We start from the raw sequence: 57,671 nt of genomic DNA, 5'->3' as shown, positions 1-57,671 counted from the left end.
TTTCGTCTTGGTCGTCGTCCTCTGCGTCCTGTTCCTGATCCAATTCGACCGGTGCCAGTTCGATCGCGATGACTTGCGCCGGGCACCGCAGTCGGCCTCGTAATAAATCCGTTTGCGTCAGCGGCAACCAAATTTCGTTGATCCACTGGTCGATCATGGTCGGTAGGGTCAGCGGAATGTCGGATCCGGATTGAGCTTTGAGTGCGGCCAGTCCCAACGGTGACACGCAGCGATCGGGCATCATCGGAATCGGTTGGCCGATTTGATCGACCAGCGAGCTGGCGACTTGGTCGGATTCCAATAGCGTGATGTCATAGCCCAGGTAGCGACCGTAAAGGGCTGCTTCAATGCCCAGTGGTCCGGCGCCGACAACAGCGATGGTTCCCGGTGGATCGAGGGTGGCGTCCGAATCGTAGGTGTCAATGTTCATGCGATTGTTGTTTGCCGACCCGAAAGGCGGCTAAATCAAGAGGTGGAATTTGGCCGCACATTAAATCGGCCATGCAAACCGCTGTGCCGGGCGACAGATGAATGCCGCTGCGAAAGTGGCCTGTGGCGACGTAGATCGATTCGCTATCGGGCAGTTTGCCACACATCGGAAATCCATCAAACGTCATCGGCCGCAAACCCGACCAGGCGCTGACCTGCCGCGCTTGGGCAAGTGGCGGACAGGTGTCAGCGACAAAGCTGCGTAAGTCGTGCAAGATGGCAGGCGTGGTGCCGTGTTGGAACCCGACTTCTTCTTCACAAGATCCGACCAGCACATAGCCGTCGCGGCGGGGGACAAAATAGCGATGGCCGACGTTGATGACACTGGTCATCATTGCGGTCTCGGTTTTTAGCAACAGAATCTGCCCGCGGACCGGCACGATGCTTTGGCAGAGCCGCAATCGCTCGGCCAGCAAACCGCTCCAACTGCCACCGCACACCACGGCTTGATCGACTTGGATGGTTTGTTCAGCGCTACGCTCACACTGCAGCGTTAGCGTGGCATGGCCGCGGGAATCGTCCAAGTCGACGACTTTCGCACGGTCCAGAAATTCGACGCCTTGGCGGGCGCAGGCAATTGCCAGCGCATCCAGATAACGAGGGGTGCGAATCTGGTATTCATCGGGCACCCACCAGGCTTTGGCCAGGCCATCACGCTGTGACCAGGACTGCATGGCCGGTTCACGGCGCACCAATTCCTGCAGCGACATTTCCCGGCACTCGATCGCCAATTCGTTCCAATAGGAAACCATCCCAGCCATCGATGCGACTTCGCCGATCGTGTCGGCCAGGTACCAACCGCCACAACGAATCAATTCGGAATCGATGCCTGATTCTCGCTGCAGCCGATCCGTCCACTCAGGAAACAGTTGGTGGCTTAGACCGCGTAGGCGATCGATCGGATCGGTGGATCGATCCAAGTTTGCTGGTGGCAAAATACCGGCCGCCGCCAGTGAGGTAGCCGAGCGTGTCTTGCCCAATGACTGCGTCTGCGAATGCTGCAGGGAATCGACTGGGTCACGTTCAATCACCGTGACTTGGCGACCACGTCGTGACAATTCGTAAGCGAGCGACAATCCGATCGCCCCGGCGCCGATGATTGCGACTTGCGTGTTCATGTCTGGACTCCATTTTGCATGATGCGCTCGATCGATTGCAGCAGGTCTTGGCCACCCGCATCGCTGGAATCCTGGCGCAGTTGAGTCCTCAAACGATCAAGTTCCGATTCGGTATCGATGTCTTCCATCGGTGTCAGCACCGCCACGGAGAGTCCCGCCGATTCGGCTCGTGTGCAGGTGGTCGTGAACACATCCGCGCTGCTCCACGGCATTTGATGGGTCAATGGTTGATAGCGTTCGCACCAGCCGTCGCGGAGTGCGATCAGGTAGTAGCCGCCATCGACGGCCGGGCCCAACACGACGTCGTGGTCGGACAGCAACCGCTGTGTGTGCCCGATCAGAGCGGTCGAAATCAGCGGGCAGTCGGCACCAATCAGCACGCCATCGACCGGCGGCGCATTCTCCACCGACGGCGCGGCGGCAGCGGCGGATTGTTCAAACCAGGTTTGCATGCGTCTGCCCAGGTCGCCCTCGGATTGGATTTCGACGTCCCAGCCGGTCGGGGAGAACGATTCGAATTCGCCTCGACTCTGCGGCGGGGAAATCACCAGGGACCGGCGATCTGCGGCCGTCGCCAGCGCGTGCGTCAGGTGTTCGCAGAACAGTCGGTGGAGTTTGGCGGCGCGCTGCATTCCGATCGTTGCCCCCAGTCGCGTTTTGACTTTGCCCGGTTCCCAGTGCTTGGCCATCAGCCCCAGTCGGCAGGTTCGATCGACGTCTGGGGGCATGGCCATGGTGGTCCGGGGGGCGGCTGGTTGGATGGAGATCGCTTCCATTATGGGATGGTCGGCCTGGTTTTGAGCACCCCGGCATCGGCGGTTTGAAGTTGCGTTTTTGCATCAGGCAATCGATTTTGGTAGCCCGAGGCGTCAGTTTTGGAGCCAGCGGTTTTGCGTCAGGTATTGGTTTTTGGTAACCCGACGCGTCAGCCAGGGATCCCATTGACAGCCTAAATCCCTCGCTCACGCGTCGGGTTACCATCAAATCGCAACTTCAAAACTTCGGCCTGGCTGTGGCGCGGTTGGCACAGCCCGTTGGTTACGACCGCTAGAACCACACCCAAAGAGCCTTGCAAAGCGGCGTTCCGGGGCCGGTTTTCAGTGTTCTACTGTGCCATTGCGGTTACGATAAGAGATTGCGCCGAATCACCGCTGCGATGGTGCGGATGTCATGTCGCGGCGGAAGATTTCTACAAAATCCGTTTTATCGGAGCCTGATTGGCTCTCCAAGCGGAGAAATTGTTTCGTAAACTTCTCACGTCACCCGAATGCTCCACCCGAGTTGACTTCCCGAACGGACGCACATGTCAGTACCGTCGCCCGATAAATACCTTGAGTTGGTCGAGAAAAGTCGCTTGGTCGATCCGGCCAAATCGAAGCGGCTGGTGGAGAAGGTTCGGGAGCACTTCGGTGGCAAGCTGCCGCCAGATGTCAAAACGTTGGCTCAGCTGTTCGAAAAGAACAACATGTTGACGCAGTGGCACAACGAAAAACTGCTCAACGGCAAATACAAAGGCTTCTTTCTGGGCAATTACAAACTGCTCGGTCACATCGGCACCGGCGGGATGAGCAGTGTGTATCTGGCCGAGCACACCAAATTGCATGACAAGCGTGCGATCAAGGTATTGCCGAAGAAGCGTGTTTCGGACTCATCCTATCTGGCTCGGTTTCAACTCGAAGCCAAAGCGATCGCTTCGCTCAGTCACCCCAACATCGTCCGCGCCTATGACATTGATAACGAAGGCGACATCCATTACATCGTGATGGAATATGTGGATGGTTTGGATTTGCAAGCGCTGGTCAAACGCGACGGACCGCTCGATCCATCGACCGCTGCCGGTGTGATCGCTCAAGCCGCACGCGGGTTGGCACATGCCCATGAAAAAGGCGTGATCCATCGAGACGTCAAACCGGCCAACTTGCTGCTCGATTCCAAACATTCGGTGCGTTTGCTGGACATGGGTTTGGCGCTGATGGGGGCTCAAGAGGAAGAGTCATTGACCGTGGCCAACAACGAAAACGTGTTGGGAACCGCCGACTACCTGGCCCCCGAACAGGCGCTCAACAGCCACTCGGTCGATCATCGCGCCGACATCTACGGGCTGGGCTGTACGATGTATTACCTGCTGACCGGTCGCCCGCCTTTCAATCAAGGCACGCTGGCACAGCGGATCGCGATGCATCAAAAAGAGATGCCGCAACCGATTCGAACGATTCGTCCGAGTTGCCCGGGCGAGTTGGAAGGGATCTGTGTCAAAATGATTCAGAAAGATCCAAAGTATCGCTACCAAACGGCGACCGATGTGGCGGAGGTGTTGGAACGGTTTGTCGCCAAGGTGCCGCGCGGTCAAAAGGTGACCATCGGGTTAGGAGATCGACCCGATGGTGATGGTTTAGGGTCGTCGTCGATTTCCCTGGATGACGATGTGATCCGCCGCAATACCGGTGGCGACACGGTGTCTAATAAAAACGAAGACACGCTGGCGAGCAGTCGCAGTCGGTTGATTCGCGGCGAAGGTCTGAGTCCCAGCGATAGCGGTCGGTTGGTGAACGTTCAACGTCGTGAAATCGATTTCAACGAAGGCAGTTTCCTGGATCTGCAAGTCGAATCGGGCTATTCCGGATCCGGTCCCCATGGGTTATCGGGATTGAGTGGACGGTCGCGCATCGGCGAGCGGTCGGAGGGGAAATCCAGCGTCAACGTCGGTGATGAATCCGGCGTCTACCGTGGTGTCAGTCGCAGCAATCGAGCGGTCAAAAAGGAAAAGGGACTCGACAAGATGTTGGTCGCCGCCCTGATGATCGCTTTCTTTATCGTCGCGCTCGGGCTTGGTTTTTTCCTGGCTCGTGTCACCGGGACGTAATAGCCAGACTTGCTCGGGCTCTCTAGACTTGGGAACCGTCAACGCTTCTGATCGTTGCGACGACACGGTTTTGTCTGATTTCATTTTCTCTTGCCCCACGTCTTGCTGATGACAGTCGTTTTCGAGCGACCCTACGAATTTGTGCCGCCGATTCGTAGTACCGTTTGGCCGTGGTTGGTCCAACGTTTGAGAATCTATGACCGCTATTTGGCCAAGAAAGAAGGTGTCGTCGACTACGAATTGCGCGAAACCGATCTGCTAAAGGCTTCGCTGGACGCCGGTCACAGCGTGCTTCTGGCGCCCAATCATTGCCGCTATGCCGATCCGCTGGTGATGGGTTGGTTGGCGCGACGCTTGGGCATTCATGTGCACGCGATGGCGTCTTGGCATTTGTTTAACGAAGGCTGGTTGGATGCGTTTGCGATTCGTCGCATGGGAGCATTCAGTATTTTTCGCGAAGGCAATGATCGGCAATCGTTGGAAACTGCGATTGAGATTTTGATCGACGGGGCGCGGCCCCTGATTGTTTTTCCCGAGGGCACCACCAATCGCACCAATGACCAGCTGAAACCGTTGCTTGATGGCGTCGCATTCATCGCCCGGACGGCTGCCAAACGACGCGCCAAACGATTTGCCGACGATGCGACACGGGCCACCGCGGGCAGTGGCAAAGTCGTCATCCATCCGATCGGAATCAAGTATCTGTGCATGGACCCGGTCGAGCCCTGGGCCAATGCTCAGCTGGATGAATTCGAGCGGCGTTTGGGTTGGCATCGGATGCCCCCGCGTGACACCCGCCAGCGGACCGTTCGTTTGGCCGAAGCGATGTTGTCGCTCAAGGAAATTCAGTACACCGGTTCGACCAGCCAAGGTGATCTGCCGAATCGACGGGACAGATTGATCGAAACCCTGTTGTCGTCGACCGAAGCCGAAATGGGGCTTCACTCGTCATCGTCCGAAGTCCGCGAACGCGTCCGACAGATTCGTTCGAAGGTGTCCGCATTGTATTTCCAGTCCGACCAAAGTCCGCCGATCCGTGACAAGATGCATCGCTACGTTGACGCCGCGGATTTCGCCCAAGACCTTGCGTCGTATCCCGATAGCTACCTGATTGATGGCCAAGCCACGGACACGCGAATTGTGGAAACCATTCAGCGAATGCAGGAATCGATCAACGGAAAAGCTAACAACTCGATGCGATTGAAAGCCGTGATCGAAGTGGCTCCGGCGATCGAGGTCGACACCGCTCGGCCACCCAAAGGCGTTCGCGACCCGTTGATGCAGACACTCGATGATGAACTGACAAAGTTGATCAACAAACTTTCGTCCGAAGCCAAACCCATCGGTCCCTCGCTGCAGTAGTTGACGCCGGGGGCTTCACTGCCCACAGTCCCAGTGGATCGGCAATGTGACGGATTGTTGCGATTGATCCATGTCGGTCTTGGCGGTGAAAAGGATCTGTTCCTGCGGCTTGCGGCCCTCTGAATGCTCTGCCGCGCTGACTTGGTAAAAGGCCATGGTCGCACCGCGCTGCAACAGCGTGATCGTCGCCGAAGATTGATTCTCAATACCAACGATCATCTCTGCCGACAGGCCTTGCAGTTCAACAATCCGCATGCCCCTGGATCCCTCGCACAACGTGCACGATTTTGGTTTCAGCGTCAGTCCTTCTTCGCCGGCAAAGGTCACGTTGACCGAAAGCGGCGTTTCGATTTCTTTCAGATGTAGTTTGACGACAAACGGCTCGCGATCCGCCGCGTCCAACTGTAAACGTATTTCATACGCCGGGATCCAACCGGCGTACGGTATGCCGTCGAGTTCGATTTCCCCATCTGGTTGGACCGCAATTGTTTCGGTTTGGACACGCGGATTGCTGCACTCGATGTCCTGGATCTCGATCGGATCTGCCGCCAGTCCACCCACCCAAAATCGAAGTGGTTCCGCGCGGCCGCTTTCGGGCACGGACAAAAAGGTGGGATAGACGCGCGGTTTATGGGGTGCGGTGTAGGCAAAGGTTGTGACCCTGTCGTGCGGATCAGGGTCGGTGTATTGAACGGCGACTCGAACCTGCTGTTTCCCTTCCGCATGTTCGGTGTCAATCTGCACGTTCAGTGGGAGTGATTGGCCGGGGGCAACCGGATGGGGAAATTCAATCTGTTGCCCGCTGGCCAGTGTCACGGCAGTGCAATCGCAACTGGTCGAAATGGCCGAAATGGAGATCGGGGTGGATTGGTTGTTGGTCACCGTCAACACGCCCTTGAGTATTTGCCCCGGATTGATCAACTGAAAATCTTGCCGGTCCGCGGTGAAGCTTACCTGGCCGCTTGCCCAGGGGGCGTTCCTGCCGGCTTGTGATGCCACCAGCAGGAACACCGCGGCAGCAGCGGACAGGAGTAGGATCAATGCCAGGAGAGGACGTTGGATACGTCCACACCGGAAGCATTGATTCGCTTGGTCGGTACCGTCGGACTGGAAGTCCTTTGTACGCACAGCGGTCCATCCTAAGATAAAAAGTTGACGGAGTACTAGTATTCTACCGCAGCTCAATTTCCGGGTGGAGTGGATGTGTAGGTGACGCTGGGGACGTCGATTGTATTACTGCAGGATTTCACCCGGGGCTCGTTGATATTATTTGACGATCAACGCCTGGGGCTGACGTCACCAGGCTACCGACTCCCGTCGCTCCGCGACTCAATCACGCGTGTTCCCCGCCGGCTCTCAATCGCGGAGCGATGTCATTCACTGGATTGTTTTCCTTGATGCAAACGTCAGTAATACCAAGCTGCGGCGGAAGACTAGGGTTCCCACAGGCTCAGACGCTGGTTGATCGGCAGCTGGCGCATCGATTGGACATTGCCGCTTGGCCAGTGGATGATCAGTTGATCGACCTGGTCATGGTCGCCCAGTCCAATGTGCAGCACGGGCTGGTTGCTGCACATGTATCCGTCCCCGCCGGTCACCCATGCGGACAGAGTTTCGTCATCGACGATGATTTCTGCGACGGCGCCCACGGCATTTCGATCACTTGTCGTGCCGATCAATTCCAGCTGAATCCAGTTTCCCGCGTCGGTGTCGTTTTTTAGTAACGCGACGTTGGCGTCCAAGTGGTTGGCCAGTAAATCGACTCGTCCGTCGCCGTCGAAATCGGCTTGGGCCAACGTTCGGCCCAGTCGTGGTGTATTGAAATAGGGCGGCTGGTCGGTCGCCGTTTGCTCACGGAAACCGATCTTTGAACCGCGAAACAATTGCGGCCGCATGCGATAGGCAATGCCCTGGTGTTGGTAGTCATACAGATGGCCGTTCAGCACGCACAGGTCTTGCCAACCGTCGTTGTCCAGATCAGCCGCTTGCAGGCCAAACCCCAGCACCGACCGACTGGGCACGTCGACACCCCGTCGCATCGCGTCGTCGACAAACGCCCCCGGACGCCGTTGCAAAAATAAATTCAACGGTTCTTTGTGGAAATTACTGACCGCTAAATCCAATCGCCCGTCATGATCAAAATCGGCGGAGGCGATCCCCATGCAGGCCTCGCTGATTCCCGACGATCCGATCGCACAGCCACGGATCCCAGCCGCTTCGATCAATCCGCCGCCGGCGGAGGTGTCGAGTGTGGTTTGCCAAAAATGATTCAGGTCACCGTCGTTGCTGATAAACACTTCGTTGCCTGGGCGATCGTCAAAGTTCGCGATCACCAAACCAAAACCATAACCGGCGGGAACGTCGCCCTGGACGAGAGTGTCGGAGACGACAAAACGGCCATCGGCGGTGCCTTTTAGGAATCGGTCTTTGGCAGCGCGGAAACTTTGTGGGACACAGGCGATCACCGTGCCCTGGCATTTTTGTTGAAACACCCGTGGATCATCGACATAGTTGACTTCAACCAGATCCGGTAAACCATCGCCGTCCAGGTCTCCGGCGCCGACGCTGCTGGTCCAATTCGTGATCGCGGGGAAGTGACTTGACGTGACGTCACGAAACGTCCCGTCGCCTTGATTGATCAGCATTTGATTACGACCGATGTTGGCGATGATCAGATCAACGAATCCGTCTTGGTTCAAATCACTGGCGCAGACCCCCTGGCCGAAATCACACGCGTCGACACCGGCCGCGACGGGCACTCGCTGGAACACCAGTTCGCTGGTTTGCCGGTACAATTCGTTGGGTTGCGAATCGCCAGGGCGGTTGGGGTCACCGCCGGACTGCACCACAAACACATCGCTGGACCCATCGCGGTCAAAATCCAATGCGGCCAGTCCACCACCGTTGGCTTGATGCAGATAGAAATCGATTGTTTCGGTGTTGTAGCCGCTGACAAACGCTGTCTGAATCCCCGCTTCGGATGCCACATCACGCAGACGCAAGGGAGTTTGATTGGCCGACGGAGGATCCAAGGACGCGTTCAGTGTGGGGGCTTGATTTCCCGCGTCTGGGAATTGCTGGGGCAACGGATAGTCGGTCGGTTCGAATCCCAGCAACTTCTTGGTTCGCGCGACGCGAATTTGTTGGGGATCGGAACGTGATTCCCACTGTCGCACCGCCGCCGCTCGGCGAGCGAGCGAACGAGGGTCAAAATTTTGCGGGTCGGATAGTTGTCCGGCCACCTGGTACCAGCCGAGGGCTTCCCAGGGTCGTAGCAGCGATTCGAGAGTGGTGCCGATTTCATAGGCGTCGGCTGCATCGGCCACGCCGGATTTGCGAAACACCGTGTCCAATTTCGCCAGTGCCGTTTGGATCGTCCCGGCTCGTGCGTCTTGTCCGATATCCGTCAGTGCTGTTGCGATCAATCGAAGCACTTTGCGGTCGGTGGGATCGATCTGGATGGCTTGGACCAGTGGTCCCAAACTCGCTTGCGAGCGACCGTGGTGTTGTTGCCATGTCCCCACGGCGGCCCAGTAGTCGGATTGTGCGTCGATGCCATCGGGAACGTTTGCCAACCAGTTTTGATAGGCAGCATCACGTTTGGTCTCGGCCAGGATCCGCCCTCGCAGGGCACTGGCGCTGGGGTGTGACTGCAGTGTTGATGGCATGCCGTCCAGATATTCGAGTGCGGCATCAGGGTCGGTTTCGGCGATGTAACTTTGTCGCGCCGCGCCGAGTGCAAACAGTCCCGGATCCGCAGTGGACAGCCAACGGTCAAAGGAGACCAGTTGGAAGGGCCCGGAAACATCGATCAAACTGAGGACCTCGCGGGCGTCGGCCGCACCCATTCGCAGCAGTCGTCGAACACTTTCACTGGCTTCCTGGCGACGGCCTTGTGAGGACAGCAGTCGGGCCAGGTAGCGATGGCCCGTGGCGCGATCGGCAAACTGTTCGGCCATTCCGCGCGCGACCGATTCAGCCGCGTCCCAGTTTCCGGCTTCGAGATTCGAAAAGTAGGCTTTTTCCAGCCCGGCAAATGCGTCGGGGGATCGAGAATCCTGGTCGACACCTTGGGACGCCGCTATTGCAGTTTGGCCGATCGATGACGGCAACGCATTGGGCGTGCTCGCTTGTGATGACAATCGCGAGTCGGTGGCGCGGCGGTCGGTCGAACTTTCGACGGTTTGATCGTTGTCTTGGCAGCCGACGATCAGCAAAACCAGGGGCAGTGAACCCAGCAGGCACCCGGCTAGCGACCGCTGAATCGTTGCACGCCAAAATGCCGCCATGAAAATCTCTGGTCCTTCTCGACTACGCAGAATCGATTGTCCGCTACCTTTGGCTGTGCACGCCTACCGTGCGCAGTGTCATCCAGTGTAGCATTCTTTCCCCATCCCTTGTCTCCATCCAACCCTTGCTGATGCCTCTCGTTCGCGATCTTGCCGCTCTGCTTGCGCTGCAATGTTTGTTGTTGATTGCAACGCTTGCGATCGGACCTGGGAACATGGCGGACATCCGCGTGCAGCTTGCGTGGACCGGATTTTTGTTGCTCGGATGGACAATCGCCCCTCGCTGGATCGGAAACCACACGTCCTGGCTACGCCGCTATTGGGCGGCGGCGCTCACCTCGATCGCAGTGCACGGTTGGATCGTTGCCGTGGGTGGCTGGATCGGAATTTCGATGAACGCCTATCTGATGCTGTGGGCAGCGGCGATCGTGATGGGGATGATCGATCGTTGGCGTGTGCTGCGGCATCGTCTGCTGCCGCAGATTCGCTTTCCCGCTGCACACGGCTGGATCGTGTTGGCATTGGTGTTGTTTGTGGTCTGTGTCTATCGGACGCCACGTTCCAACGACATTCACCAGTTCATGCTACAGCAACAGGATATGTTGGCCCAGCAAACACTGCGTGTCACAACCATCGGCATGTCGGCAATGGGCGTCGACCAGGTGATGCCGCGGTGGAACGCACACTACTGGCACTTGGTGCCCTGTTTGCTGGCGCATTGCAGTGGTGTCGCGGTCGACCAGGTGTTGTTGCGCTACGCAACGATTCCGGTCGCGATGACAGTGTTGTTGTGTTTGTTGGAATCGATTCGCTCGCTGACCAGACGGCGGGCATCGTATGCGGTGGTGTTGTTGGCAATTCTAGGTCCTGTGGTGCTGTGGTATCGCAACTACACGGCGTTCAACTACTCCTTTCGCATCACGAACAATCTGCTGTTGGACAAAGATTTTGCGTTGTTCTTTCTGTTGCCGTCGGTGGCCTGTTTGACGGCCGGTTGGATTCGCGGCCGTTCGCGCTATTTGATACCGCTGTTGGGCCTGTTCCCCGCCATTGTTCGATTTCATCCGCTGACCGCCGTTTACCTGCTGTTGTTGGCGATCCCCGTGCTGGTGCTGGCCATGCCACAAGACCGCCGGCAATGTCGCCGCGCGGCGGGCGCGCTGGCCGCGGCATTGGGGTTGTTTGTGATGGTGATCGCGATCGGCGACGCACAAAGCAATCATCAGCAGATTCAGGACATCATCCGTTTGGACTACGATCAATCGCTGGAGGGGCGCCCGCTGCACTACTGGGTGGGTTTCTACAACACCATTGCTGGCAGTGGATTGCCCAGCGACACGACCGCATGGACGGCCGGACGGTTGCACCTGAAGAAGTCGTTGTTGCTCGGTTGCGGGCTGTTGGCAATGCTGCCTGTCGCGCTGATTGCGATTGCGATTCGGTGGGTGGGTTGCGCCCACGGGCCGGGGCTTGGACGCGTGTTTGTGTCCGGTTTGATCTCGCTGCTGATGCTAGGCGGCATGTGGTGGGTGTCGGCGGAATTTTTGACACGTTTTCCACATTACACCGCCGGCTATGAACGCCTGCACTGGTTTGCCTATCCGATTGCGTTGACCGTGGTCGCGATGATGTTTGCGATCTGGATTCCTCGGCGGATTCGCCGCGTCGTGGGACTCGGGATTTTATGGTGGATCGTTTTCGCCGCTGGCATGGCGCGTTTCGAACGGCGATCGCCATTGGTGTTGGTGCGCGGATTGAACAGTATGTTGGATGCCGAATCCGATGCCATGCAGCTGCGACGCAAAGAATCGGATCTGGTGTCTTGGCGTCGAACGCTAGCCGACATGCGACCCGACTATCTGAATCACGACGATCGCGTGTTGTTGCTCGATGGTGAAACGACGCGGCATTATTGGTTGATCCGGCAGGGCGTTTTTTGGTCGGACCCCTACGTCGAAGCCTTTGCCTGGTTCCACCGCGGGGATGGGTTTCTGGCGGATCGACGACGGGTCTATGGATTGATGGATCGTGTCGACGTGGCAGAGGTCCGCCAGTGGATCAGTGACAAGGGGATTTCGATCGTGGTCGATGGCCGTGACGGCGCCGACGCATTCATCAATCGATGGGAGCAAGAGCATGGGGTGCAGTTGCATCCGGTCCGTCCCGGCGTTTGGAGGATCCGGTAGGCCAGGTGCAGCGTGGCGCCCTTGCCAGTGAGTCTATGGGGCGCTACCAATACAGCATGCCAATACCTACGAGTCGCCGCCGTTTTGCCACGTATCGAGAAACGGTTCGCCAACGAATCGCCTCCAACGAACCTCCGCCGCGCCACCGCGGCCCAGACCGTCCCGCGCAAAAGTTGGGGACCCGCGAGCGTGGGTTTTGGGAACTGATTCGTGAATTTTGGAGGCTGATTGGCCCGCATCAGCGGCAAATTGTGGTCGCACTGTTGTTTTTGACGATTGCGATCGGATTGCGTTTGGTGCCACCGGTGGGCACCAAATTAGCCATCGATTGTGTCCTGACCGATCCACCCAAACCATTGCCGACGTGGCTCGATTCGTTTGCCGTGCCGAGCGACAAGATGCTGCGGTTGGTGTGGATCGCGGTCACGGTGGTGGTCGTCACCCTGTTGGGGACCATCGTGCATTTGTTCAGCCGCTGGACGGCGACCAAAGCCGTCAACCAGACTCAAATCACAGTGCGTCGTCGCGTGTTCGAGCATGCGATTCGATTGCCGCTGGGTCAGGTTTACGATCTGAAATCCGGTGGGGTGGCCAGCCTGATCCGCGAGGATGCCGGCGGTGTCGCCGAGTTGATTTTTTCGATGCTGTACAACCCTTGGCGGGCGGTGGTGCAGTTTGTCGGCAGCTTGGTCATCCTGATGTTCGTCGATTGGAAACTGATGGTCGGCGGGTTGTTGCTGTTGCCGATCGTCTGGGCGACCCATCGGACCTGGATCAATCGGATCCGCCCGCTGTATCGCGATATCCGCAAACAACGACAACGAATCGACGCAGGAGCCACCGAGACGTTTGGTGGGATTCGCGTTGTGCGAACGTTTTCACGGTCCCGCAACGAGTCGTCCAAGTTTGTTCGCGAAGGCGGATTTTTGGTCCGCCAGCAACTGTATACCTGGTGGTGGACGCGAATCATCGAAACGATCTGGGAGGTCATTATCCCGTTGGCTTCCACCGGATTGTTGCTCTACGGCGGCTACCAAATCATCCACGGCGGACTGACGTTGGGTGACATGATGATGTTCCTGGTGTACCTGACGATGTTGTTGGACCCGTTGGCCACCTTGGCCGGTAGCGCCGTTGGGTTCCAAAACAACCTTGCCGGGTTGGATCGGATTCTGGACGTGATGGAAGTCGAAAGCGAATTGCCGACGCGTCCGGACGCGGTTCACGTCAGTAAAACGACAGCGGGGGGCGAGATCAAGATTCGTGATCTATCGTTCCGCTATCCGGGCACCGAGACCAACGTGCTGGACGGGATCAATCTTGATGTTTCGCCCGGCCAGACGGTTGCCTTGGTCGGTCGCAGTGGTGCCGGGAAAACAACGCTGACCAATTTGATCGCTCGGTTTTACGATCCCGGTGCCGGCAGCATCCAGTTGGATGGGCGTGATCTGCGCGACATCAATTTGGAAAGCTATCGCAGTCTATTGGGGATGGTGGAACAGGAGGTGTTCTTGTTTGACGGTACGATTGCCGACAACATCGCCTATGCACGACGGGACTGTACCGAATCGGAGTTGATCGCGGCCGCCCAAGCTGCGGCGGCACATGAATTCATCGAAAAACTGCCAGAAGGATACGACAGCATCATCGGTGAACGCGGCGTCAAACTGTCCGGCGGTCAACGGCAGCGACTGGCGATTGCCCGAGCGATTTTGGCCGACCCCAAAATTCTGATCCTGGACGAAGCGACCAGCAATCTGGACAGCGAAAGCGAACAATTGATTCAGCAATCACTCGAAGAATTATTGCAAGACCGCACGGCGTTTGTGATCGCACACCGATTGAGCACGATTCGCGGGGCCGACAAGATTGTTGTCATGGAAGATGGCCGCGTGATCGAAGTCGGCACGCACGAAGAATTGCTGGCCGACGGCGGTCGCTATCAATCGATGGTGAATCTACAAATGGCCTCGCCCGAGCGGGCCAGCCGATAAACGGCTGGCCGAAAGCGCGAGGCGCCGGGTCACTGTGGCGATTCAGACCTAACGCAGGTTGGAACTGCTGCTGCGTCGGCTGACGCGTTCGCTGCGTTTGTTCAAAAACTGAGTCGCTTCTTCGGAAACCAGCACGGTTTCGCCCGAGCGGATCTCGGTGCGGAAGCGATGATGGCCTTCCGATTCCGCTTCGGCGATCACGCGGATCCGGACTTCGCCACCGGCGCGAATCGAAGTGATCGGATCAAACAGAACTTGACCGGTCAGGACTTGACCGCTGTGACCTTCGATGCGTCGTGGTTCGATGCCGTTACTGAATTGTGCAATGGCGCGGACCTCTTTGGCTTGACGACTGCCACGGTTTTTGATCACGATTTCATAGATCACTTCCGAACCCACCGGCGCGGGTGCGGCGGGGTCTTGAATGGTCATCACCAAGTCGGCGATCGATTCGACTTGCGTGTCGAGCGCGACCGCTGTCTTGCCAGCCGCTGATCCATGGGCGTCGAACGCGAACGTTTGCTTGCCGGGCGAGATCATCGCACACTTGAATTCGTAGTCGCGGGTCGCACCCGGCGGCAGCGATTCGATTTCCCAGGTCAGTTTGGAGACACGTTGTTTGGCGGATTCGATGCCGCCGATGTAGCGAATGCCTGGCGGCAAGGCCAAACTGGCTTCGATGTTTTTACAGGTCGCGGTGCCGGTGTTGGTGACTTCCAGATGGAACATGGCATCGGTGTTCTGATACTTCAATTCAGGACCGGCAAACACGGCTTCGAGTTGGGCGGCTGAGACACGGATGGATTTTTCTGCCTCGGCTTTCAAATCCAAGTCGCCGGAAGCGAGACCATGGATTTTCAGATCACCCAAATCTTGAGCGGTGAGTTCGACTTCGAACTGGGCTTCTTTGCCGCTGGGAATGTCGCCGATGCGTTGGGTTTGGGGCGTCGACGAATTCGGGCTTAGCGTGAACACGACGTTGGGGGCGATGCCATCACCGGGGTTCAATACACGCACTTTGTAAGTTTGCGATTGGCCATAGACGACTTCTTCGGGCCCTTCGATTTGCAGGTCCAATTTTGGTTCGCGGACTTCGATCCGGGCGATGCTCTTTTGCGGCACGAGCGTCCAATCGACGTCCAATCCGTGGGTTCCGCTGCGATTCGCTTGAAGCCGAACCAGCATACGTTCGGTCGTTCCGGCCGGCAGCGATTCCAATGTCCATACCAAGCGATCATTGCTTTCGAAAGGCTTGCTTTCGACTTCGCCACGCGAAGTGCTTTGTCCACGGACATCCGCCCAGTTGGGCACCAAGGCACGAATCATGACGCCCGAGGCGTCGATCGAACCACGGTTTTCGACGCGGATTTCAAATTCATGGTTTTGTCGGATCGTCACGCTGCTCGGTCCGTGGGTGACAACACGGATGCCGGGCAATTCCGAGGCAACAGCGGTTTGACCGACGGCCAATTCGTTGCCACCCAAGCGTCGCGACAATTCACGCTGTGCCGACGGTTCCGGGCCAAAGGGTGTGGCGCCAAATGCGTCAGCACGCGATGCCGCGGATGCCCGCGAAGCGATCGAGGGTGCCGGTGGATGCACCGCGGCCGGTGGCAGGTGCTGCGCAGCCGAGGTGGGGGCGGAGGCGTGAGGCGTTCCCAGGGTGTTGTTTGCAGCCCTGTAAGGATCGCGAAACGCAGGGGTTTGTGCGATCCGTGATGCCGGTGCAGTCGGCGCGGTCTCGGATTCCGTTTCAGGTTGTGTTTCAACAATGCCCGATCCAATGGGCGATTGAGAATTATCCGTTCCCGCCGAGGGTTGGAATGCTTCGGCCGGCGGCCCACTGCGGAATCCAGCGACGCTGCCGGTGGTGCCCAGTCGAGGCGTCCCCGGAACCGGTGCTGGCGTGGCGGCGTTGGGTGCCGGCAGCGGTGCGGCTTCCGGCGACGTCATCGACTGCGGTGTGGCCGCGAGGGAGTTGGCGCGGAAATGATCGGCTTGGTCGCTTGCAGCAACCGATTCGGCCGGCAGTGCTTCAGCCGGCAGTGACGCGGCCGGCAGTGACGGCTCGGCGATGGTGTTGTCGGTCGATTCGGCTGGGATAGCGGCGGCAGGTTTCGGTTGCGATTTGACAGCCACGTCAGCGGCGGGCGTCGGTTGGGGCTCCGGCTCAGCCGACTCGGTTTGAGTGGTCGCCGGTGTTGTTTCTGCAACGGCTTCTGGTTCTGGCTTGATCCGCCGGCGAGAAACCTTGGGGACCAAATCGTCGTTGCTATGATCGCTATCGATCGATTCCGGTTGGGCCGCAGCGACTTCGGAAGCGTGCAGTGTGGGGACGTCGCGTCGCCCCGAACGTCGACTGCTCGAGAGCGGCGACAGGACCGGTTCATCGTTGCGAGTGATTCGACTGGAGACGACTTTGGCCGGCACCGCGCGTCGGCTGGATGCTTCGGCCAAGCTTGGTGGTGTGGGGACAGCCGACGGTGGGTTTTGCAGAGCCGCCGGGCGCGACAATTGCGGCGTCGCTCGCTGCGGCATCAACCGTGAATCGCTGGTGATTCGCGTTTCACCGGGACCGGGGTCACGGATCGGCGTTTTGGTTTGAGACGGCGTGTGCGACCGAGCTTGATGATAGGGAATGCCCTGCCAATCCACCGTTGCCGGCGTACGTGACGCAGGCGTCGCAGGCTGATCCGCTTGTTTTTTGCCTCCGAACAAGCTGCCCAGCAATCCGCTACTCGTTCCAGCGGTTTGCATGACCTGGGATCGACTCTCGACATCCGCGGTTTGGCCGACCGGCCGCAAATTCACTGCGTTTTGCACTTCGCTATGCTGCTGGTCGGCTTGTGCCGCGACGGGTGGCTGGCCGGTCGGCTGGCTGGCGGCTTGGCGTGAAACGTCACCGGGGCTGGCGGCCAAAATCGGGCTGGCCAGCAGGGCGACGATCAATGTGTGAGCTGCGAAGTGTCGGAAGTGTCCGCGAAGCATGCGTCCATCTCGTGAAGTGCGTAAAGAGAGCCTGTCTCTCACCGTATCGGAACGCGGCACGATACAGTTGAGTAGAATTTTCCGGTTGTGCGGGATTGCCCGGTTTTCGGTGTCGTCCGGATCGACGATTCAGTTTCACGGCACGCCCTGTTTCACGCCTTCTGTCCCACGTACGTAGTCACTGCATATGTTTCTCCGATTCTCTCTTGCATCTGTCCGGCTTCCTGTCTTCTGTCTGGGGTGGATCATGTCCAGTTTGCTGCCCGCCACTGTTGGTGCAGAAACCATCGATGTTTGGTTCGGCACGTCCACGCCACGCAACGGACTAAGCAAAGGCATCTATCACGCCAGCTTCGATACCGATTCGGGCAAGCTGAGCGAATCCAAATTGGCCGCCGAAATTTCCGGTCCAGGGTTCTTGGCCAAACACCCCAACGGAGAACTGTTGTATGCCGCCGCCAGCGACAACGGGCATCCGGCGATCGTCGCCTATCGAATTCACGGTGGGCAGGGCCAGGCCACACTGGTCAAGGACAGCAGTGTGCCGATCGATGATGGCGGTGCGGCCCATGTCTCGGTCAGCCGAGACGGCAAAGTCGTCTTGTCGGCGCAGTATGGAACCGGTTCGACCGCGTGTTTTTCATTGGACGAACAAGGCGGCGTGCTCGAACGAACGGATCTGCAGAAACATCCCGCCGGGTCAGGCGTCGTCGACGGACGCCAGGAAACGGCCCATGCGCATTGGACCGGGACTTCGCCTGACAATCGATTCGTTTTTGTCCCCGATTTGGGAATGGACAAAGTCGTGATCTACAAACTGGACACTCATAGCGCCACCTTGGAACCGCACGGCCACGGCATTTGCCCACCCGGTGCCGGGCCGCGTCACATGAAGTTTCATCCCAATGGGAAAACCATCTATGTGCTGAATGAATTGGCATTGTCCGTGACGGTGTTCGACTACGACGCTCAAGCCGGGACGATGACCGCGATTCAAACCATCGAAACCTTGCCCGAATCGGTCAAATCCAAAGAGGTCTTCAATAGCGCCTCGGAGATCCGTGTGCATCCGAGCGGCAAATTTGTTTATGCGGCCAATCGTGGCAACGACACCATCACCGCGTTTTCAGTCGATTCCGAGAGCGGGGAATTGACGCTGGTGGAAGTCGAACCGATTCGGGGGGCTTGGCCACGTAATTTCAGCTTGGATCCGACCGGCAAGTGGCTGTTGGCAGCCGGACAGAAAACCAATTCGATTTCGGTTTTCAGAATCGATCCGAACACTGGCGAATTGCAGTTCACGCGGGAATCGGTTTTCGTACCGCAATCGATCTGCGTGCTGTTCTAAAAAGGGGCATCAGCCGCGCGGGGCACCACGGTCGGGGTGGGATCGGGTGTTACCGCACGGGCGGTCGATCGTTTGCCTTGTGTCGCGGCGGGCCGGATTGTTCGAGTGCGTCGCCGTGATGGGGACTCTCTCTCGAATTGTGGCTGCCGAAAACCCAATCTGGTCGTTCTGCTTCCAACAAATTGGCCGTCCAAGCGGACTTGGGAACGCCGGGGATCAACCGTTCGGGCACACGAGTTTGCTGGCTGCGGGCGTGCTAAAGATCGGGAAATCAGCTTGTTTTCAGTTCCATCCGGAGTTTTCCAAGTCAGGTCGGCCACGCTCATCCGGAGTTTGGCACGCCATTCGCGAATGAGGTTGATTCGATCGGGTCAGTGAAGTTCGCTACCCCATCGAAATCGAAATACAAGCCTTGGGAGAGTCTCATGTTAGGTTGGGCATTAACGTTTTTGGTCATCGCATTGATCGCCGGTGTACTTGGTTTTGGTGGCCTCGCTGCGGGAGCCGCTGGTATCGCAAAGATCCTGTTCTTTGTGTTCCTGGTGCTATTCGTGCTCAGCCTGATCTTCGGTCGTCGTGGACCGGTGGTCTAAAGGGTGAACGCGGGCAGTCATCGCGAGGCAAATCAGTTGATCAACGACAACATCAAGTCTCGCAGTGGCGCGGTCAGCCATGCCAAAGCGGCGCAGTTGGTCAACACGATCAACAGAAAGTCGATTTGGAACGACAGCTTCTTTGTCTTGTGACGGAAGAACTCCTGGCCGACCAGCGCGCCCGGCCATCCGCCGAGTAGTTCCACCAAATGCAACGTCGCCTCGGACGTTCGCCAACGTCCGTTCCGTGCCGCCGATTTGTCTTCGCCGTACATCACGAATGCGATCAGACTGGTGACCAGATACACCGCCAAGACTGCCGGGTGAACCAGTTTCATCAGCACCAGGCCGACAACGACCATTAAGAAGCTGCCTGCGACGACTACACTGAAGCTCAGCAGCCCCGATTGTGATTGTCCGACTGCAGCAGCGGCCCCGGCAAAGCTGACTCGGACGGCTTGTAGTCTGCCGTCTCGCCCCGGTCTGGTCTGGTAGTCCAGCTGATCGCCTTGGATCGGGCGTCGCCGAGAGCGAGAGAACGAACTGATGTGAACGAACACGTCTTCGCCGCCGCCGGCGGGTTGAATGAATCCAAATCCTCGTTCGTCATTCCATCGCACCAGCGTTCCTTGCACTTGCATCCGTCGATTCCGTTTACTTCTTGAACACTGTTTTCCAGTCGGCTTTCATGTCGATGACGTGCCAACCCTGTTCGGGGGCGGCTTCTAACGCGTGAATCAACGTTCCACTGGCAGGTGGTTTTTTGTCGTACGCGGTTTCCCGTTGGGCGTCGGTGTGATGCACGATCAAGCCAAAGCTTGGATAGGGATTGTCGATGGTGGTGTACTCCAACATGGCTTGATCACCATCGCTGTTGCCGCCACAAAAAATCGGTCGACGTCCGATGTGCCGATAGATGCCGACCGGTTTGCCGAGTTTGTCGTCTACAAACAGCGATTCATTGGTCTTGATCAGCGTTGGTACAGCGTCGTTCATCATTTCAAATTTGACCGCCATACTCGATCCGATGACCTGTTCCGGCGGAATACCATAGAGTTGTTCGGCGAAGACACGCATGAAATCGATCCCGCCGCCGGAAACAATGTACGTCTTGAAGCCGTTTGCACGCAGGTATTCCAACAGTTCCAGCATTGGTTGGAAGGTGGCGCCTGCGAGACCCTTCCCGCCCTTGGGCTGTTGGAAGCTAGGGATCCATGCTTTCACACGGCGCTGGAATTCGTCGGTGGTGATGCCGGTGTGCGTCAGCTCCAAAAGCTTTAACAGTCCGGCATAATGGTTTTCCAGTAGTTTTGCAGTGTCACCGGCCAAGGCCGCTTTGACCATCGGCTCAGCGGCGAAGTCGGGTTCAATCGCCGCGCGGCGTTTGACTTCATGGAACATGAAATCCACTTGCAGCGGCAGCGGCGCTTCGGTCCATAACGTGCCGTCGTTGTCGAACACCGCGAGCCGATCGGCTTGGGGGACGAAATCCGATGATCCCGCTTCCGTCACTTTCTGGACATAGCTAATGATCGCGGACTTGTTGTCGCCATCGTTCCAGGAAGGCAACGGGTCGGCAGCATCGGACGCTACCGCAAACCCAGACAGGGCGAGAAGCAATAACAGTCGATAGGTCAAGGTGTTCATAAGTCTGATGTGCTCGGTGGCTAGCCGCGTTTTGCTGCGGCCAGTTGTTGGAATTGTTGAAAGGTTCCGGTGTTGGCGACGTCGGTCGGGGTCAACCCGCCGCGGCGTGCTTGTTTGATGCCGTATTGCATCACGTCCATGCCATCGATCGTGTGGGCGTCGGTGCTGATCACGATCGGGATGCCCATTTTTTTGGCAGCCGCTAAATGGACGTCGTTCAGATCGAGCCGGGCTGGATTGGCATTGAGTTCCAACATTGTACCGTTGGCCGCAGCGGCTTTCATGACGGCGTCAATATCGACATCGTACGGCGGGCGACGGTTGAGTAATCGGCCTGTCGGATGGGCGATACAGGTGACGTAGGGATTCTCGATTGCGGAGAGAATCCGCGCGGTGATTTTCTCCCGCGATTGGCGTTGTCCATAGTGCACGCTGGCCAACACCCAATCGGATTCCGCCAGGACGTCATCGTCCAGGTCCATTTCACCGGATTCCAGGATGTCGCATTCGATGCCTTTCAGAATGACCAGTCGATCGTCGTATTCGGGGCGGATTTCATCGATCATCGACCACTGCTCACGAAGTCGCGCGGCGTCCAGTCCCATCGCCATACTGACCCGTTTACTGTGGTCGGTGATCGCGATGTATTTCATGCCGCGGGCGATTGCGGCATCGGCCATTTCACGAATCGTGTTCTGGCCGTCGGTGGCGGTGGTGTGCATGTGCAGGTCACCGCGGATGTCGCCAAGCTGGATCAGTTCGGGCAGCGCGTCCTGTTGGGCCAGTTTGAATTCATTGCGATCCTCGCGCAGCTCCGGAGCAATCCACGGCAATCCGATCGCGGCATAAACGTCTTCCTCGCTCGCCCCGGCAACTTGACTGTCGTCGTCGATTTTGAACACGCCGTACTCGTTGATCTTGAGTCCGTTTTCTTTGGCCAGTCGGCGGGTGTGGATGTTATGAGCTTGGGATCCGGTGAAGTACTGCAGCGCGGCGCCAAATTGGTTGGCTTCGACACAGCGCATGTCAACTTGAAAGGCTTTGCCGACACGAATCGAGATCTTGGTCTCGCCACGGCCGATGGTTTGCGATCGATCGGGATACGATTCCAGGTGGTCCATCGCGGCATCACGGTCGCTGGCGACGACCAGTAAATCCAAGTCGCCGATCGTTTCGCGACCGCGGCGATAGGATCCGGCCCACTGCATCGTTTCAATTGCCGGGCAGGCTTTCATGTGCCGGCCGATTGCGGCGGCCAATTCATTTCCGGTCGACCAATAGATCCGCTCGGCGGCCTGTTCGGCAATTGCCAAACCCTCCAGAATGGCCTGCTCGGTCTTGGCGGCAAACCCTTTGAGTTTGGCGACCGATCCGGCTTCGCATGCGGCTCGCAAGTCGGCTAGCGAATCAATGTCCAATGCCTGCTGTAGCTTGGCGGCTTTCTTAGCACCCAGACCCGGGATTCGGGCCATTTGCATCATGACCTCGGGGACTTCTTCACGCAGTTTTTCCAGCTGGGGAAGTTTGCCAGTGGCCAGTAGAGTCTCGGTTTTCTCCGCCAGCGTTTTGCCGATTCCGGCCAGATCGGAAAGCTTGCGATCGGGGTCGGCCACGATGTCGGCGACCGATTCGTCGAGCTCGCGGATCGCTTTGGCGCCCTGCGTGTAGGCGCGGATGCGAAATGGGTTTTCGCCTTTGAATTCAAGCAGTTCGGCAAGTTCGTCGAAGATGTTCGCGATCGCGGAGTTGTCCATCCGTGCGTTCTTTCAGAAGGGGGCGAATGTGGCAATGCCCTACCGCGCCGGCAACCAGCCACCACTGTCGCGTTTGATCGCCGGGGGGCGAGGCGGTGATGCGGGCTGGGCGTCTTCCCAGGCAGCAACTTGACGTACCGATTGTCCGCGAAGCGTGGCTTCCCGGACAGGGGCACTGACGCGGTATTGTTGTGGCGATCGGGCCGCCGCCGATGATTCGCCGCCTCGAAACAGATTGGACGAGCTGGGGTTCGAGAAATTGGGCGTTGGCGAAGGCGACAATCGCGGTGCGGGCTGTGACGGTGGCGGCAACAGTGGCGGCGCGATCACATCGGTCTGTGGTTGGGCCGCTGGCGTCTGAATTGCTGGCGTCTGTGCTGTTGGTGTTTGGGTGGGAACTCCGATCGGACGCAGTGTGCTGTACTGGGGGGCGCCGTATTGGGGCGGCGTGTTGGTCGTGAATTGCTCGTCACGTTGGTTCAGGTCACTGGGGTTGGCACCACGTGTTTGGCCCAGCACTGGTGGATCAAGTTGGATCGGCGATGCATCGGCGTCATCGGGCTCGGTCGCCGCTGGCGCGTCATAGCGATACGAGTCGGTGTTGGGATTGCGGTAGTACTGTTCGTACGGGTTGTTGGTAGCCCCTTCGCTGTTGGTCGAATCGCTGTCCACCGGGTCGTTGATCGGTGGCCGTTCTGATTCCAGCCGTGGCTGTGGCACGCGTTGTTGGTCCGACGGATCGGCGGCAGGTGAGTCGCTGCCAGTCAGTGGGGCGGCGATGGCGGGCGCTTCGCTGGGGGGGACGGTGGATGGAATCAGTGTCGCACCGGGGTCACCCGAGTTTGAATAGCCGCCAACCGGAGCCACGTCACCAAACGAGCTTTGCCCGAAGTAGCCGGGTGTGTTACCGGGCGGTGAAAACGTTCCGGGAGTGCCTGCGATAGGAACGGCACAGGGATCGGGGACCGTCGGACAGGGATTGGGACTGAATTGCGGTGGCGCGATCGGAGCCGTCTGGGGCGGTTGGAAACTGTTGTACGGCACCCGCTGCAATTGTTGCACGTACGAGCTGCAAGGTTGCTGGACGGTGACGGTGGTGCCGCTGACCGGATCGACGGACGACAGCGGCCGATAGTAGGTGATCGGTGCGCTGTAGTAGGAACTGGTGTAATTGGTGTCGTTGCCAAGCATCGAGTTGAAGAACCGCGAAAGCCCAGACCCGAAGGTGCGTTGTGGCCTGGCCGCCAGTGGCAAAACCTGGGTCGATCCGTAGTTAGCGGCCGGTGCATAATTCGTCACCGGCGCGTTGTAGTTGACCGGGGCGACAGCTGGCGAATAAGCGGAATAGGTCGACGGCAGGATCGGGTTGACGCCCGCGTTGCCGCGGAGGGTTTCAGCGATCGGGACTCGATTGGCCGTGACGTAGGGCTGGCTGTAGCTATAGCCCGGCGAGGTGTTCAGTGGCTCGGTCGTGCCCGCCAGCGGCAATCGGTAGGCGGTTTGCGGCGCCGCGGTTGCCATTCCGGCAGTGACCGGCAAACCCGTGTACACCGAAGGGTTGTCGAAGGACTGCACGGTGCCATACGAACCAGGGACAAGCGATCCCGGCGAGGCATAGGAATAAGCGGGACGCTGGGCCTGGACGACTCCCGAGGTAGCCATCGGGCTGGGCGTGATCGGGCTGGGCGTGACCGGCGCCGCTGCCGAGGGGGCATATAGGGTGGGCGGGGCCAGCGTTTGCGGTGGGTAGACCGGTGCAGCGACCGCTGGCGCAGCAGCCGGAACTCCGTAGTTGTATCCCGGCAGCCCGTAGGGTTGGTACCCGTAGCCCGCGTAGGGGTAGTTTGCTGAATAGCTATTCGAGCGTCCGAACAGGCAGTCCAGGCAGCCGGCGCCGGCCGGCGAGCTGCCCAGCAGCACCCCGACCGCAGCCAGAGTTGCGAGGGCGAATGAGTGACTTGTTGGCCGGCATGTGGACATGCGACGTTCCCGTGAACAGCGTTTCAAAACAGCAATGGTTAAATGAGTCTACCAATTGGGGGGAGCCAGGTTGCGGAAAATCCACACTTCTCCCGCTTTAGTGGACGCTGCAGATAGTCTTTGGTCAACGATTTCATGAGCCTGTGCAGTCAGTTGGAGAGCGTTTTCGGCCATGCGGTAGCGATGGTAGGGGTTTCGCCGGTCGGGCAATGTCCCTTGCAGACAGTTTCGCGGCGGACGCTCTGGCTGCCGCATTTACCAGATAGTCGTTGAGAATGGGATTTCGGGGTCTTCTGCCAACGTGACACGCCCGTTAGGCTCTGCCGCCCTGGACCGTGCAATCGTTCGCCGTGCAAATTTGGCGGTGCGCAACGGGAGCGTGAAGTTTTCATTTTGGTGCAATGTGTGCCGCTTTCGGCGATCTTCAGCAAAAGAAACCCACGCGACCCACGAAATTTGTTGCCGCACCGCGCGGCTTGGCACGCCGGTTGCTAAGTGTGCCGATCCATAAGCGGAACTGTCATTCCGTCGCTGATGGCTGACTGAACCAGCGGCGCCCGCGTTCCGTTCACACGATCACTTCCCCGGCGGCGAGTCGCCGGTCCATCCCATTTTTCCCCTTTTGAATCATCCCGGCTTCGCCAGGATGCATTGCAATCCACAGGAGTAACAACGTCGTGGCAAAGCAAATCGTTTTCGACGACGACGCCCGCGGGCCACTGTTGGCAGGCGTCAGCAAATTGGCGCGAGCCGTCAAGAGCACACTTGGTCCTCGCGGCCGAAATGCCGTTCTGGACAAAGGCTGGGGGTCGCCCAAAGTTACCAAGGACGGTGTGACCGTCGCTGAAGATATCGATCTGGACGATCCGTTCGAAAACCTGGGGGCTCAACTTGTCAAAGAAGCTGCCAGCAAGACGAACGACGTAGCCGGTGACGGAACCACGACCGCAACGGTCTTGGCCGAAGCGATCTACCGTGAAGGCTTGCGGATGATTGCCACCGGTGCCGATCCAATGGCGCTCTCGCGTGGTATCGCCAAAGGCGTTGAGGCCGCGACGGCCCAGATCCAAAAGTTGGCCAAGCCGGTCAACGAAAAGAGTAAGAGCGAAATCAAGCAAGTCGCTACGATCGCCGGTAATAACGATCCCGAAATCGGCAACGTGTTGGCCAACGCCTTCACCAAAGTCGGCAAGAACGGTGTGATCACGGTCGAAGAAGGTCGGTCCAACGAGACCTACGTCGACATCGTCGAAGGCATGCAGTTTGATCGCGGATTCCTGTCGCCACACTTTGTCACCGACCAAGACAATGTGACCGTCGAACTGGAAGATTGCTATGTGTTGCTGTTCGAAGACAAGATCAGCAACAACAAGAAAATGATCCCGCTGTTGGAAGCGATCAGCAAAGAAAAGAAACCTTTGTTGGTGATCGCCGAAGACGTCGAAGGCGAAGCGTTGGCAACCTTGGTTGTGAACAAAATGCGTGGCATCATCAGTGCGGCTGCTGTCAAAGCACCGGGTTATGGTGACCGCCGCAAGGCAATCCTGGGCGACATCGCAGCCCTGACCGGTGGCAAGGCCATCTTCAAAGACCTGGGGATCGATCTGGAAAGCGTCAAGTTGTCCGACTTGGGCCGCGCAAAAAAGATTCGTATCACCAGCGACGCCACGACCATGGTCGGCGGTGCCGGAAAGAAAGGGGATATCGAAGGTCGTGTCGAACAGATTCGTCGCGAAATCGATCAGACCGACAGCGACTATGATCGCGAAAAATTGCAAGAGCGTTTGGCCAAGTTGGCAGGCGGCGTGGCTCAGATCAATGTCGGTGCCGCGACCGAAACCGAGATGAAAGAACGCAAGGCGTTGATTGACGACGCTCGTGCGGCAACCCAAGCGGCTCTGGAAGAAGGCATCGTCCCCGGTGGCGGAACCACTCTGCTTCGCTGCCGCGCCGCGGTTGAGAAGTTGGAGAAAACGCTCGAAGGCGACCAGAAGCTCGGTGTGCGAATCATCCGCAATGTGCTCGACCAGCCGCTGCGTACGATCGCCAACAACGCCGGTCTGGACGGAGCCGTTGTCGTCAACCGTGTCTTGCAGCTCAAAGGCAAGACCGAGGGCTACGACGCCAACGCCGACAAGTACTGTGACCTGTTGCAAGCCGGTATCGTTGATCCGGCCAAAGTCGTGCGGACTTCGCTGGCAAATGCCGCGAGTGTCGCTGCACTGTTGCTGACGACCGAATCATTGGTCGTCGAGATCCCTGTCGAGGAAGAAGAAGCGGGTGGAGATCACCACGACCACGGCATGGGCGGCGGAATGCCGGGCATGGGTGGCATGGGCGGAATGGGTGGCATGGGCGGCATGGGAATGCCGGGCATGATGTAAGCCGCTGTCGGCCGATGCACTGACTCAATCACAAACACAAAACCAATACAACATTTACAAATTTTCAAACAATCATGGCAAACCTGAAATTGCGTCCCCTGGATGACCGCGTCGTAGTTCAACCCGTTGAAGCGGAAACCACCACCGCAGGTGGCATCGTGCTTCCCGATTCGGCCAAAGAAAAACCACAGCGTGGCACGATCGTTGCCGTCGGCCCGGGCAAATTGCTCGAGAGCGGCAATCGCGGCACGTTGAGTGTCGACGTGGGCGACACGGTCATTTACGGAAAGTACGGCGGAAGCGACATCGAAGTCGACGGACAGGAAATGAAGATCCTTCGCGAGAGCGACATCCTGGCAAAGGTCCTGTAAGCAAACGCCAGCGACCACACTGCCCTCCCCTGCTCCGCCCTGCCCTTTTCGTGGCCGGGCGTGAGCCGAACGTGGCGGTTGGGTCAAAAGCGTTTCGGATGCGTTCATTCAGTAATCGTTTCACTGTTAGAGGAATCCTCTCGTGGCAAAACAACTCCTTTTCGAAGACCATGCCCGCGCACGTATGCTGGCTGGAATCGACAAATTGGCCAACGCTGTCGCCGTGACCATGGGTCCGACCGGCCGCAACGTCATCATCGATAAATCGTTCGGCGGCCCGACCGTCACCAAAGACGGCGTGACCGTCGCAAAAGAAATTGAACTCGAAGACCGCTTCGAAAACATGGGCGCCAAGCTCGTGATCGAAGTCGCGCAAAAGACCAGCGATCTGGCCGGTGATGGAACCACCACCGCCACGGTTTTGGCACGTGCGATCTTCAAAGAAGGTCTTCGTAACATCGTCGCCGGAAGCAACCCCACGGCGATCCGTCGCGGCATCGAAATCGGCGTCCAAGCTGCTTGTGATCACTTGCAAGAACTCGGTCGTCCCGTACAAGACAAGGCCGAAGTGGCTCACGTCGGTGCGATCAGTGCCAACAACGACAACGAAATCGGATCGTTGCTGGCCGACGCTCTGGAGCGAGTCGGCAAAGACGGTGTGATCACCGTCGAAGAAGGCAAGTCGCGAACCACCGAAGTCAGCTACGTTGACGGGATGCAGTTCGACAAAGGCTACATTTCGCCTTACTTCATCACCGACCCGGGCACGATGGAAGCCAACCTGGAAAACGCGTTGGTGCTGTTGTACGAAAAGAAGATCAGCAACATCCGTGACTTGGTCCCATTGTTGGAAAAATCGGCTCAGACCGGTCAGCCGTTGTTGATCATCGCCGAAGACGTTGACGCCGAAGCGTTGACTTTGTTGGTCGTTAACAAATTGCGTGGAACGTTGAACGTGTGTGCCGTCAAGGCACCTGGATTCGGCGATCGTCGCAAAGCCATGTTGGGTGACATCGCGACGCTGACCGGCGGCACGCTGATCAGCGAAGATTTGGGCATCCAACTGGAAAACGTTACGCTGGAACAACTCGGCCGAGCCAAAAACGTCACGGTCGACAAGGGCAGCACGACGATCATCGAAGGCGGCGGAAAACGCAGCGAGATCGATTCACGCGTTGCCCAAATCCGAGCTCAGATCGAGCAGACCGATAGCGATTACGACAAGGAAAAGTACCAAGAGCGTTTGGCCAAACTTTCCGGTGGTGTCGCCGTGGTCAGCGTCGGTGCCGAAACCGAAGCGGAAATGAAGCAAACCAAGGCGCGTTTGGAAGACGCCTTGCACGCTACCCGTGCAGCCGTCGAAGAAGGCATCCTGCCCGGCGGTGGTGTGGCGTTGGTTCGCTGTAAAGAAGCTGTCGAAGCGGCCAAGAGCAAGGCGCGTGGCGACGAGAAAATCGGCGTCGATATCGTGCTCGGTGCACTGGCAGCTCCGATGAAGCAGATCGCCGACAACGGCGGGATCGATGGCAGTGTCGTTGTTGATGAAGTCAGCCAAAAAGCTGCCAACATCGGCTACAACGCCTACACCGCTGAATATGGCGACATGTTCAAAGCCGGTGTGATCGATCCGGTCAAAGTGGTGCGAACCGCATTGACCAACGCCGGCAGCATCGCCGGCCTGTTGTTGACCACCGAAGCATTGGTGACCAACTTCGATCAAGAAGACAAGGATAAGGTTCCAGTCGAAGGAATGGTTTCCTAGTCGCTCGGAACATCCGTGTCATTGACATAGCGGGTCGCTGCCTGACCATCGGCACGCGACCCGTTTTTTTATCCGATCCCCGCGGTGTTCCCTAGCACCGTGCATTTGAGCGGTATTCGCCGCGATTGCTGATGAGCGAAAAGCGAGACTACTACGAAGTCCTAGGCGTTGAACGTGGCGCCAGTAAGATCGTGATCGATCGAGCCTATCGAAAGCTAGCGATTAAGTACCACCCCGATAGTAGCAAGGCCGAAGATGCGGTCGAGCGTTTTAAGGAAGCGTCGCTGGCCTATGAGGTCTTGAACGATTCCGACAAACGCGCTCGCTACGATCGTTATGGTCATGCCGGTGTCGATGGTGGCGCGTCCCAGTTCAACGATGTCGAAGACATCTTCGAAGCATTCGGAGAGATGTTCGGCGGCGGTGGCGGGATGTTCGGCGACTTGTTCGGCGGGCGTGGCGGCGGCGGTGGTGGGCGTCGACGGCGGGCGCGACGCGGCGCGGATATCCGTTGCAACGTGACGTTGACCCTGGAGGAAGCAGCCAAGGGGGTCAGCAAAGACATCTCCTTTCGCCGTAACGTCAGCTGTAACAGCTGTGAAGGCAGTGGCGCGGCGCCGGGCAGCCAGCCGGAAACCTGTTCCACCTGTGGCGGTCGCGGCCAAGTCGTGCAGTCGGCCGGAATCCTACGCGTGCAAACCGCCTGTCCACACTGCGGCGGCACCGGCCAACAGATCAGCCAACCCTGCGGTGATTGTCGTGGCAGTGGGTTCCAAGCGGAAAAAGCAGAACTGACCGTCGAGATCCCGGCCGGGGTCGATGACGGCATGCGGGTGCGTGTCCAGGGCGAAGGCGAAGCCAGCCCCGATGGTGGGCCGCCCGGTGACTGCTACTGTTTTATCAGCGTGACCGAGCACCAGTTGTTCAAGCGTGACGCTACCAACCTGGTCCTGCAATTGCCGATTTCCTATAGCCAAGCGGCGCTCGGCGCGGAGATCGAAGTGCCGACGCTGGACGGGCCGGAAACCTTGCGGATTGAACCGGGCACCCAGAACGGCGACGTGTTCACCATTCGCGGCAAGGGTGTCGTCGACCATCGCGGCGGACGGCCGGGTAATTTATTGATCCAAGTGTTCATCGAAGTCCCGAAAAAGGTTTCTAGCGAACAAGAAGAATTGTTGCGGCAGTTGGCAGAGTTGGATGCCGAATCCGTCTTGCCGCATCGCAAAACGTTTCTGGAAAAAGTCGCCGACCTGTTTTAGATCGACCTGTTACGACAGCTTTCTCTCATCCCCAATAAACAATCATGAGTGACGAAACAACATCCGAATTTGAACGTGAATCGGCTGCCTCAGACTCCGATGCGGGAAACTCTTTCGACGACGCATTTTTGGATGAATCGGTGTCTGAGATCCCTGAAACACGTGACGAAGAAATGGACCGTTTGCGACGCAGCGTGACCGAAGCCGACAAGCGTGTCTTGCAGGCCCAGGCCGACGCCGAAAATTTTCGCAAGCGGATGCGACGCGACTACGAAGACCAACTCAAGTTTGCGTCGACCGATTTGATCATCGATTTTTTGCAGGTGCGTGACAATCTAAATCGTGCACTTGATGCCGCCGCCAGCGGTCAAGAGAGCGCCGGGCTGCATGACGGTGTGGCGATGGTCGTGAAGCAGATGGATGACGTGTTGGCGAAGTACGGGGTGGTCGAAATCCCTGCCGAAGGCGAGGAGTTTGACCCGAATTTTCACGAAGCAATCTCGCAAATGCCCAGTGCGGTTGAGAGTGGCAAAGTGGCTCATGTCGCGGTCAGCGGTTTTAAATTGCACGACCGGGTCCTGCGTCCTAGCCAAGTGGTCGTCAGCACCGGCCAGGCTTCGTAAGACGCGCGTCGTGAAGTTGCGGTTTTGAGTGGGGCATTGTTTTTGGGTAACCCGAAGCGTCAGCGAGGGATCCCGTTAACACCCTAAATCCCTCGCTCACGCGTCGGGTTGTGATGAAAAACGCGGGCTTCAAAAGACGTGCGTTTGGAATGTGTTGTGTTCTGGCTTGATCGTTGAAATTGAATCGATATTGGAATCGCTTAAATGCCAACCTATGACTACGAATGTGATGCCTGTGGACATGCGATGGAATTGTTCCAAGGCATCAATGAACCGGTGAAAAAGAAGTGTCCTGAATGTGGCAAATTGAAACTGCGCCGACTGTTTGGCACCGGCGCAGCGATCATGTTTAAAGGCAGTGGGTTCTATCAAACCGATTACCGCAGCGAAGGTTACAAGAAGGCTGCGAAAGCGGATAAGAAATCGAACAGTGATTCAAAATCGGAGTCGAAATCGGAGTCTAAGTCCAGCGATTCCAAGCCGGCCAAAAGCGAAAAGAAGTCCAGTTCCGGCGATTGATTGCCAGGTGTAGCCGATGTCATCCTCACAGCGCATTCTCGCCACGCGTTCGGCGATCTTGGTAGTCGATCTGCAACAGCGATTGGTGCCGGCGATTCGTTCGGCCGACCATGTGGTCGAGATGACCGAGATGCTTTTGCAGGCCGCCGACCTGTTGGACATCCCGTCGGCCGCGACGGTGCAGTATCCGCAGGGGCTTGGCCCACTGGTGACGCCGCTTGATCAGCGTTTTCCCCACGCCGAAGAGAAGTTGGATTTTTCCGCCGCCGTCTGCCGGCGCGAACTTGATCGATGGGTTGCCGACGGGCGGACTCAAATCCTGGTCTGTGGAATCGAGACCCATATCTGTGTGTTGCAGACGGTGATGGACCTGGTCGAGGAAGGACTGCAGCCAATCGTCGTCGCCGAAGCCGTGGCGGCCCGCGGCGGGCAAGAACACGAACTGGCGATCGAGCAGATGCGTTCGATGGGTGTGGTCATCTCCAGCGTCGAATCGGTGCTGTTTCAATGGCTCCGGACCGCCCAGCACCCGCAATTCAAAGCCATCAGTCGGTTGGTCAAATCCCGCTAGTGCTGTCGCAAGCTGGAAGCTTACGCCACGAATTGTCGACCCGAAATTCAAATCTGGACGCACCACTGGAGTTCACGCTTTAGCGTGTCGGTTTTGAATCGGTGGCGGTGCTGACGAGACAACCTAAAGGTTGAACTCCAACGGGTTGCGACCTCGGAGTTCACGCCCGTGCGGCAGTCTTCGCTATCATCTAGCACCACGCGATCGTACGCGCCGCGACAGTTGGCGGGTCTCGCCAGTTCGTCTGATGTTGCTGGCTGAAAAAAAAATTCTGTGTGATGGAAAACTGGCTGCCGACCGGTGACTTGTTGGTAAAGGCCGGTTTTTGATTTGGCAACCTGGAATGCGACACCCACAGATTACGGAACTGTTTGATCGGCACGCCAACGCGTTGGTGTTGTTTGCCCGTAACTGGTGCCAATCCCCCGAAGACGCCGTGCAGGCTGCGTTTGTTGATCTTTCGCAGTTGCCAACATCGCCACGGAATCCATTAGCGTGGTTGTACAGAACGACAAAATGCAAAGCACTGAATGTGGCTCGTGCGGAAATGCGGCGCGGTCACCACCGACAGATCGCGGCGAGTCTTGCCCCCCAGTGGTTTGAATCACAGGGGGATGATCCGGCAACGCAAAATGCGGAACTGCAACTCGCGCTAGAAAAGTTGACTGCCCAGGAACGTGAGATCGTCGTCGCTCGCGTCTGGGGTGAAATGGGATTTGAAGAATTAGCGGAAGTGTTCGATTGTGGGGTGGCCACCGCCTTTCGACGCTACAAGGCAGCGCTCACCAAGCTCAAACAATTGCTGGAACAAGATGAACGAAGAATTTGACCTGCCCCCGGATTTACGGGAATTTGAACAATCACTGCGTCAGTCGATTCCATCGCGGCGCCGGTCGACTTTTGCGTCCTTGGATCGGCAGTTATCGGTCACTCCATCGAATCCAGGGCTCCGTTCGCGCTGGCCGGTGTTCATCGCCGGTTGCGCGGTGGGCATCCTGCTTGGTGTCTGCGTGACGGCTTGGTTGATGCCACGATCGCCAGACGGGAATTTGCAGATGGCCGAAACGACGGTTGTCCAACCCGGGGATGGCTCCGTTCCGGAAGCCACGGAGTCGCAACCCGTGAATGATTTGATGCAGCCCTCTTACCAGCGTTTGCCCTCCAGAGATTTGCATGACGGGCCCCTGCGAGTGGCCAGCGCCGATGTGCTCGCGTGGGATGATGAGTCCGGTGATCGTTTTTGTGAATCCGGTGGGGTCGGGATTCCCGGAGCGAGTTGGATGGCCGTCGAGGGTCCGGATTCCCACCAGCAGTTGACGGCCCGTTCGAGATTCCCGCTTTCCTACAATTTTTTTCCGCCACGAGGCTAAAACTGATGCGCGATGCAATGCGGTCGACAAGATTCTGGTGCACCTGTCTCGCCCTGGCACTGTCTTGTTGGGGGACGTCCTGGGGATGGTGCGACTCACCGGAAACAGCGGACGACGGTACAGATGGAGAAATCCACCGTCAACAAGACGGTTGGACGACTTACTTTCGGGATGGGCAGGTCAGGTTGATTGCGACGGAGCGAACGATCTATCCGGCGAAGTGGAATGCCGGCGATGCGACACAATCTTTTCTGCCGCCCGATCATGAGATGACCGACGGCAACGCCGCTCTCTGGTACTTGCAAGCGGTGGGTTTTTTGGAGCAACAAGCTTCCGCGGATTGGCTCTACCGTTTTCATGCCCAAGAAGTCGAGCGAATGAGCCGAGAGTCTGACTATGATCCTGCACCCTATCGATGGCGTCATTTGCCGCCCGATGAATTGGATGTGGGCGAGGTCAAGGAGTACTTGCAATACTTTCAATTCCAAAACCGCTTGCTAGAACGAGCCCATCATTGCCGCAAGTTCGACCTGCAGCGAGATGCCCGTCGAATTTCACGGCCCGCGGATTATCTGCTACCGGAAATGCAAGCGTTCCGTCGAACCATCGCTCGAATTCAATCATTGCGAGCGCGACTAGCGCTTTCCGAGGATCGGATTCACGATGCGCAGGATTGGATTGGACGTGAATTTCATCTGGCTCATCACCTGTCGTTGGATACCTTTTTGCCATCGACGTCGGTGGGTGCAGACGTAGCTCGCGAGGCTTTTGAGGATGCAGTGCATCTGATCTGCCATCAGGGGTGTCCTAATTTGTATGACGCGATCGGTAGCCTTCCTGACCCGCTGATCGACCAAACGTCGGCGATCGATTTTCACAAGCAATTATTGCTCTATCAAATTCCACAGTTGCGTGTTTTTCAACAGCCTGGGATTGCGGCTATCGATCCGTCCACTTTTGTTCAACAGGTCGTCCCTCTTTTCGAAGACTGCGATTTGAGAGAGGCTTTTGATCATGGCGGTCGCGCCGCGGTCGCTTTGTATGTCTCGAAGGTCAGTGAGGAGACGGATCGGTATCTGATGCAATTCGCCGGTTTCACCGAGACGGAATTGCAGAAGGCTACGCTACACGAACGCTATTTCAAAGCGATCGTTCAGTTGTACGATCAGGTTCAAAGGCAACAATTGCGGCGTCTGAGTCAGTCATCCCACAATGAACCCTCCGCACCGCAAAGACAACTCGACTCGCGTCGAGAGTTTCCGCAGCTTCACAATGCGATTGCTTGGCTGATGTTGGACGTCGATCGCAGCGTGGCGATGGCTCGCCACCGCGTCGGACAGCGACTCGCTTTGTTGCAGACGATCGAAGCGATTCGCGACCACATGGCAAGGCATGGGAAATTACCCGAATCGCTTGGCGAGTTGCAGTTGCCCGCGCCGATCGATCCGGTCACGGGCAACGCGATCAACTATCGCGTCGCGGACGGAAACGCGACTTTGACAGCGGCCAGCAATGGATTCGAGCAGGTTCGGATCGTATTGACGGCGGCAGGTTTAGACGTCGCAAGCCCAGCGACTGAAATCGTATCCGCTCCGGCCGAGTTATCATTGCCGTTGATTCGTTACCAGCTTCCGACCGCTCAGGCATTCAGTCGATTGACAGAAAGTGATTGGTGGAAACAGGTCACCAAACGGGATCGAGATCGGATCACCGCACTGATGTTGTCGCAGGGCGGGGATCGTGTGCCGTCGGACGATCCTACTGCGGAGGTGACAGGGACGTTGCTCTGGACGCCGTCCGGCCTGTTGCAGCCGATCCTTTCTGCTGCCAATCAAGACAGTCCTGAATTGGTCGAGCCGCTCAAGTGGATGGGCCAGGACTCGATCGGCGCGTTCTTGGTCATTCCAGATCTCGCCCGATCGGCGCTGAAGGATAGTTTGGTCGAGGAGTCGAGCGAAGCAAGCGTTGTCGCCGCGACTCTGACACGCTGGGCAGGCATTCGTTTCGATCTGAATCGTCCCGCACTCGAGATCGTGATCCAATGTATTTCAGACGATGCGGCAAAGCGTGTGCAATCCGATTTGGACACCGTTGTCAAAGTGATGTTTGACAGGCTGGTCGGTGTTGAGACGGGCGATTTGATCGATCAGTCGCTGGCTCAACTGTCAACCCATCTGGACGGCGACCGGTTGCAATTGCGGTGGAGTGGTTCGGACCAGGGAAACGCTGCCATCGCCTTGGCCGTCTCTGGACTGTCAGACTTGATTCGCCAACGAAATGAAGCGGTTCTACAGACGCGAATGGGCGGCATTCTATTGGCATTGCATAACTACCATTCCGCCTATGCCGCCATGCCCCCGTTTGCCCGTCGACCCCGAACCACGGTCAGCAAAGGGCTCAGTTGGCGAGTCCATCTATTGCCGTTTATCAGACAGGACGGTTGCCAGGCGTTGTGGGAACGATTCAAGTTGGATGAGCCCTGGGATAGTCCCCACAACAAGTTGCTGATCGACCAGATGCCAGAAATCTATGCCTCGATTCCCCATACCCCTAAGACCACTGAACTGGCGGCCGGCATGACCACGCTATTGGCTCCGCAGGGGACTGATTGTGCACTCGGGGTCGATGGCGCCGAAAGGTTCCGCAGTTTGATCGATGGTTTGTCCAACACCATTTTTGTGGTGGAGAGTGATCCGTCGCGAGCGGTCCCGTGGACAGCGCCCGATGATTTCCAATACGACCCCGCAAGACCGACCGACGGTTTGGCGATCGAAGATGACCGGGTTACGGTTGCGTTTGGTGACGGTCGCGTTCGACGGCTTCCGCTCGCTCAACCGGAGGGCTCTTGGAATGCCCTGTTCACCGGCAGTAGCAAGGAAGACCTGCGACCGTTTTGGAATGCATTGAAGGCAGCCGAATCCAACCCGGATCAGTGATCAGTCGGCGGAAGCCTCCACACCAGCGCGAACCGGTAGTCGCTGTGCGATTTTTTTCAAGGTCACGTTCGACATCGGATCGTTGTGCCATAGCCCGGGGACTTCGATGAACTGTTTGTCGCTGCTGGGAATCGATTCGAACAGGCGTTTGCCGTTCTTGATCGGTACGATTCTGTCGGGGGTGCCATGGATTTGAATCAGTTTGCCCTGGAACGATTGCAAGCGGCTGACTGAATCGAATCGGTTGCGCATGACCCAGCGGATCGGGAACATTGGGAATCGGTCGGAGGCGACGTCGACGACCGAATCAAACGTTCGATCTAAAATTAGCGTGTCCGATTTCTTTTCCGCTGCGACCGCAGCAGCGCAGCCGCCGCCGAGCGATCGACCGTAGACGATCAACTCCTCAGGTGACAGCGAATAGAGTTTGCAGACGGCATCATGCGCCGCCAGCGAATCGGCGATCAAGTTCGCTTCGGTGGGAGTGACGTCGTCGTCGTCAAAGCCACGGTATTCAGCGGTCACGACATTTGCATCAAGTTGCTGACTCAATTGCAACGTCCAGTCGTCCATCCAGCTCGCGCGAATTCCATTGCCGTGTAGAAACAACACGGTTCGATTGCTGCCGGCACGATCGACCCGTCGCCCCGTGATGGTGCTGCCGTCGGCAGCGGGATACTCAAACGCTTGAACCTGGGATTGCCGGAGGACATCGCGGGGTTCGGCATAGGCGCCGGGATAAACCAATCGCGATTCCATCACCATCAACATTAGCAGCATCGTTGCGTAAGCGATCACGACAATTCGAAGAATCGAAATCGCCCAATGTCGACGGCGTTTTGCGGGACCTGGTGGCCGCTGGTCGGTTTGCTGCGTATCCTGCGAGGCGGGACGTGGGTTGTCGGTGGTCACCGGATGATCCGTAAGTGAGGTGCAGAAGCTTTCTCAAGCAACACAAGTGAGTTTGATGGAACACGCGCATGACGGCGACTCGAATTCAAGTCGACCAGGTGGAACGGTCGTTCGTGAGGTCAATTTTCGACACAGCGAGAAATTTGTTCCGATTTTGGAGCATCTTGGATGTTCTTTGTTGGTGTCAACCTATGCGGCCGGGAAAGTCGTCAGTGTGGCTGCGTCGGCTGGGCAATTGCGATTGGGGTTCTCCAACTTTCAACAGGCGATGGGCATCGCCCCTCCCCTACCCGCCGCTGCGGAACACGGCCAGCCGCAGTGTTCCTCGATCGCCATCGGTGGACCGAATCTGATTTGGATGCTGCGAGACGCAGGTTCGTTGGCGTCGCAGGTTGACCCGGCGGGGACCTATGACCGAGCCTACCTGGCGCGAGAATCATTTGTCACCGGGAACATTCATGTGCACGAAATGCAGTGGGGCGCCGATGGCCAACTTTGGATCGTCAACACCTTGTTCTCTTGCCTGGTCACGTTGCACCAGGAATTCAATTTCCTGCCGCGTTGGAAACCGCCTTTTATCAGCGAACTTGCGCCCCAAGATCGTTGCCATATGAACGGTTTGGCGATGCAGGCTGGGAAACCCAAGTATGTCACTGCGCTGGGCACCAGTGACGCGCCACGCGGCTGGCGGACCACCAAATCAGACGGCGGGGTGTTGATGGATGTCGACAGCGGAGAAATCGTAGCCCGTGGTTTTTGTATGCCGCACTCGCCACGGTTGCACCAAGGCAAACTGTTTGTGTTGGACAGCGGTCAGGGACGCTTGGTTTGCGTCGACCCGGCGGGCGGCCAGGTCGAACAGGTTGCGAACTACCCGGGCTACGGACGCGGTTTGGCGATGCACGGCCAATTTGCGTTTGTCGGGATGAGCCGGGCGCGGGAGAGTTCGGTGTTCGGTGGCGTGCCGATTTGTAGCGACGCCGATGCGATGCGGTGCGGAGTCGTGGTGATTGATTTGCTGTCTGGGCAAAGCGTCGCGTTTCTGGAATTTGAATCTGGTGTCGAGGAATTGTTTGACGTCCAGGTTTTGCCCCAAGCGAAACGGCCCGTGATCTGTGGTCCCTATCCACGCGAGGACCAACAGATGCCCGTTTGGGTGGTTCCGCCGGAGTCCCGCGTAGGGGATTTGGTATCCCGATCAAGCGGGCTGGGCGTGTTGCGAACGTAGATTTAACGATTCGTCCGAAACTACAAGCAGCGCCGATGCTATCGGCTATACTGCGGGCCTTGTCTGCTAATGGAGCGGGAATCAAAGCCCCAATATTATCTTGAGATGCACCTATGGTCGGTTCGCAATCGCGACAATCTGCAACAAGTTCAGCTTCCGTTGATCTCTTTGAGCGTCAACAAAAGTCCAAGCAGCGGCGGGGGGCGAAATCCAAACGCTTGCGTCGTCGACGATTGGGCGCGGCAATCGAAACATTGGAACAGCGCAATTTGCTGACCTATGCGATCGACTTGTTCGCCGACATCAACCAGTTGGGGATTTCATCGGACATCAACCAAGTCGTGCCGATCGGAAACGAAACATTCTTCGTCGCCGATGACGGCCAGGTCGGAAGCGAGCTTTGGAAAACCGATGGCACAGCCGGTGGAACCGTGTTGGTCAAGGATTTGCTGCCAGGTCCAGACACGTCATCACCGTCAGATCTGACCGCGGTCGGTGGTCTGTTGTACTTCACCGCGTTGGATGAAAACAGCGAGACGGACCTGTGGAAAAGCGACGGAACCGAAGCGGGAACGGTCAAAGTTTTTGATGCCGATGCGGCCGGTGTCTATTATTTGAGCCAGTTAACGGAATCGGGCGGAAAACTTTTCTTCACCGCCTACGAACCGTCGACCAGTTATGAGTTGTGGGTCAGTGACGGAACCAGCAGCGGAACGCAGTTGGTGTTAGATATCAACTCCGACCAGACCGTGTTTGAGCGTCCTCAGGAACTGACCGACGTCAACGGCACGCTGTTCTTTAGTAGTTATGACGACGGCTACTACAACCGCGAGCTTTGGAAGAGTGATGGAACGGCCGCCGGGACGATGATGGTCGCCGATTTGGGAATTGATCCAGGCGCCGACCCCCTCGATCCTGCCGACGATGATCCTTCGGTCAGTTCAAACCCGTCATCATTGACGAACGTAGGCGGACAACTTTTCTTTACAGCCGAAGACTACGTCGGTGGGGTGGAATTGTTCCGCAGTGACGGAACGGCCGCTGGAACGGTGATGGTCGCAGACTTCAACCCCTCGGGATCGTCCGATCCGAGAGAGCTGACCGCGTTTGACGGCGACCTGTTTTTCTCGGCCGATGATGGCACCTCGGGGCGCCATTTGTATCGCTCCGATGGCAACAGTATCAGTTTTGTCGCCGACACGACCGGCGGACTGGGTGAATCGGTGCCGGTGGACTTCGCCGTTGTCGGTAACGAGTTGTTTTTCAGCGCCAACGGATCGGCTTCCGTGACCACCGTTTCCGCGACCGTGCCAACCTTGACCGCCGATAACTCCGTCGTCAGCGGTGGCGATGCCGGGCTTGTCGCCCAGACCACCTCGGCGTCGGCTGGAGTGATTTCCAGTTTTACCGGCATCGATACCTTCAACGCCGTCCAACAAGGTGGAGTGGATGATGGGCCCGGTTGGGTCAGCAGCGGTGCAAGACCGGGAACGGCGGGGGTTGGATTGCAGTCGGTCGAAGTCGGGGATCTGTACGTGAACGCCATTGGTCCCGGCGAACTTGCGACGGAAGCCTGGGAGTGGACGATCAGTGACCCGGCCGGGCTGTCGAACATTTCGTTCGCGGGGTTTGCATCGGGGAATGAATTCAATTCCTACGAAGAACCTATTTCTGCTTTCGACGAGGGGTTATTGTTTGAATTGTTCCTCAACGGTAGTTCGACGCCCGTGATGACTGATACCGTCACAGGTGACGCGTTGAACAATTGGTATGCCGGGCGTGATGCGGCCAACGTGAATTTGTCAGATGCCGGTGGCGCCGCAGTGACGACCGCCACGGTGCGTCTGTCGATCGGAAATTCGACCTTTCCTAATTATCCCTCTGGCGGCGATGAAGCTTTCATTGTCAATGCGACGTTGACCGCGGATTTGGATTCCAATACCACACACGTGGTCGATACCGGGCGTGAATTGCACAAGACCGATGGCACGACCGCCGGAACGGTGATGGTCAAAGACATCGTGCCACAGGGGAGTTCCAATCCATTTCAATTGACGGCTGTCGGCAACCAACTGTTCTTTTCCGCCGACGATGTGCTGGGCGATGGATTGGAGTTATGGGTGTCCGATGGCACCGAATCTGGGACCGTACAGGTGATTGATTCGTTACCCGGAAACGACCTGTATGGTGCGCCATTGGATGGTGCTCCCGAATTGTTTGGCGTTCTCGGTGGCGAGTTGCTATTCACCACAACGGACTCGACACAAGATCGTGAGTTGTGGATCAGCGATGGCACCGCCGGCGGCACCGCACCGGTAATGAATATCAACCCAACCAACGGTGACGCCGATATTTCGGATGTGTTTGCGTTTGGCAACTCACTGTACTATGTCGCCAACGATGGACTGAACGGCGAAGCGATTTGGCACACTGATACGTTGACCGGCGTGACCGAGATGTTGGTGGATGTATCCCCTAGCAGTACCGACAAAATTTCCAAACTAGGTGTGATCAACGATTCGTCGCAGCAGATTGTTTTCTACAACAATTCTCTGGGCACCCAAGGGGGTGTCTACTTCACCGATCGTTCTGGTTCGTTGACACAGTTGACCGATCGTCGCCCGGTTCCGTTGGATGCCGACGGGACAATGTTTGTGATGGTCGGACACACGATTTACTTCGTCGCTGATGATGGGCCATCTGGAAACGAATTGTGGCGCAGCGATGGGACCGCGGCTGGAACCAGGATGGTCGAAGATCTGATTCCGGGGACCGACAGCAGTGATCCGCGAGAATTGACTTCGTTCATGGGACGTCTGTATTTCAGTGCCGATAGCGAAGACTATGGTCGCGAATTGTTTTCAACCGATGGCAACACGATCACGCTGGAAGAAGATCTCAATACCAGGGTTGTCAACGGGACCAATCAATCGTCGGATCCAGAGGAATTAACGGTCAGCGGTGGCAAACTATTTTTCACAGCCGATGACGATGTGATTGGCCGTGAACTTTATCGACGGGATTCCGTGGGGATCGATTTGGTCGCCGACATTCGATCCGGTGGCAACAGTTCCGATCCGTTGGCCCTGAGAGATGTTGACGGCGTGTTGTATTTCGCCGCACATGACGGCAGCGATGGTTTTGAACCCTTCCGCTCCACCGGCACTGACATCTCGACCTATCAAATTGCTGACATCAATTCCGGTGGGTCAGGTTCATTCCCGAATCAGTTTTTTGAGGCTCTCGGTCAAGTCTTCTTTTCCGCCGACGACGGGACCACCGGCAGGGAATTGTGGGTGACCGACGGTACAGCCGGCAACGCGACTCAGGTCGCAGACATTCAGCCGGGCGGGGCGAGCGAACCTGTCCCTCTATTAGATACCGGCAAACGGTTGCTCTTGAGTGCCGCGGGATCCGGGTTCGATGATCGAGAATTGTGGGCTACCGATGGGACGTCGGCTAATACGTTGCAAGTCGAAGACTTGTATCCGACAGAATTCTTCGGCAGCGATCCCACCGATCTGATTCAGGTCTACGACAGGATGTATTTTGTCGCGACCAGTCCGACGGCCGGTCGCGAGCTGTTTCAAATCGAAGAGGTCTCGCCGCAAGTTGCCACCGTTTCTGTCGGCGGCGAAGTCGGGCAACCGCCGAATCCGGAATCACAACGATCCACGGTGGATTTAGTCACGGTCGTATTGGACGGGCGGATTGACGTTCCGGCATCGGCGATTTCGTTGGTCAACCGCGACACCGGCCAAGCGGTCAATTCGGTCCAGGTCAACTCGCGATTTGAGTCGGGACAAACGCTGGTTGAATTGACCTTTGCGAGTGGCGCTTCGGTGATCAATCGCGATCCACACGGCACGACGGGGCTGCGCCACTCGCTGGCCGATGGGAACTATCAATTGACCATCGCCGGTGCCTCGGTCTCGTCGCTGGTCAGTGGTGCTGTGATGGCGGCAGATTATCAATTCGGCACCACGCCGAACGATCAATTCTTTCGTTTCTTTGGCGACGTCGACGGTGATCGCGACGTGGACGGACTGGACTATAGCCAGTTTGCCCAGACGTTCCTGCAGTCATTGGGATCAGCCGATTACAACGAAGAATTTGATTTTGATGGTGACGGTGATGTCGACAGTCTGGACTTTGGTCAGTTGAGCCAGCACTTCCGGCGGAAACTTAATTTCTAGTCGATCCGCACTCGCTAGAGAGCCTAGAGTTCGGCAGTTTGCCACTGCCGAAATTTCTTGACCGCGCATCGCCATGCTGTCTCGCTCGATCCAAAACCCGTATCAGGCCCCCGAGTTGATTCGCCGCTGGCGGCGTGGCCGGATCGTCATGCAAGCTGGCAAATTGGTGCGCATCGAACGTCGCTGGTCGACCGGCAGTGTGTCGATGGCTCAGGTTTGGTGGCAAAGTCGCTATGGTCGGCCGAACGACAATCTGTGTTGGTTGGACTATCACCAACCTTGGGGGATGCCTGGATTTTTGACGCTGGACTACATCCGTAGCGGACGTCGCGCAGGTTACAAGAGCTTGATCGGTGCCTGTCGCGTCTTGGACGAGATTGCTTGTTTGCGTGGGGCCAGCGCGATCGTCGCTCACATTTCGACTGCCAGTATTTCCGATCGATTTTTGCAACGCATCGGCTGGCAGCGACATTTAGAGAGCTGGTCCGGTCGGCATTGGATTCGTCGCTTTTACGACGGCTATCCGGATGGCGGGATCGAGCGTTATCTTGATTCGCATGAATTTTCTGAGCCACGCGATTCCGTACTTCGATGAACCGCTGGTCGCCGTCAGTACGGCCGTTCCCGACTGGTTGAGCGTGGTGGATCGCAAAATCCGGGCTCGCGAGCGAATGGCTGTCGCCGAGTTGAATTCGTCCGACAGTGCGGTCCGCGATGTTGCAACCGGTATTCTGCATCACATTCGTGACGACCACTGGTTTCATACGACAGCTGCGTTTGTCGAAACCAATTTGGAATTGGCCGTGCAGTTGCGTGACCTGTTACCCGGCGACCGCGGCTTTCGCCCGATGTTTGTCGGTCACATCCTGATCGAAGTTTTTCTCGATGCGTACTGGATCCGCGACGATCCCGACGTTGCCAGTCGGTACTACGCCCTGGTCGATTCCACTTCGCCGGAACTGATTCAGCGCTGTGTGAATCAGATCACCGGCAAACCGACTCATGATTTGGCCGCCGCGATCCGACGATATGCCGAGGCCCGATTCTTGTACGACTATTTGGACCACCAGCGACTGCTGATGCGACTGAACCAAGTGATGGGGCGGGTCGGTCTGGCGGAATTGCCACAATCGCTTTTGCCCTGGCTCCAATCTGCCGCTGAGTTGGTAGAATCGCGACGTGGACAATTTCTCACACGGCCGGACGGCTCGACTCCCTTTCCACCCCTCCCCTAGGACGAACGATCAATGAAGTATGGTATGAATCTGCTGCTGTGGAGCGGCGAAGTCACCGAGGAAATGTATCCGGTTTGTGAAAAACTGAAGGCCGCGGGTTTCGACGGCGTCGAATTGCCGATGTTCAATTTGGATTTGGACTACGCCGCAATCGGCCAGCAGTTGGATTCGATGGGATTGGGGCGAACCGCAGTGACCATTCGCGGTGAAGACGACAACCCGATTTCACCCGACGCGGCGGTTCGTCAAAAAGGGATCGATGCCACAAAAAAGACGCTGGATTTATGTGCCGCCGCGGGCGTTGAAACCCTGGTCGGTCCCTACCACTCGGCGATCGGACTTTTTAGTGGTGCCGGCCCCACCGATGATGAATGGAAGTGGGGCGTCGAAAGCATGCGCGCCGTGGCCGAACATGCCGGTCAAGTCGGTGTGCGGTTGGGCGTCGAAGCGCTCAATCGATTCGAGTGCTATCTGTTGAACACCCACGCCGATTCGACTCGCTTTGTTCGAGACGTCGATCATCCGGCCTGTGGCATCATGTACGACACCTTTCACTGCAACATCGAAGAAAAGAATGTGAGCGATGCTGTGTTGGCAGGTGGCGACAAACTGTTCCACATTCACATCAGCGAGAATGATCGCAGTACTCCCGGCAAAGGTCAGATTCGCTGGGAAGAAAACTTTGATGCCATCGCGAAAAGTGGCTATGACGGTTGGTTGGTGATCGAAGCGTTCGGGTTGGCACTGCCGGAAATTGCGGCGGCGACCAAGATTTGGCGAACGATGTTCACTGATGAAATCACCTTGGCGACCGAGGGATTGGCATTCATGAAATCCGAAATCGAAAAACGCCAGTAACACAGTATGGATACGACTGATCAGACGGCTGCTCCGGCAGTCGTCTTTCTGTCCGGCGATTTAATGTTCGCTTCGCGTGTCCGCGCTGCCGCGGACGCCGAGGGGTTGCAGTTTCATTTGGCCGGAAAGCTGCCTGAAATCGACAACATCGTTTGGGTGATCGTCGATTTGGCGACTCGTAGCGGCGCCGTCGATGGATTGATGCAGCAATGTCAACAGTTCGCCCCCGCGGCACGCGTGATCGCCTATGGGCCTCACGTTCAAGTCGCACGGTTAGAGAAAGCCAAACAGGCCGGGATCCCCGTTGTCGTGACACGTGGCCAATTTGATCGGTCACTCGGTTCCCTATTCACCAGCCAACCGCAGTAGAGAGATTACGGATGCCGTCTGTTTTAGCAATCGCAGCGCACCCCGATGACATTGAATTCACGATGGCAGGCACGCTGTTGCAGCTCGCACGCCGTGGCTGGGAGTTGCATTATGTGAATTTGTGTGACGGATCGCGCGGCAGCACCACGCTCGATCGCAGCGAATGCGCGATCACACGGCTGGCCGAAGCAAAACAAGCTTGTGAAGTGTTAGGAGCGACGTTTTACGGGCCGATCTTTCCCGACATGGAAGCGACCTATTCGTTCGGTAATCTGGCCAAAGTCACCGCGATCGTGCGTCAGGCCAAACCGTTGATCGTGCTCACACAGTCTCCGTCGGACTACATGGAAGACCATGAGGTGGCGTGTCGCTTGGCCGTCAGCGCGGCGTTTTCGATCGGGATGCCCAATCTGGTCAGTGATCCACCGGTCCAGGCCTCGTATGACCCCGTGACGGTTTACCACACGCAACCGGTCGGCAATCGCACGCCGCTCGGGGAACTAGTTGTCCCACACTTCTACGTCGATCACACCGATTTGATCGACCAAAAAGAGGCCGCGCTGGCACGTCATGCCTGCCAGAAAGAATGGTTGGATCAAAGCCAGGGCATGGACAGTTATTTAAAAACCATGCGTGACGCCAGCGCCGAGATCGGCAGCATGAGTGGCCGTTTTGAGTATGCGGAAGGCTGGCGCAAGCATTTGCATTGGGGGTTCTGCGGCCCCAATGACGATCCGCTGCGGGCAGCGCTGGCCGACGTGATTGTCGAAGCGACATGAGAGTGAAGAAATCGATGCGTCAATTTGCCAGTCCATTTTCATTAACAATGAAATTGGCGCAACTTCAAAACGCGTGACCAAGAGATTTCGTGTGTTCACGGGAGTCCCTCGCTGACCGGGCTGTTGATTGAATCAGCCGGCACGCTCTATCGTCCGGTTCGGACCGGGAAATGCCGCCAGGGCAAGCTCTGGGTTAGGTCGCGACATTTTTCTCTGCCCTGCCTGTAAGGCCTTGTGATAGTCTCGGTATTCCCAGTGGTAGATGCCCTCACTGCCAGCGGCGGCTTGATCGCTATACTGGGGAACCCTTCGTGCACACGGTTCGTTTCGCCGACCATTGGCTAGCCGTGTGATCGATGCCCCCCAGTGAGAAGGTCTCGGTGAGCGATTCTCCCGTAACGCGAGCGACGCTGATTTTACGGCTTCGTGACGGAAACGATCATGATGCGTGGAGCGAATTCCTGCGGGATTACGGCCCGATGCTGTATCGATTCGTGCGCAGTCGTGGGCTGCAAGATGCCGACGCGGCCGATGTCGTCCAGGATGTTTTGCGACGCGTCGGATCGGCGATCGGTCGATTGGAATATGACAAGCAAAAAGGTGGTTTCCGGGCCTGGTTGTTCACGATCACACGCAATCGCCTGTACAGCTATTTTGAAAAACGCAACAAGATTGGGCCGACAGGAAACGACACCCAGCAAATGCAACTGTTGGCTCAGGCAGCGGACGACCGCAGTGAACTGCACGAACAATGGGAATTGGAACACCTGCGATCGCTGGCGGCCGCGGCCATGCAAGTCGTAGAACAACAATCGGACCCCAAGACCTGGTCTGCGTTTCGGATCACCGCGGTGGAAGGGCGGCCTGCCGCGGCGGCGGCAGAGGAATTGTCGATGTCGCCGGGGGCGGTGTATGTCGCCAAAAGCCGTGTGACGGCGCGACTGCGGACGGAAATAGAACGCTTGCAATCCCAAGAGGAACAGTGATGTCGGTTACGACCTGCCCGACGCCAGCCGAACTAGAAGCTTTGATCAGTGGCGTGATGCCTGCGGCCAAGGCGGATGAAACCACCGAACATGTGGGGGGCTGCACGCGCTGCCAAGACGCCATGGATTCGGTGTCGTCGGCACAGTTGGTCGGTCTAGGCGGGGCATCACTGGGCGAGGTTTCGATCGAAGATTTGGTCGGTCGGCAAGTCATTGCCCCACCTGCCGGCGATTCGGCCTATTGGCAAGCCGTCACGAAACTGACCGGCGAATTTGCTCCGGCCGGCACGAACGACAGCGGCGACTCGGCCACGAAGATCGGTGTCGCAGAGGATGCTGCAACGGCAAACAACGATTCAGGTGCTCCGGCGGTGCGGCGTGCTGAGCCCCAGTCGGAACCGGTGGTTCCAGCCTCCACACAGCCCACTTTGGAACAGCCCAACCCGGTGCTGTTGCCGTTCTTGAAGCCCTCGGATGACCCGGCGTACATCGGCCGATTGCACCACTTTGAAATCCTGCGAATCATCGGACGCGGTGGGATGGGCATCGTTCTCGAAGCATTCGACACGCACCTGCAGCGGATCGTCGCCATCAAGGTATTGAACCCCGAGTACGACAAGAATGACGTTGCGCGGCAACGGTTTTGTCGAGAAGGCCGCGCCGCCGCAGCGATCTCGCACGAACATGTCGTTGCCATGCACCAAGTCGCTCGTGAAGACCAGGGCGAAGTGGCATTTTTGGTGATGCAGTACATCGAGGGAGACACGCTGGAGGAACGGCTGCGCGATCGCAAGGGATTGCCGCCCGAACAGGCCGCCTTGATCGGGATGCAAATCGCCGCGGGGCTTTCGGCGGCGCACGAGCGCGAGATGGTTCACCGTGACATCAAACCGGCGAATATCTTGATCGAATCGGGCACCGAGCGAGTCAAACTGACCGATTTTGGGTTGGCCCGAGCCACCGATGATGTGCGTCTGACCAAGACCGGAATGGTCACCGGCACTCCACTGTACATGTCACCCGAGCAAGCGACCGGCGCGACAGCCGATGAACGCAGCGATCTGTTTTCACTCGGGGCGGTGATGTACGAAATGCTGACCGGCAAATCGCCGTTCGAAGCGCCGTCGATTGTCGGTGTGATGAAACGGATCATGGATGAGATGCCGGATCCGCCCCGGCGGCTTGATTCGGCCATTCCAAAAGGGTTGTCGGACCTGACGATGGCGTTGTTGGACAAGAATCCTGAGAATCGGCCGGAATCGGCGACCTATGTCGCGCACGCATTGGCCGAGATTGTCACCAGCTATGGCCCGATCTCGCCGTTGCAGGTGCCCGCTGTCGGCGGCAACGCGACCACTTTAGGTGGTTCGGGCACGCAGCGACTGGTTTCTCGCAACACTTACTTTGCGGCTTGGGCCGCCGGGCTAATCGGTCTGGCAAGCCTGGCCGCCGCGGCGGGCCTGTTCGCCAATCGTTCGCATCCACCAGCGGCTGTTGCTGCGGTCGATGCCTTTCCGTCGATCGTGCTGGCCGGAAATCCAGGCACCGTGTGGGCGGTTGATTTTGATTCGACGGGCCAACAGGTGGTCACAGCGATTGAAGACGGCAGTGTGCGATTGTGGGACGTCGCGAATCAAAAGGTCTTGCGCAGTTTTGATGCCCATCGCGGCAGGGTGTCGATGATCCAATACCATCCGACCAAACCAATCGTGGCCACCAGTGGTGACGACGGGATGGTGAAGATTTGGGATGCCAATTCGCTGGAGTTGCTACAGGAATGGAATGCCGGCAACGCGGTTGGCAAGCTCGCGTTTTCACCGGATGGAACTCGGATTGTTGCCGGTAACAGTGACGGCGAATTGCATATCTGGCATATCGATTCCGGCCAGCCGCTGGTGACCATCACTCAGCCCGGTTCGATCGCGGGCGTCGACTGGTCGCCCGATGGGCGTTCGATTGCGACGGTCGGCAGTGATAAAATCGTTCGTGTCTGGGATGCCGAAACATTGGAACAGCGGCAGACCATGCACGGGCACCGCGGACCGATCTACAACGTTGCGTTTGCCCCTCAAGGATCGCTGCTGGCCACCGTTGGCTGGGGCAAAGAGGTTCACATCTGGGACACTGCGACCGGATTGGAAGAACGCCAATTGACCGGCAGCGAAAGCGATAACTGGAGTGTCGCATTTTGTGCTGATGGCACTCACGCGGTTGCCGCCAGCGAAGACGGCAAATGTCGAATTTGGAACCTCGCCGACGGGCAGCTGGTTGCCACGCTGACGGGCCATGAATCGGCTGTGCAAAACGTCTCGTTGGACCCGGTCAATCAACGCATCGCCACCGCCGGTCGCGACGGAACCGTACGGGTCTGGGACCTGAGCGGATTGAAGCATTAGGCCGGCTACAGTCGCTGCAACCCACCAGCCTGCGCTTACGATCGATGGCGGTTCCTAGCCAGGCAAATTGGTGCGACCAAGATCCGGCTGATCGGCAACACAATCGCTGTTGCGGCGACACAGTGCCATAGCAACACGTTATCGCTGGGGATCCAGATCCAAAACAGGTAACCGCAAACCAACGTGCCGACGATGTAGGCGGTCAACAATAGTGCCAACGTGCTTGGCGTGGTCAGCATCGACCGCGACAGCGCGATCGCCGCAGCAACCACCAACGCTAGTTTGAATGCCAGCAACCAAGGCAGTAAAGATGGCAATAGATTGATCTGTTCCCAGCCCCAAGCTTGCCAGGCTTCCCAGTTAGGGAAACGCAAAAAGTGGTACAGGAACCAACTGAGACAGGCAAACGTGGTCAAGACTTTTCCCACGACGCTGTATAGTCCATAGCGTTGATTGCCGGTTGATTCTGTGGCGACGGACCAGGTGGTGTGCCTTGCCACCAAAATGATTCCCGCGAGCGTGTACGCCAACGCAATTTTCCAGCCCGCATCCGGATCAGCGAACGACTGTTGCATGGAAGTGTTCCAGGCGAAAAACAGTTTGTCACCATGGCCGGTCAACCACCACACCAACAGCGTCAGGGGGACACCGGCCAGCACGGCATACCAAATCGCCGTGATCATTGCTTGTCGCGTCCACACCACGGTTGAACTTGCAATCGGCGCCACAGCGATCAGATTCGGCAAGAAGCGTCCATCGCGTCCAGCGAAGATCCACGCGCTGGCCATCGCACCCGGGTACAGCGAGACAATGATCATGCCGATCAATTCCTGCAGGGTGGGGACTTGGATCATCGATACAGACCCAACCCCAATCAACCAACAAACAGCGGTGATCCGCCCGGCAACACCCAGCAATTTTGTCAGATCAAAACGTAGGAGTGCTCGTGTCGGTGAAACGATCGCAGCTGGTATCGGCGGAGTCGTTGTTGCCGTCGCGGCAATGGCTTGATGATCGTCAGCGGTTGTTCTCCCGAACCACCATCCAGCCGACTCACGCGGTAGCCCAGTCGTATGGCAGCGTGCCAAACGGACACTGCGATAGGCCAACCAAACCGCCAAAACGTACAACGACATGCCGACGATCCAAGCCACAGGGATCAGGTGTTGGGAATGGCGCAGGATCGCGGGGGATCTGTTGGACAGATCGAAGTTGAGAGCCAGGCTTGCGCAAAGTAAAAACCAACCATAGGCCGGCACGATCATCACGACGACCAGCGTCAGTTTGGTGTAGTCCCAGCGAAAGGGACGCCAGACCAGCCAGGCGCCAATCGCCGGTAACGTTGCCAGCCCGATCGTCGGCAACAACCACCGCTGCAGCGGGTAACCGGTCAGTCGAATGGTCGTCGCGGCGGTGGCAACAACAAACAAAATCCAGATGGTTTTCATCGCCAACGGCACGACCGCCAGCGTCCACGAATTCAGCGGTGAACGCAGCAACCAAGGGTGATATCCCGTGGCGCCAGTGCTGATGTCGCCGTGATCGTTGAATTCGAACAAACCCACGGTGATCAATAGCAGCGGCATCGATGCAAGCAGGATCGCAACCACTGTCACTTGTTCGGTGCCTAGGGCGTCGTCGAAACCGCCGGCCCAGTAGACAAGCACTGATAAATGAATCACGACCAGGTAGCCGACCGCAAGCGAGATCAGCAATCGATTCCGCGAGATTAACAGCCGTGCCAAAGCGAGGGATTCAGACACTTTCGTTGACCTCCATTGTTTCCACTGTGGTCCGTTGCCGGTTCGGCAACGTGCGGACTCTACCGGCAAACCAACGCTGCAATGTTGCCGGTTCGCTACGGATCAAGTCCCAGCGAGTTCCAGCGGATTCCACGCTGATGTCCGGCCCTCCCCTGCTCTGCTGCAAATCCAGCAACACCGACCACTCCGTGCCGTCGCCGCTGGGTCCGAAGGTCGCAGGAATGGTCGGCGGAGTCGTTGAGGGGACATCGGATTTGTACCAGCACTGCAGGTATCGATCGGGCAACGTGTCTGCAGCGATCGATTCCAACAGTTTGCCATCGTGCAGCAAAGCCACGTGGTCACAGACTCGTTCGATTTCATCCAACAAGTGGCTCGAAAACAATACCGTGCGGCCTTCATCAGCCGTCGTGCGAATGATCGCTTCTAAAATGTCGGCGCGGGCGATCGGATCCAGGCCACTGCTCGGTTCGTCCAGGATCAACAGTTCGGGCCGATGGGCAATCGCCGCCAGCAGGGCCGCACGGGCGCGTCCGCCTTTGGAAAGTGATTTGAGTTTTGCCGCTGGGGAGAGTGAAAACATTTCGCACAACTCGGCGGCATAGCGATCGGACCAACCCGGATACACGCTGCGACAGAATTGAATCAGATCGTTGACCCGCATCCACTGGGGCAGCGAGTCTTCTTCACTCATGTAGCCGATGCGAGCAAGCAATTTTTCCGGCCGGATGGTCGGGTCCTGTCCCAGCACATTGACCGATCCGTGCAACGCCTTCATCGATCCGATCAGGTGTCGGATCAAGGTGGTCTTGCCGGCGCCGTTGAGTCCGACCAATCCAAAGATCGAACCGTGATCAATGTTCAGCGTGACGTCGGTCAATGCCGGTTTGCCACGGAAGTGTCGTGAGAGCGAGCGGATTTCGACCGCATGGGGAGACAAAGAACTCATCAGCGCGGCTCCTGTTGCACGATGGCACTGCGACGTGAATCAATCAACTCATGGAACTCATTGGGTTCGACGCCCAAGTGTTCAGCCAGCACCAGCAGTTTGTCGATCTCTGGGACCAGCAAGGCGCGTCGACGCGCGGCGCTGATCTTGCGAGGCGTCTCAGAAACAAAGGTGCCGGTGGTGCGGCGTTTTTCGACCAATCCCTCGTGTTCCAGCTCGCGATAGGCACGGGCGATCGTGTTCGGGTTGACCTGAATCGACTCCGCCAATCCGCGGATCGTCGGTAACTCGTCACCGCTGGCAAGCTGCCCGGACAGAATTCGGAAGCGAATTTGCTCCACGATTTGCTGGTAAATCGGCTGGCTGCCGGATTGGACTTGGATCAGCATCGTTGCACCTTTGTATTAACTCAATGATACAAGGTGCGAGGAGGATTGTCAAGTCACTCCTTTCGGTCCGTGGTCGCGAGTTTTAGACTGATGCGGTCGATCGCGTGTTTGACCGATCGCGGCAGCGCTTTTTTAGCCCGCGCCCTCCACCAGAATCACAGCGTCCCTCCGAATGTCATCTGACGACCTCACGCCTGATCCTTCCGATCCCGGGCAGCCGGAATCCCAGCCACCGCAGAATCCACCGCTGCGGGCCCGCGTTCCCGATCATGTTGCCGGCGGGACGTTCAGCACCGGTGCGATCGTGATGACGGGGCCGAGCGAATACATCGTCGATTTTCTGCAAACGATCGGGCGGCCGCACAAAGTCGCCGCGCGGGTGGTGATTCCCCATCCGGTGATGCCGCAGTTCATCGAAGCGTTGACGACCAATTTGGAACTGTATCGCAAGCGATTCGGCGACCCTGTTTCGCCGCAGCCTCAACCGCCCAACCCGGATGCCCGTCGCCCGAGCCCGCAGGAAATTTACGACGATCTGAAAATGCCCGATGAGGTGCTCAGTGGGACCTATGCCAACGGGGTGATGATCGGACATGGCGCGACCGAGTTCGGGCTGGACTTTTTAACCAGTTTTTTCCCGCAGTCTGCGGTCAGTGCACGCGTCTTTGTGGCTGCCGGCCAGGTGCCGCGATTGTTGGATTCTCTCAAAGGTGCCGTTCGCCAGTTCGACCAACGTCGCCAGGGTGGCAACCCACCGGACGCCCTGCCGCCCTCGCCACCGGCCGACGACAATCCCGGTCCCAGCGATAGCTAGTGCCGCGTGGGAATCGGTTTCCCGCCTGTCATCTGAACCGTCACCCTCGCCCGCCCCCCCCGAGTCCCTGTCTCACCGTCGTTTCTGTCAACATGGCCATTTCTGACGACCTGCCGTTGATGCATGACCTGCCGAGGACCGAGATTCCTGGGCGATTGCCGCTGGTGCTTGCCAGTGGTTCACCGCGGCGTGCCCAATTGCTGACTGCGGCGGGCTATGAATTCACGATCGATCCGGCCAGTGACGACGCCGAATGTGGGATGTGCAGTCGCGAGACGGCGCCGCAGCTGGTCGCCCGCTATGCATTTCGCAAGGCTCAGAGCGTGGTCGGCCGCTACAGCGATGCGATGATCTTGGCGGCCGACACGGTGGCGTCTTGCAACGCACAGATTCTGGGCAAGCCCGTCGATGAACGCCACGCGGCAGAAATGTTACGCACACTCAGCGGTCGCGAACACGATGTCTACACCGGTGTTTGCCTGTGGTCGGCCAAAAATTCAGCCTGTGTCGTTGATGTCGTGCGGACGCAGTTGCAAATGTCGGAATTGTCCGAGCAAACGATCGCCGATTACCTGGAAACATTGCTGTGGGAAGGCAAGGCCGGAGGGTTCGGATTCCAAGATGGAAACGACTGGATTCGCATCGTCGGAGACGGCAGTGAAAGCAACGTCGTCGGCCTGCCGATGGAGCGGTTGAAAGAAATGCTGGAAAATTTTGACTCATTAGCCGAAATCATAGATACCTCAGGATCGGTATTGCCTACTTCACAACGATGAGATTTGTTAAAGTTTGCGGGTGATCTTCCCCCAGCCGCCGCAATCGACTTCCACCGAACGGTTCGATTTGATGCTTCATTTTTTCTCTGGATCATTCACACGCCGCGCCACCGAGTGGTCTCTTGCGGCGATGGTTTTCGTTTTGTTGTCGGCGATGCCGGGCCGCGTCTTGGCTCAGGCGTCGGGGACACAGGCTTCGAGCAGCGAGAATTGGGCGGCCAAAATGTTTGCGACGACCGAGCATGATTTTCGTGCGGTCGGCCGTGGCGCCAAATGCGAGTATCACTTTGAATTCACGAACCTTTATGAAGAACAGGTTCATGTGGCGGCGGTGCGATCGAGTTGCGGTTGCACGACACCCACGGTCAGCAAGGACACGTTGAAAACGCACGAGAAATCATCGATCGTTGCCACCTTCAACACCAGCACGTTCATCGGCCAGAAATCGGCCACGATCACGGTGGTGATCGACCAGCCCTACTATGCCGAAGTGCAATTGAAAGTGAGCGGGTTTATCCGGACGGACATTACCTTTGATCCGCCCGAAGTCGCGTTTGGAGAGATCGCACCGGGGACCGGCACCGAACAGGACATCGTGATCACTCACACCGGCAATAGCCAGTGGCAGATCACCGACGTCCGCAGCCACTGCGACGATTTGCAGGTTCAATTGAGTCCCCCCAAGCAGACGCCCGGAATGGTCCGCTACCGAATGCGAGTCAAGGTGCTCGGTTCGATGCCCGAAGGCGACATTCGCGAACGGTTGACGCTGATCAGCAACGATCGCAATTTTCCGACGACCGAGATGTCGATCAATGGTCGTGTTCGGCCTTCGTTAACCGTTGCCCCAGCGGCCGTCAGTTTTGGCACCGCCAAACCCGGGGCGACGATTGAAAAGCGGTTGGTCGTTCGCGGCGATGAACCATTTACCATCTCCGACGTGGTTTGCGCCGACAACCGATTCGAATTCGACACGCCTAGCGGCAGCAAGAAACTGCATTTCGTCAAACTGAAATTTAATGCCGGCGATACGCCCGGTCGCATCGGGCAAGAGATTCGTATCGACACCGATTTGAAAGGTGGCAAATCAGTCACCTGCGTTGTCACCGGCAGCGTCGGCCAGTAACCCGACCCCTCAGTCACCGTTGGAGTTCACGCTTCAGCGTGCCGCAGTCGCGTTTCAACACGTCAATACCGAGCAACCTAAAGGTTGAACTCCAACGGTTTGAATACAGCGGTCTACAGCACCGCCACCGGGTAAGACCCCAGCGTCTCCAGCCGTGATGTGATTCCGCCGAGTTGATCGATGGCGGCGGCGACATTCGGCTCCCCGCGGTGCCCGGCGAATTCGACGAAGAACAGGTACTCGTTGCGAGATCCTGGCAGCGGGAACGATTCGATCCAGGTCAAGTTCAATTCCGCATCGCGGAACACGGTCATTGCAGCTGCCAGTGCACCGGGTTGATGATGGACCTGAAACAGCAACGACGTTTTGTCTTTGCCAGTGGGGTGTGTCTCGTCGCGTCCAAGCACGGCGAATCGAGTCACGTTGTCGGCGCGATCTTCGATGTTGCGAGAGAGTGCCTCCAGCCCATACGCGCGGCCGGCCGGTAAACTGGCCACCGCGCCAATGTGTTGGTGTTCGGCCGCCAGTTCTGCCGCTGCTGTCGTACTACTGACTTCAACCAGTTTTGCCTGCGGGAAATTGGCTGCCAACCACTCGCGGCACTGCGACAGTGCTTGCGGTTTGCTGTGAATTTCGGTGATCTGATCACGCTGGCCGCTGGCCAATAAATTGTGGTGGATCGGCAACAGCACTTCGCCACAGATCTGCATGTGGCGGCGGACGAACATCCCCAGCGTGTCGACGACGCGGCCATCGGTGCTGTTCTCGATCGGCACCAAACCACTTTTAGCATCTCCCCGATGAACGGCATCGAAAACCGCCGGGATACTGGTCACCGGTGCAAGTGCTGCTGATTCACCGAAATACTTGATTGCAGCAAGATGGCTGTAACTGTATTGGGGGCCGAGAAAGCTGACGCTGCGGGAATCGATTTGTCCGCGAGAGTGGCTGGCGATGTGACGCAAGGTTAACCGTAGCGACTCGGTGGCGGAATCACTCAAGCCGTCGGGTCCACCGGTCGCGCTGCGCAACGAGTCCAGTAGTCTCTCGAGGCGGGCATTTTCCTGTCCGACCGGTGCCAATGCGTCTTGGTCTGCAATTTCGCGGACCAGTGCCGTCCGTTTACCGATCAAACGGGCGATTTCCAAATCGATCGGATCCAGCAATTCAGCGGGGTCGGTTGGTTTTGATGGATTCACTGGCGAGACGCACTGGCTGGTGGAGATGACAAGACGGATACTCGGCGGATCGGCGCCGTAATATAGAGGACACGGGTCACTTGGCCAGCGACCCGGATTTGAGATCGATCGGCCGCGGGCGACAAGCCACCCTTTTTTCGATTCGGATGTCGATTTCCAGACCGGCCAATCGATCAGTCTCTAGTCGCGGATGATTCATCAGCCGTTGAATGGACAACCTTTTTAGAGAGAGAGAATTTCCGATGAAAGTCATGGTACTGGTCAAAGCAAACGACGATTCCGAGGCCGGCAGAATGCCCAGTGAACAACTGCTGACCGAAATGGGGAATTTCAACCAAGCCTTGGCCGAAGCCGGCGTGATGCGCAGTGGCGAAGGGTTGCATCCGACATCCAAGGCCAAGCGAGTTGCCTGTGACGGTCACCAACGTGTGGTGACCGATGGTCCTTTCGCAGAGACCAAAGAACTGATCGCCGGGTTCTGGATTTGGGAGGTTGCATCGATGGACGAGGCGGTTGATTGGGTCAAGAAGAGTCCCTTCCAGGCAGGTGAAATTGAGATTCGTCCCGTGTTCGAAGCGGAGGATTTTGGCGAGGAATTCACACCGGAGCTACGGCAACAGGAAGCTCGAGTTTTTGCACATGCCATGCTCAACGGTTCAACCACGCAGCCCTATCTGTTTTTTGCCGGCCGCTGCGAGGAGGCGTTGGAGTTCTACAAACAGGCCTTGGGAGCGAACGTGCAAATGATGATGCGGTTCAGCGACAGCCCCGATCCGCTGCCCGAGGGCATGTTGCAAAACGGGTTTGAAAACAAAGTCATGCATGCGACGTTCACGATCGGATCGATGACCCTGATGGGTTCCGATGGCTGCAACGACGCGACCCGTTTTTCTGGGTTTCGACTGGCGCTCACCGTACCCGACGAAAACGCTGCCCATCATGCACTGGATGCATTGGCCGCTGGCGGAACCATTGACATGCCGCTGCAGAAAACGTTTTGGTCACCCTGCTACGGTCAAGTCACCGACAAATTCGGGCTGGGTTGGATGGTGATGGTCGCTGGCCCGACCGCATAGGTTTTGAAGCTAGCGCTTTTTAAAGCCCAGCGGGCGACAAAATAACTGCCGGCGGCGTCAGTCGCCGGATACTGAAATCGCTCCGAGGCTAGGAACAAAAGCCAACGCTAAACTGACGTTTCAACTCAAATGGATCGGCAAATCGCAACTTCGATCTCTTCACTCTCCGGCGGGGCGGGCGTGCAGCTTGGCGTGCCACCCATTGGGAGAG

The 57,671-nt window shown here is 57.6% G+C and carries 44 protein-coding genes (1 of these 44 running past the window's edge); 29 read left to right on the top strand and 15 right to left on the bottom strand.

The window, feature by feature from the left end:
- The 3 genes in view from NHH03_RS18685 to NHH03_RS18675 are tightly spaced (each overlapping or abutting the next) and all read right to left on the bottom strand, a layout consistent with a single transcriptional unit that may run on beyond the window.
- A protein-coding gene (locus tag NHH03_RS18685) for an FAD-dependent oxidoreductase (protein ID WP_253158510.1) crosses the window boundary here: on the bottom strand, window positions 1-430 show its 5' portion. The gene continues 287 nt to the left of window position 1, outside the view; only the first 430 of its 717 coding nucleotides appear in the window; it begins with the start codon at window positions 428-430; its stop codon lies beyond the left edge, outside the window.
- Complete coding sequence (locus NHH03_RS18680; protein ID WP_253158509.1) at window positions 420-1,607, bottom strand: NAD(P)/FAD-dependent oxidoreductase; 1,188 nt, start codon at window positions 1,605-1,607, stop codon at window positions 420-422. Before NHH03_RS18680 ends, NHH03_RS18685 begins: the two co-directional genes overlap by 11 nt.
- Window positions 1,604-2,383: a TIGR04282 family arsenosugar biosynthesis glycosyltransferase gene (locus NHH03_RS18675; protein WP_253158508.1), complete on the bottom strand. Its 780-nt coding sequence runs from the start codon at window positions 2,381-2,383 to the stop codon at window positions 1,604-1,606. Before NHH03_RS18675 ends, NHH03_RS18680 begins: the two co-directional genes overlap by 4 nt.
- 527 nt (window positions 2,384-2,910) lie before the next feature.
- On the opposite strand from NHH03_RS18675, the gene NHH03_RS18670 reads away from it, so the two are divergent.
- Complete coding sequence (locus NHH03_RS18670; RefSeq protein WP_253158507.1) at window positions 2,911-4,470, top strand: serine/threonine protein kinase; 1,560 nt, start codon at window positions 2,911-2,913, stop codon at window positions 4,468-4,470.
- Window positions 4,471-4,578: 108 nt separating this feature from the next.
- On the top strand, window positions 4,579-5,832 hold the full coding sequence (locus NHH03_RS18665; protein ID WP_253158506.1) for a lysophospholipid acyltransferase family protein: 1,254 nt from the start codon (window positions 4,579-4,581) through the stop codon (window positions 5,830-5,832).
- A 15-nt stretch (window positions 5,833-5,847) separates the two neighbouring features.
- On the opposite strand, the gene NHH03_RS18660 is transcribed toward NHH03_RS18665, so the two are convergent.
- A complete protein-coding gene (locus NHH03_RS18660) occupies window positions 5,848-6,960 on the bottom strand; it encodes a DUF1573 domain-containing protein (protein ID WP_253158505.1) in 1,113 nt (370 codons plus the stop codon).
- A 305-nt stretch (window positions 6,961-7,265) separates the two neighbouring features.
- Complete coding sequence (locus NHH03_RS18655; protein WP_253158504.1) at window positions 7,266-10,121, bottom strand: FG-GAP-like repeat-containing protein; 2,856 nt, start codon at window positions 10,119-10,121, stop codon at window positions 7,266-7,268.
- A gap of 131 nt (window positions 10,122-10,252) precedes the next feature.
- On the opposite strand from NHH03_RS18655, the gene NHH03_RS18650 reads away from it, so the two are divergent.
- Both NHH03_RS18650 and NHH03_RS18645 read left to right on the top strand, forming a co-directional pair.
- On the top strand, window positions 10,253-12,307 hold the full coding sequence (locus tag NHH03_RS18650; RefSeq protein WP_253158503.1) for a hypothetical protein: 2,055 nt from the start codon (window positions 10,253-10,255) through the stop codon (window positions 12,305-12,307).
- A gap of 56 nt (window positions 12,308-12,363) precedes the next feature.
- Window positions 12,364-14,301, top strand: coding sequence for an ABC transporter ATP-binding protein (locus tag NHH03_RS18645; RefSeq protein ID WP_253158502.1), 1,938 nt, complete (start codon window positions 12,364-12,366; stop codon window positions 14,299-14,301).
- Window positions 14,302-14,349: 48 nt separating this feature from the next.
- On the opposite strand, the gene NHH03_RS18640 is transcribed toward NHH03_RS18645, so the two are convergent.
- A complete protein-coding gene (locus NHH03_RS18640; protein WP_253158501.1) occupies window positions 14,350-17,289 on the bottom strand; it encodes a hypothetical protein in 2,940 nt (979 codons plus the stop codon).
- Between the two features lie 247 nt (window positions 17,290-17,536).
- Between NHH03_RS18640 and NHH03_RS18635 the strand changes: the two genes are divergently transcribed.
- The gene (locus NHH03_RS18635; protein ID WP_253158500.1) at window positions 17,537-18,637 is read left to right on the top strand and encodes a lactonase family protein; all 1,101 of its coding nucleotides are present in this window, start codon (window positions 17,537-17,539) and stop codon (window positions 18,635-18,637) included.
- Window positions 18,638-19,062: 425 nt separating this feature from the next.
- Complete coding sequence (locus tag NHH03_RS18630; RefSeq protein ID WP_253158499.1) at window positions 19,063-19,230, top strand: DUF1328 family protein; 168 nt, start codon at window positions 19,063-19,065, stop codon at window positions 19,228-19,230.
- A gap of 32 nt (window positions 19,231-19,262) precedes the next feature.
- Here the strand turns inward: NHH03_RS18630 and NHH03_RS28225 are convergent, their stop codons facing one another.
- Genes NHH03_RS28225 through NHH03_RS18605 form a run of 4 tightly spaced genes read right to left on the bottom strand, consistent with a single transcriptional unit; the run spans window position 19,263 to window position 24,611 of the window.
- Window positions 19,263-19,871: a cold shock and DUF1294 domain-containing protein gene (locus tag NHH03_RS28225; RefSeq protein ID WP_315861469.1), complete on the bottom strand. Its 609-nt coding sequence runs from the start codon at window positions 19,869-19,871 to the stop codon at window positions 19,263-19,265.
- A gap of 13 nt (window positions 19,872-19,884) precedes the next feature.
- A complete protein-coding gene (locus NHH03_RS18615; RefSeq protein ID WP_253158498.1) occupies window positions 19,885-20,877 on the bottom strand; it encodes an HAD family hydrolase in 993 nt (330 codons plus the stop codon).
- A 20-nt stretch (window positions 20,878-20,897) separates the two neighbouring features.
- Window positions 20,898-22,631: a DNA polymerase/3'-5' exonuclease PolX gene (gene polX, locus NHH03_RS18610; RefSeq protein ID WP_253158497.1), complete on the bottom strand. Its 1,734-nt coding sequence runs from the start codon at window positions 22,629-22,631 to the stop codon at window positions 20,898-20,900.
- A 39-nt stretch (window positions 22,632-22,670) separates the two neighbouring features.
- A complete protein-coding gene (locus NHH03_RS18605) occupies window positions 22,671-24,611 on the bottom strand; it encodes a hypothetical protein (RefSeq protein WP_253158496.1) in 1,941 nt (646 codons plus the stop codon).
- Between the two features lie 677 nt (window positions 24,612-25,288).
- On the opposite strand from NHH03_RS18605, the gene groL (NHH03_RS18600) reads away from it, so the two are divergent.
- The 10 genes from groL (NHH03_RS18600) (at window position 25,289) to NHH03_RS18555 (ending at window position 36,409) form a co-directional block, all read left to right on the top strand.
- Window positions 25,289-26,995: a chaperonin GroEL gene (gene groL / locus NHH03_RS18600; protein ID WP_253158495.1), complete on the top strand. Its 1,707-nt coding sequence runs from the start codon at window positions 25,289-25,291 to the stop codon at window positions 26,993-26,995.
- 74 nt (window positions 26,996-27,069) lie between these two features.
- Window positions 27,070-27,366, top strand: a complete 297-nt coding sequence (gene groES / locus NHH03_RS18595; RefSeq protein WP_253158494.1) for a co-chaperone GroES — start codon at window positions 27,070-27,072, stop codon at window positions 27,364-27,366.
- A gap of 142 nt (window positions 27,367-27,508) precedes the next feature.
- Window positions 27,509-29,128, top strand: a complete 1,620-nt coding sequence (gene groL / locus NHH03_RS18590) for a chaperonin GroEL (RefSeq protein WP_315861468.1) — start codon at window positions 27,509-27,511, stop codon at window positions 29,126-29,128.
- A 131-nt stretch (window positions 29,129-29,259) separates the two neighbouring features.
- Window positions 29,260-30,390, top strand: coding sequence for a molecular chaperone DnaJ (dnaJ, locus tag NHH03_RS18585; protein ID WP_253158493.1), 1,131 nt, complete (start codon window positions 29,260-29,262; stop codon window positions 30,388-30,390).
- Window positions 30,391-30,434: 44 nt separating this feature from the next.
- Entirely contained in the window at window positions 30,435-31,013 is a 579-nt protein-coding gene (gene grpE, locus NHH03_RS18580; protein ID WP_261364348.1) for a nucleotide exchange factor GrpE, read from the top strand.
- A gap of 204 nt (window positions 31,014-31,217) precedes the next feature.
- Complete coding sequence (locus NHH03_RS18575; protein WP_253158492.1) at window positions 31,218-31,532, top strand: FmdB family zinc ribbon protein; 315 nt, start codon at window positions 31,218-31,220, stop codon at window positions 31,530-31,532.
- A gap of 16 nt (window positions 31,533-31,548) precedes the next feature.
- Entirely contained in the window at window positions 31,549-32,103 is a 555-nt protein-coding gene (locus NHH03_RS18570) for an isochorismatase family protein (protein WP_253158491.1), read from the top strand.
- A gap of 343 nt (window positions 32,104-32,446) precedes the next feature.
- Window positions 32,447-32,932, top strand: coding sequence for an RNA polymerase sigma factor (locus tag NHH03_RS18565; protein ID WP_253158490.1), 486 nt, complete (start codon window positions 32,447-32,449; stop codon window positions 32,930-32,932).
- Complete coding sequence (locus NHH03_RS18560; RefSeq protein WP_253158489.1) at window positions 32,916-33,473, top strand: hypothetical protein; 558 nt, start codon at window positions 32,916-32,918, stop codon at window positions 33,471-33,473. Before NHH03_RS18565 ends, NHH03_RS18560 begins: the two co-directional genes overlap by 17 nt.
- Before the next feature lie 17 nt (window positions 33,474-33,490).
- On the top strand, window positions 33,491-36,409 hold the full coding sequence (locus NHH03_RS18555; protein ID WP_253158488.1) for a DUF1559 family PulG-like putative transporter: 2,919 nt from the start codon (window positions 33,491-33,493) through the stop codon (window positions 36,407-36,409).
- Here NHH03_RS18555 and NHH03_RS18550 read toward each other — a convergent pair whose 3' ends face one another.
- On the bottom strand, window positions 36,410-37,321 hold the full coding sequence (locus NHH03_RS18550; protein WP_253158487.1) for an alpha/beta hydrolase: 912 nt from the start codon (window positions 37,319-37,321) through the stop codon (window positions 36,410-36,412).
- Window positions 37,322-37,376: 55 nt separating this feature from the next.
- Between NHH03_RS18550 and NHH03_RS18545 the strand changes: the two genes are divergently transcribed.
- The 9 genes from NHH03_RS18545 (at window position 37,377) to NHH03_RS18505 (ending at window position 49,368) form a co-directional block, all read left to right on the top strand.
- The gene (locus NHH03_RS18545) at window positions 37,377-38,549 is read left to right on the top strand and encodes a TIGR03032 family protein (protein ID WP_253158486.1); all 1,173 of its coding nucleotides are present in this window, start codon (window positions 37,377-37,379) and stop codon (window positions 38,547-38,549) included.
- A gap of 218 nt (window positions 38,550-38,767) precedes the next feature.
- The gene (locus NHH03_RS18540) at window positions 38,768-42,745 is read left to right on the top strand and encodes an ELWxxDGT repeat protein (protein ID WP_253158485.1); all 3,978 of its coding nucleotides are present in this window, start codon (window positions 38,768-38,770) and stop codon (window positions 42,743-42,745) included.
- 73 nt (window positions 42,746-42,818) lie between these two features.
- Window positions 42,819-43,340 carry a hypothetical protein gene (locus tag NHH03_RS18535; RefSeq protein WP_253158484.1) on the top strand — a complete coding sequence of 174 codons (522 nt, stop codon included), beginning with the start codon at window positions 42,819-42,821 and terminating at the stop codon, window positions 43,338-43,340.
- Window positions 43,303-43,980, top strand: coding sequence for a hypothetical protein (locus tag NHH03_RS18530; protein ID WP_253158483.1), 678 nt, complete (start codon window positions 43,303-43,305; stop codon window positions 43,978-43,980). The genes NHH03_RS18535 and NHH03_RS18530 overlap by 38 nt, the downstream gene beginning before the upstream one ends.
- 12 nt (window positions 43,981-43,992) lie before the next feature.
- Window positions 43,993-44,838, top strand: coding sequence for a sugar phosphate isomerase/epimerase family protein (locus NHH03_RS18525; protein WP_253158482.1), 846 nt, complete (start codon window positions 43,993-43,995; stop codon window positions 44,836-44,838).
- 6 nt (window positions 44,839-44,844) lie between these two features.
- Window positions 44,845-45,207, top strand: coding sequence for a histidine kinase (locus NHH03_RS18520; RefSeq protein WP_253158481.1), 363 nt, complete (start codon window positions 44,845-44,847; stop codon window positions 45,205-45,207).
- An 11-nt stretch (window positions 45,208-45,218) separates the two neighbouring features.
- The gene (locus NHH03_RS18515) at window positions 45,219-45,986 is read left to right on the top strand and encodes a PIG-L deacetylase family protein (protein ID WP_253158480.1); all 768 of its coding nucleotides are present in this window, start codon (window positions 45,219-45,221) and stop codon (window positions 45,984-45,986) included.
- Window positions 45,987-46,366: 380 nt separating this feature from the next.
- Window positions 46,367-46,972 carry an RNA polymerase sigma factor gene (locus NHH03_RS18510; RefSeq protein WP_253158479.1) on the top strand — a complete coding sequence of 202 codons (606 nt, stop codon included), beginning with the start codon at window positions 46,367-46,369 and terminating at the stop codon, window positions 46,970-46,972.
- The gene (locus NHH03_RS18505) at window positions 46,972-49,368 is read left to right on the top strand and encodes a WD40 repeat domain-containing serine/threonine protein kinase (protein WP_253158478.1); all 2,397 of its coding nucleotides are present in this window, start codon (window positions 46,972-46,974) and stop codon (window positions 49,366-49,368) included. Before NHH03_RS18510 ends, NHH03_RS18505 begins: the two co-directional genes overlap by 1 nt.
- A gap of 35 nt (window positions 49,369-49,403) precedes the next feature.
- Here NHH03_RS18505 and NHH03_RS18500 read toward each other — a convergent pair whose 3' ends face one another.
- Genes NHH03_RS18500 through NHH03_RS18490 form a run of 3 tightly spaced genes read right to left on the bottom strand, consistent with a single transcriptional unit; the run spans window position 49,404 to window position 52,469 of the window.
- Entirely contained in the window at window positions 49,404-51,131 is a 1,728-nt protein-coding gene (locus tag NHH03_RS18500) for a hypothetical protein (RefSeq protein WP_253158477.1), read from the bottom strand.
- Window positions 51,124-52,080 (bottom strand): ABC transporter ATP-binding protein, encoded by a 957-nt coding sequence (locus NHH03_RS18495; protein ID WP_253158476.1) that lies wholly within the window; start codon window positions 52,078-52,080, stop codon window positions 51,124-51,126. Before NHH03_RS18495 ends, NHH03_RS18500 begins: the two co-directional genes overlap by 8 nt.
- Entirely contained in the window at window positions 52,080-52,469 is a 390-nt protein-coding gene (locus NHH03_RS18490; RefSeq protein WP_253158475.1) for a GntR family transcriptional regulator, read from the bottom strand. The genes NHH03_RS18495 and NHH03_RS18490 overlap by 1 nt, the downstream gene beginning before the upstream one ends.
- Before the next feature lie 172 nt (window positions 52,470-52,641).
- Between NHH03_RS18490 and NHH03_RS18485 the strand changes: the two genes are divergently transcribed.
- The 3 genes from NHH03_RS18485 (at window position 52,642) to NHH03_RS18475 (ending at window position 55,185) form a co-directional block, all read left to right on the top strand.
- Window positions 52,642-53,283, top strand: a complete 642-nt coding sequence (locus tag NHH03_RS18485; protein WP_253158474.1) for a DUF3467 domain-containing protein — start codon at window positions 52,642-52,644, stop codon at window positions 53,281-53,283.
- Window positions 53,284-53,402: 119 nt separating this feature from the next.
- On the top strand, window positions 53,403-54,059 hold the full coding sequence (locus NHH03_RS18480) for a Maf family protein (RefSeq protein WP_253158525.1): 657 nt from the start codon (window positions 53,403-53,405) through the stop codon (window positions 54,057-54,059).
- A gap of 223 nt (window positions 54,060-54,282) precedes the next feature.
- A complete protein-coding gene (locus tag NHH03_RS18475) occupies window positions 54,283-55,185 on the top strand; it encodes a DUF1573 domain-containing protein (RefSeq protein ID WP_390895592.1) in 903 nt (300 codons plus the stop codon).
- A gap of 113 nt (window positions 55,186-55,298) precedes the next feature.
- Here NHH03_RS18475 and pheA read toward each other — a convergent pair whose 3' ends face one another.
- A complete protein-coding gene (pheA, locus tag NHH03_RS18470) occupies window positions 55,299-56,384 on the bottom strand; it encodes a prephenate dehydratase (RefSeq protein ID WP_253158472.1) in 1,086 nt (361 codons plus the stop codon).
- A 242-nt stretch (window positions 56,385-56,626) separates the two neighbouring features.
- Here pheA and NHH03_RS18465 point away from each other — a divergent pair, with 242 nt between their 5' ends.
- Window positions 56,627-57,460, top strand: a complete 834-nt coding sequence (locus NHH03_RS18465; RefSeq protein WP_253158471.1) for a YciI family protein — start codon at window positions 56,627-56,629, stop codon at window positions 57,458-57,460.
- Window positions 57,461-57,671 lie beyond the last annotated feature (211 nt).

Source organism: Stieleria tagensis (genome assembly GCF_024129865.1).
In the GTDB taxonomy this organism is placed as follows: Bacteria; Planctomycetota; Planctomycetia; order Pirellulales; family Pirellulaceae; genus Stieleria; species Stieleria tagensis.
The sequence above is the reverse complement of the archived record's forward strand: the minus strand, read 5'-3'. Positions and strand labels throughout refer to the sequence as shown.

Bases quoted from the DNA above. Each gene is read 5' to 3' on its own strand.
- NHH03_RS18475 (WP_390895592.1), top strand. From the start codon at position 54,283: ATGTTTGCGACGACCGAGCATGATTTTCGTGCGGTCGGCCGTGGCGCC.
- NHH03_RS18615 (WP_253158498.1), bottom strand. From the start codon at position 20,877: ATGAACACCTTGACCTATCGACTGTTATTGCTTCTCGCCCTGTCTGGG.
- NHH03_RS18675 (WP_253158508.1), bottom strand. From the start codon at position 2,383: ATGGAAGCGATCTCCATCCAACCAGCCGCCCCCCGGACCACCATGGCC.
- NHH03_RS18520 (WP_253158481.1), top strand. From the start codon at position 44,845: ATGGATACGACTGATCAGACGGCTGCTCCGGCAGTCGTCTTTCTGTCC.
- NHH03_RS18570 (WP_253158491.1), top strand. From the start codon at position 31,549: ATGTCATCCTCACAGCGCATTCTCGCCACGCGTTCGGCGATCTTGGTA.
- NHH03_RS18545 (WP_253158486.1), top strand. From the start codon at position 37,377: ATGGAACACGCGCATGACGGCGACTCGAATTCAAGTCGACCAGGTGGA.
- NHH03_RS18575 (WP_253158492.1), top strand. From the start codon at position 31,218: ATGCCAACCTATGACTACGAATGTGATGCCTGTGGACATGCGATGGAA.
- NHH03_RS18635 (WP_253158500.1), top strand. From the start codon at position 17,537: ATGTCCAGTTTGCTGCCCGCCACTGTTGGTGCAGAAACCATCGATGTT.
- NHH03_RS18505 (WP_253158478.1), top strand. From the start codon at position 46,972: ATGTCGGTTACGACCTGCCCGACGCCAGCCGAACTAGAAGCTTTGATC.
- NHH03_RS18515 (WP_253158480.1), top strand. From the start codon at position 45,219: ATGCCGTCTGTTTTAGCAATCGCAGCGCACCCCGATGACATTGAATTC.
- polX (WP_253158497.1), bottom strand. From the start codon at position 22,631: ATGGACAACTCCGCGATCGCGAACATCTTCGACGAACTTGCCGAACTG.
- NHH03_RS18530 (WP_253158483.1), top strand. From the start codon at position 43,303: ATGAATTTTCTGAGCCACGCGATTCCGTACTTCGATGAACCGCTGGTC.
- grpE (WP_261364348.1), top strand. From the start codon at position 30,435: ATGAGTGACGAAACAACATCCGAATTTGAACGTGAATCGGCTGCCTCA.
- NHH03_RS18655 (WP_253158504.1), bottom strand. From the start codon at position 10,121: ATGGCGGCATTTTGGCGTGCAACGATTCAGCGGTCGCTAGCCGGGTGC.
- NHH03_RS18560 (WP_253158489.1), top strand. From the start codon at position 32,916: ATGAACGAAGAATTTGACCTGCCCCCGGATTTACGGGAATTTGAACAA.
- NHH03_RS18640 (WP_253158501.1), bottom strand. From the start codon at position 17,289: ATGCTTCGCGGACACTTCCGACACTTCGCAGCTCACACATTGATCGTC.
- NHH03_RS18665 (WP_253158506.1), top strand. From the start codon at position 4,579: ATGACAGTCGTTTTCGAGCGACCCTACGAATTTGTGCCGCCGATTCGT.
- NHH03_RS28225 (WP_315861469.1), bottom strand. From the start codon at position 19,871: ATGCAAGTGCAAGGAACGCTGGTGCGATGGAATGACGAACGAGGATTT.
- dnaJ (WP_253158493.1), top strand. From the start codon at position 29,260: ATGAGCGAAAAGCGAGACTACTACGAAGTCCTAGGCGTTGAACGTGGC.
- NHH03_RS18495 (WP_253158476.1), bottom strand. From the start codon at position 52,080: ATGAGTTCTTTGTCTCCCCATGCGGTCGAAATCCGCTCGCTCTCACGA.
- NHH03_RS18535 (WP_253158484.1), top strand. From the start codon at position 42,819: ATGCTGTCTCGCTCGATCCAAAACCCGTATCAGGCCCCCGAGTTGATT.
- NHH03_RS18555 (WP_253158488.1), top strand. From the start codon at position 33,491: ATGCGGTCGACAAGATTCTGGTGCACCTGTCTCGCCCTGGCACTGTCT.
- NHH03_RS18525 (WP_253158482.1), top strand. From the start codon at position 43,993: ATGAAGTATGGTATGAATCTGCTGCTGTGGAGCGGCGAAGTCACCGAG.
- NHH03_RS18480 (WP_253158525.1), top strand. From the start codon at position 53,403: ATGCATGACCTGCCGAGGACCGAGATTCCTGGGCGATTGCCGCTGGTG.
- NHH03_RS18630 (WP_253158499.1), top strand. From the start codon at position 19,063: ATGTTAGGTTGGGCATTAACGTTTTTGGTCATCGCATTGATCGCCGGT.
- NHH03_RS18670 (WP_253158507.1), top strand. From the start codon at position 2,911: ATGTCAGTACCGTCGCCCGATAAATACCTTGAGTTGGTCGAGAAAAGT.
- groES (WP_253158494.1), top strand. From the start codon at position 27,070: ATGGCAAACCTGAAATTGCGTCCCCTGGATGACCGCGTCGTAGTTCAA.
- NHH03_RS18465 (WP_253158471.1), top strand. From the start codon at position 56,627: ATGAAAGTCATGGTACTGGTCAAAGCAAACGACGATTCCGAGGCCGGC.
- NHH03_RS18485 (WP_253158474.1), top strand. From the start codon at position 52,642: ATGTCATCTGACGACCTCACGCCTGATCCTTCCGATCCCGGGCAGCCG.
- NHH03_RS18650 (WP_253158503.1), top strand. From the start codon at position 10,253: ATGCCTCTCGTTCGCGATCTTGCCGCTCTGCTTGCGCTGCAATGTTTG.
- NHH03_RS18490 (WP_253158475.1), bottom strand. From the start codon at position 52,469: ATGCTGATCCAAGTCCAATCCGGCAGCCAGCCGATTTACCAGCAAATC.
- NHH03_RS18605 (WP_253158496.1), bottom strand. From the start codon at position 24,611: ATGTCCACATGCCGGCCAACAAGTCACTCATTCGCCCTCGCAACTCTG.
- NHH03_RS18565 (WP_253158490.1), top strand. From the start codon at position 32,447: ATGCGACACCCACAGATTACGGAACTGTTTGATCGGCACGCCAACGCG.
- NHH03_RS18680 (WP_253158509.1), bottom strand. From the start codon at position 1,607: ATGAACACGCAAGTCGCAATCATCGGCGCCGGGGCGATCGGATTGTCG.
- NHH03_RS18645 (WP_253158502.1), top strand. From the start codon at position 12,364: ATGCCAATACCTACGAGTCGCCGCCGTTTTGCCACGTATCGAGAAACG.